57 protein-coding genes (1 of these 57 running past the window's edge) are annotated in these 57671 nt (G+C 55.0%); 26 read left to right on the top strand and 31 right to left on the bottom strand.

Annotation, left to right across the window (positions count from 1 at the left end; all coding sequences use genetic code 11):
- Positions 1-1406 carry the 5' portion of an MFS transporter gene (locus tag EPE01S_RS06110; RefSeq protein WP_062743720.1) on the bottom strand. Its footprint begins 205 nt before the window's first position, so only the first 1406 of its 1611 coding nucleotides appear in the window; it begins with the start codon at positions 1404-1406; its stop codon lies beyond the left edge, outside the window.
- A 371-nt stretch (positions 1407-1777) separates the two neighbouring features.
- Here EPE01S_RS06110 and hinT point away from each other — a divergent pair, with 371 nt between their 5' ends.
- The 8 genes from hinT to EPE01S_RS06065 all read left to right on the top strand — a co-directional run bounded on the left by hinT (position 1778) and on the right by EPE01S_RS06065 (position 7974).
- Positions 1778-2128: a purine nucleoside phosphoramidase gene (gene hinT, locus EPE01S_RS06100; RefSeq protein ID WP_062743718.1), complete on the top strand. Its 351-nt coding sequence runs from the start codon at positions 1778-1780 to the stop codon at positions 2126-2128.
- Between the two features lie 24 nt (positions 2129-2152).
- Entirely contained in the window at positions 2153-2521 is a 369-nt protein-coding gene (locus tag EPE01S_RS06095; RefSeq protein ID WP_062743717.1) for a YcfL family putative periplasmic lipoprotein, read from the top strand.
- A 47-nt stretch (positions 2522-2568) separates the two neighbouring features.
- Positions 2569-3129 carry a penicillin-binding protein activator LpoB gene (lpoB, locus tag EPE01S_RS06090; RefSeq protein ID WP_062743891.1) on the top strand — a complete coding sequence of 187 codons (561 nt, stop codon included), beginning with the start codon at positions 2569-2571 and terminating at the stop codon, positions 3127-3129.
- Entirely contained in the window at positions 3113-3964 is an 852-nt protein-coding gene (gene thiK / locus EPE01S_RS06085) for a thiamine kinase (RefSeq protein WP_062743716.1), read from the top strand. Before lpoB ends, thiK begins: the two co-directional genes overlap by 17 nt.
- Positions 3965-3967: 3 nt before the next feature.
- The gene (gene nagZ, locus EPE01S_RS06080; RefSeq protein ID WP_072277416.1) at positions 3968-4999 is read left to right on the top strand and encodes a beta-N-acetylhexosaminidase; all 1032 of its coding nucleotides are present in this window, start codon (positions 3968-3970) and stop codon (positions 4997-4999) included.
- A gap of 39 nt (positions 5000-5038) precedes the next feature.
- Positions 5039-5581, top strand: a complete 543-nt coding sequence (gene ycfP / locus EPE01S_RS06075) for an alpha/beta hydrolase YcfP (RefSeq protein WP_062743714.1) — start codon at positions 5039-5041, stop codon at positions 5579-5581.
- A 245-nt stretch (positions 5582-5826) separates the two neighbouring features.
- Positions 5827-7131, top strand: coding sequence for an NAD(P)/FAD-dependent oxidoreductase (locus EPE01S_RS06070; RefSeq protein WP_118664304.1), 1305 nt, complete (start codon positions 5827-5829; stop codon positions 7129-7131).
- 303 nt (positions 7132-7434) lie between these two features.
- Entirely contained in the window at positions 7435-7974 is a 540-nt protein-coding gene (locus tag EPE01S_RS06065) for a glycine zipper 2TM domain-containing protein (protein WP_062743712.1), read from the top strand.
- A gap of 121 nt (positions 7975-8095) precedes the next feature.
- Here EPE01S_RS06065 and mfd read toward each other — a convergent pair whose 3' ends face one another.
- Positions 8096-11542 (bottom strand): transcription-repair coupling factor, encoded by a 3447-nt coding sequence (gene mfd / locus EPE01S_RS06060; RefSeq protein ID WP_062743711.1) that lies wholly within the window; start codon positions 11540-11542, stop codon positions 8096-8098.
- A 114-nt stretch (positions 11543-11656) separates the two neighbouring features.
- Positions 11657-11881, bottom strand: coding sequence for a hypothetical protein (locus tag EPE01S_RS06055; RefSeq protein WP_240043768.1), 225 nt, complete (start codon positions 11879-11881; stop codon positions 11657-11659).
- A gap of 197 nt (positions 11882-12078) precedes the next feature.
- Between EPE01S_RS06055 and dgcQ the strand changes: the two genes are divergently transcribed.
- Entirely contained in the window at positions 12079-13734 is a 1656-nt protein-coding gene (dgcQ, locus tag EPE01S_RS06050) for a cellulose biosynthesis regulator diguanylate cyclase DgcQ (protein ID WP_062743710.1), read from the top strand.
- Here the strand turns inward: dgcQ and EPE01S_RS06045 are convergent.
- Positions 13731-14951, bottom strand: coding sequence for a glycosyltransferase family protein (locus EPE01S_RS06045; protein ID WP_062743709.1), 1221 nt, complete (start codon positions 14949-14951; stop codon positions 13731-13733). The two genes, dgcQ and EPE01S_RS06045, sit on opposite strands and share 4 nt — an antisense overlap.
- Before the next feature lie 28 nt (positions 14952-14979).
- A complete protein-coding gene (locus EPE01S_RS06040) occupies positions 14980-15783 on the bottom strand; it encodes a mannosyl-3-phosphoglycerate phosphatase-related protein (RefSeq protein ID WP_062743708.1) in 804 nt (267 codons plus the stop codon).
- Positions 15784-16473: 690 nt separating this feature from the next.
- Here EPE01S_RS06040 and EPE01S_RS22785 point away from each other — a divergent pair.
- Entirely contained in the window at positions 16474-16632 is a 159-nt protein-coding gene (locus EPE01S_RS22785; RefSeq protein WP_017800079.1) for a YqaE/Pmp3 family membrane protein, read from the top strand.
- 71 nt (positions 16633-16703) lie between these two features.
- Entirely contained in the window at positions 16704-16892 is a 189-nt protein-coding gene (dsrB, locus tag EPE01S_RS06035; protein ID WP_062743707.1) for a protein DsrB, read from the top strand.
- Positions 16893-16985: 93 nt separating this feature from the next.
- Here the strand turns inward: dsrB and EPE01S_RS06030 are convergent, their stop codons facing one another.
- The 15 genes from EPE01S_RS06030 to fliF all read right to left on the bottom strand — a co-directional run bounded on the left by EPE01S_RS06030 (position 16986) and on the right by fliF (position 30959).
- Complete coding sequence (locus tag EPE01S_RS06030; protein WP_062743706.1) at positions 16986-18689, bottom strand: methyl-accepting chemotaxis protein; 1704 nt, start codon at positions 18687-18689, stop codon at positions 16986-16988.
- Positions 18690-18854: 165 nt separating this feature from the next.
- A complete protein-coding gene (gene rcsA / locus EPE01S_RS06025) occupies positions 18855-19490 on the bottom strand; it encodes a transcriptional regulator RcsA (RefSeq protein WP_062743705.1) in 636 nt (211 codons plus the stop codon).
- A 655-nt stretch (positions 19491-20145) separates the two neighbouring features.
- Positions 20146-20931: a flagellar biosynthetic protein FliR gene (fliR, locus tag EPE01S_RS06020; protein WP_062743704.1), complete on the bottom strand. Its 786-nt coding sequence runs from the start codon at positions 20929-20931 to the stop codon at positions 20146-20148.
- Positions 20931-21200, bottom strand: coding sequence for a flagellar biosynthesis protein FliQ (gene fliQ / locus EPE01S_RS06015; protein WP_062743703.1), 270 nt, complete (start codon positions 21198-21200; stop codon positions 20931-20933). Before fliQ ends, fliR begins: the two co-directional genes overlap by 1 nt.
- A 15-nt stretch (positions 21201-21215) precedes the next feature.
- Complete coding sequence (gene fliP, locus EPE01S_RS06010) at positions 21216-21953, bottom strand: flagellar type III secretion system pore protein FliP (RefSeq protein WP_062743702.1); 738 nt, start codon at positions 21951-21953, stop codon at positions 21216-21218.
- Positions 21950-22339, bottom strand: coding sequence for a flagellar biosynthetic protein FliO (fliO, locus tag EPE01S_RS06005; protein ID WP_062743701.1), 390 nt, complete (start codon positions 22337-22339; stop codon positions 21950-21952). Before fliO ends, fliP begins: the two co-directional genes overlap by 4 nt.
- Positions 22340-22741, bottom strand: a complete 402-nt coding sequence (fliN, locus tag EPE01S_RS06000; protein ID WP_062743700.1) for a flagellar motor switch protein FliN — start codon at positions 22739-22741, stop codon at positions 22340-22342.
- Positions 22734-23741 carry a flagellar motor switch protein FliM gene (gene fliM / locus EPE01S_RS05995; RefSeq protein ID WP_062743699.1) on the bottom strand — a complete coding sequence of 336 codons (1008 nt, stop codon included), beginning with the start codon at positions 23739-23741 and terminating at the stop codon, positions 22734-22736. The genes fliN and fliM overlap by 8 nt, the downstream gene beginning before the upstream one ends.
- A gap of 9 nt (positions 23742-23750) precedes the next feature.
- Positions 23751-24233, bottom strand: coding sequence for a flagellar basal body-associated protein FliL (gene fliL / locus EPE01S_RS05990; protein ID WP_062743698.1), 483 nt, complete (start codon positions 24231-24233; stop codon positions 23751-23753).
- Between the two features lie 149 nt (positions 24234-24382).
- A complete protein-coding gene (locus EPE01S_RS05985; RefSeq protein ID WP_062743697.1) occupies positions 24383-25687 on the bottom strand; it encodes a flagellar hook-length control protein FliK in 1305 nt (434 codons plus the stop codon).
- Complete coding sequence (fliJ, locus tag EPE01S_RS05980) at positions 25684-26130, bottom strand: flagellar export protein FliJ (protein WP_062743696.1); 447 nt, start codon at positions 26128-26130, stop codon at positions 25684-25686. Before fliJ ends, EPE01S_RS05985 begins: the two co-directional genes overlap by 4 nt.
- A 57-nt stretch (positions 26131-26187) precedes the next feature.
- A complete protein-coding gene (gene fliI / locus EPE01S_RS05975) occupies positions 26188-27549 on the bottom strand; it encodes a flagellar protein export ATPase FliI (protein WP_062743695.1) in 1362 nt (453 codons plus the stop codon).
- Positions 27549-28238, bottom strand: coding sequence for a flagellar assembly protein FliH (gene fliH, locus EPE01S_RS05970; RefSeq protein WP_062743694.1), 690 nt, complete (start codon positions 28236-28238; stop codon positions 27549-27551). Before fliH ends, fliI begins: the two co-directional genes overlap by 1 nt.
- Positions 28231-29223, bottom strand: coding sequence for a flagellar motor switch protein FliG (gene fliG, locus EPE01S_RS05965; RefSeq protein ID WP_062743693.1), 993 nt, complete (start codon positions 29221-29223; stop codon positions 28231-28233). Before fliG ends, fliH begins: the two co-directional genes overlap by 8 nt.
- A complete protein-coding gene (gene fliF / locus EPE01S_RS05960; RefSeq protein WP_062743692.1) occupies positions 29220-30959 on the bottom strand; it encodes a flagellar basal-body MS-ring/collar protein FliF in 1740 nt (579 codons plus the stop codon). The genes fliG and fliF overlap by 4 nt, the downstream gene beginning before the upstream one ends.
- 240 nt (positions 30960-31199) lie before the next feature.
- On the opposite strand from fliF, the gene fliE reads away from it, so the two are divergent.
- A complete protein-coding gene (gene fliE, locus EPE01S_RS05955; RefSeq protein WP_062743691.1) occupies positions 31200-31514 on the top strand; it encodes a flagellar hook-basal body complex protein FliE in 315 nt (104 codons plus the stop codon).
- Between the two features lie 481 nt (positions 31515-31995).
- Positions 31996-32952, top strand: a complete 957-nt coding sequence (locus tag EPE01S_RS05945) for a chemotaxis protein (protein ID WP_062743689.1) — start codon at positions 31996-31998, stop codon at positions 32950-32952.
- A gap of 900 nt (positions 32953-33852) precedes the next feature.
- Here EPE01S_RS05945 and EPE01S_RS05935 read toward each other — a convergent pair.
- Positions 33853-34422: a helix-turn-helix domain-containing protein gene (locus EPE01S_RS05935; protein ID WP_240343603.1), complete on the bottom strand. Its 570-nt coding sequence runs from the start codon at positions 34420-34422 to the stop codon at positions 33853-33855.
- A gap of 522 nt (positions 34423-34944) precedes the next feature.
- Between EPE01S_RS05935 and EPE01S_RS05930 the strand changes: the two genes are divergently transcribed.
- The 6 genes from EPE01S_RS05930 (at position 34945) to EPE01S_RS05905 (ending at position 39045) form a co-directional block, all read left to right on the top strand.
- The gene (locus EPE01S_RS05930; RefSeq protein WP_062743888.1) at positions 34945-35316 is read left to right on the top strand and encodes an antiterminator Q family protein; all 372 of its coding nucleotides are present in this window, start codon (positions 34945-34947) and stop codon (positions 35314-35316) included.
- Between the two features lie 209 nt (positions 35317-35525).
- Positions 35526-35993 (top strand): glycoside hydrolase family protein, encoded by a 468-nt coding sequence (locus EPE01S_RS05925; RefSeq protein ID WP_062743687.1) that lies wholly within the window; start codon positions 35526-35528, stop codon positions 35991-35993.
- A 20-nt stretch (positions 35994-36013) separates the two neighbouring features.
- Complete coding sequence (locus EPE01S_RS05920; protein WP_194716092.1) at positions 36014-36337, top strand: DUF7940 domain-containing protein; 324 nt, start codon at positions 36014-36016, stop codon at positions 36335-36337.
- The gene (locus EPE01S_RS05915; RefSeq protein ID WP_062743685.1) at positions 36334-36630 is read left to right on the top strand and encodes a hypothetical protein; all 297 of its coding nucleotides are present in this window, start codon (positions 36334-36336) and stop codon (positions 36628-36630) included. The genes EPE01S_RS05920 and EPE01S_RS05915 overlap by 4 nt, the downstream gene beginning before the upstream one ends.
- 269 nt (positions 36631-36899) lie before the next feature.
- On the top strand, positions 36900-38648 hold the full coding sequence (locus EPE01S_RS05910; protein WP_062743684.1) for a putative phage tail protein: 1749 nt from the start codon (positions 36900-36902) through the stop codon (positions 38646-38648).
- Positions 38649-38781: 133 nt separating this feature from the next.
- A complete protein-coding gene (locus tag EPE01S_RS05905; RefSeq protein WP_062743683.1) occupies positions 38782-39045 on the top strand; it encodes a hypothetical protein in 264 nt (87 codons plus the stop codon).
- A 58-nt stretch (positions 39046-39103) separates the two neighbouring features.
- Here the strand turns inward: EPE01S_RS05905 and EPE01S_RS05900 are convergent, their stop codons facing one another.
- Positions 39104-40498 carry a GGDEF domain-containing protein gene (locus EPE01S_RS05900; protein ID WP_062743682.1) on the bottom strand — a complete coding sequence of 465 codons (1395 nt, stop codon included), beginning with the start codon at positions 40496-40498 and terminating at the stop codon, positions 39104-39106.
- A gap of 627 nt (positions 40499-41125) precedes the next feature.
- Between EPE01S_RS05900 and lolC the strand changes: the two genes are divergently transcribed.
- The 4 genes from lolC to cobB all read left to right on the top strand — a co-directional run bounded on the left by lolC (position 41126) and on the right by cobB (position 45346).
- Positions 41126-42325 (top strand): lipoprotein-releasing ABC transporter permease subunit LolC, encoded by a 1200-nt coding sequence (gene lolC / locus EPE01S_RS05895; RefSeq protein ID WP_062743681.1) that lies wholly within the window; start codon positions 41126-41128, stop codon positions 42323-42325.
- On the top strand, positions 42318-43022 hold the full coding sequence (lolD, locus tag EPE01S_RS05890; protein ID WP_062743680.1) for a lipoprotein-releasing ABC transporter ATP-binding protein LolD: 705 nt from the start codon (positions 42318-42320) through the stop codon (positions 43020-43022). Before lolC ends, lolD begins: the two co-directional genes overlap by 8 nt.
- A complete protein-coding gene (gene lolE, locus EPE01S_RS05885; protein WP_062743679.1) occupies positions 43022-44266 on the top strand; it encodes a lipoprotein-releasing ABC transporter permease subunit LolE in 1245 nt (414 codons plus the stop codon). The genes lolD and lolE overlap by 1 nt, the downstream gene beginning before the upstream one ends.
- Before the next feature lie 171 nt (positions 44267-44437).
- Complete coding sequence (cobB, locus tag EPE01S_RS05880) at positions 44438-45346, top strand: Sir2 family NAD+-dependent deacetylase (protein WP_118665802.1); 909 nt, start codon at positions 44438-44440, stop codon at positions 45344-45346.
- Here cobB and EPE01S_RS05875 read toward each other — a convergent pair.
- Positions 45296-46468 carry a benzoate/H(+) symporter BenE family transporter gene (locus EPE01S_RS05875; protein ID WP_062743677.1) on the bottom strand — a complete coding sequence of 391 codons (1173 nt, stop codon included), beginning with the start codon at positions 46466-46468 and terminating at the stop codon, positions 45296-45298. The genes cobB and EPE01S_RS05875 overlap by 51 nt on opposite strands.
- Positions 46469-46575: 107 nt before the next feature.
- On the opposite strand from EPE01S_RS05875, the gene EPE01S_RS05870 reads away from it, so the two are divergent.
- Complete coding sequence (locus tag EPE01S_RS05870) at positions 46576-47130, top strand: helix-turn-helix domain-containing protein (protein ID WP_062743676.1); 555 nt, start codon at positions 46576-46578, stop codon at positions 47128-47130.
- An 89-nt stretch (positions 47131-47219) separates the two neighbouring features.
- Positions 47220-48452, top strand: a complete 1233-nt coding sequence (gene pepT, locus EPE01S_RS05865; protein WP_062743675.1) for a peptidase T — start codon at positions 47220-47222, stop codon at positions 48450-48452.
- Positions 48453-48525: 73 nt separating this feature from the next.
- Here pepT and EPE01S_RS05860 read toward each other — a convergent pair whose 3' ends face one another.
- From EPE01S_RS05860 to rluE, 8 genes are all read right to left on the bottom strand, one after another.
- Positions 48526-49653 carry a ribosomal protein uL16 3-hydroxylase gene (locus EPE01S_RS05860; protein WP_062743674.1) on the bottom strand — a complete coding sequence of 376 codons (1128 nt, stop codon included), beginning with the start codon at positions 49651-49653 and terminating at the stop codon, positions 48526-48528.
- Positions 49654-49742: 89 nt separating this feature from the next.
- Entirely contained in the window at positions 49743-51203 is a 1461-nt protein-coding gene (gene phoQ / locus EPE01S_RS05855) for a two-component system sensor histidine kinase PhoQ (RefSeq protein WP_062743673.1), read from the bottom strand.
- A 2-nt stretch (positions 51204-51205) separates the two neighbouring features.
- Positions 51206-51874, bottom strand: a complete 669-nt coding sequence (phoP, locus tag EPE01S_RS05850; protein ID WP_062743672.1) for a two-component system response regulator PhoP — start codon at positions 51872-51874, stop codon at positions 51206-51208.
- A gap of 181 nt (positions 51875-52055) precedes the next feature.
- A complete protein-coding gene (purB, locus tag EPE01S_RS05845) occupies positions 52056-53426 on the bottom strand; it encodes an adenylosuccinate lyase (RefSeq protein ID WP_062743671.1) in 1371 nt (456 codons plus the stop codon).
- A gap of 29 nt (positions 53427-53455) precedes the next feature.
- Positions 53456-54100 carry a high frequency lysogenization protein HflD gene (gene hflD / locus EPE01S_RS05840; RefSeq protein WP_062743670.1) on the bottom strand — a complete coding sequence of 215 codons (645 nt, stop codon included), beginning with the start codon at positions 54098-54100 and terminating at the stop codon, positions 53456-53458.
- Between the two features lie 24 nt (positions 54101-54124).
- A complete protein-coding gene (gene mnmA, locus EPE01S_RS05835) occupies positions 54125-55243 on the bottom strand; it encodes a tRNA 2-thiouridine(34) synthase MnmA (RefSeq protein WP_062743669.1) in 1119 nt (372 codons plus the stop codon).
- A gap of 60 nt (positions 55244-55303) precedes the next feature.
- Positions 55304-55777 carry an NUDIX domain-containing protein gene (locus EPE01S_RS05830; protein ID WP_062743668.1) on the bottom strand — a complete coding sequence of 158 codons (474 nt, stop codon included), beginning with the start codon at positions 55775-55777 and terminating at the stop codon, positions 55304-55306.
- Positions 55778-55824: 47 nt separating this feature from the next.
- Positions 55825-56481 (bottom strand): 23S rRNA pseudouridine(2457) synthase RluE, encoded by a 657-nt coding sequence (gene rluE / locus EPE01S_RS05825; protein ID WP_062743667.1) that lies wholly within the window; start codon positions 56479-56481, stop codon positions 55825-55827.
- A gap of 103 nt (positions 56482-56584) precedes the next feature.
- Here rluE and icd point away from each other — a divergent pair.
- On the top strand, positions 56585-57671 hold a 1087-nt coding region (gene icd, locus EPE01S_RS05820; protein WP_062743666.1), incomplete at its 3' end, for an NADP-dependent isocitrate dehydrogenase.

The raw sequence follows: 57671 nt of genomic DNA, 5'->3' as shown, positions 1-57671 counted from the left end.
TCGGCCTCGCGCATTCTGATGGTTTCTTCCCGCAGGATTTGGTGAGTATTGAGATTGAGCTTAAAGCGCAGCGAGATGATAAAGCCGAACGTCAGCATTGCCAGGGTGCCGAGGCTGAGGATCCACACAATGGTGTGTCCCACCTGGGGTAGTTGCTCGGCGCGGCCAGAAACAAAACCCGACAGTTGCAGCACAATCCCTACCACCATGACCGCACCGGCCTGAGAGGCTTTCCGCGTCAGCGTCATGATCCCGGCAAAGATCCCTTCGCGGCGCTGGCCAGTGATCGCTTCATCGACATCCGCAATGTAGGTATAAATATTCCACGGAACATAGTTGATGCCGCCCCGTCCCAGGCCCGCGACCGCTGAGATCAGCACCAGCAGCGTCAGATTATTGCTCATTCCCGCATACCACAGGAGGCAGTAGGAGAGGGCGCTGGCGGCAAACAGCACAACAACCAGACGATAGGCAGGAGCCGGCCCGATGCGGATACACAGCGGGATCATGCCTATCACCGCAATGAACTGCAGCACGGCCATGGTGCCCATCAGATTCGAAGCCAACTGGGCGCTCTGCATCAGCACAAACACCACATACCACGTGAAGACGGCGTTAAACACGTCCTGAGCAATATACCCACCAAGGTACATGCCGAGATGTTGACGAAAAATACGAATGCGCAGGGTTGAGGCCAGCTCGACATACAGGCGTTTCAGACTCTGGCCTAACGTCAGTTGTTTTCGCTCAGCCTCGGCACGCTTTGACTCTTCTGACAGCGCGTCGGCCGGACGTTCCCAGGTAAAGAACCATACCAGGGTCAGGACAATGGCGCACAGGGTGGAAAACACCAGGCTGGAATAGAAGAACGACACCGCATTATCTTTGCCAAAAATACCCAGCAGGATACCCGGCAGAAAGGCGGCGAGGATGGCTGAAAGCTGGGCAAGGGCAATACGCGCGCCGGAGAAGCGGGTCTTCTGTTTAAAATCGTCGGTCATTTCCGGCACCAGTGTTTCGTATGGCACCAGAACCATGGTGTAGACGATGTCGAACGCCAGATAGGTGAGCAAGTACCACAGGTAGCTCATCTCCCCGACCCACATCAGGCTGTAACTGAACACTGCGGGAATACCCAGTAGAATAAAGAATTTACGGCGGCCGAAGCGCTTACCCAGCCGGGTGCTGCCGAAGTTGTCAGTCAGAAACCCCATTAAGGGGCTGATCACGGCATCCAGCACGCGGGCAAGCGCGAAGATAAAGGTTGCTTCAATCGGTGTCAGACCGCAGAAGGTGGTATAAAAATAGAGCAGCCAGGCGGCAGTCAGCGCGGTGGTGCCGGCGCCGAGGAAATCACCGGAACCATAAGCGAGATAGTTTGCCAGTCCGATCTTACGGGTGCGCATCAGGAAACTCCTTGTGCTGTGGGGTGGGATTAACCACATGTTCCGGACAACTCAGGCGGATGCTGAAAAAATAGAGCGTTCGTCGTGGCTGAACCTTGTTATTTTTGCCGCGGCAGCACATCCGGTGGCAAAATCCCCGCTATCAGGATGCCCGATATCTAAATTTATAAAACAGCGTTTTGTTTTTATAGGTTTCAGGGTTCAATTTATGGCGTGGCGCACATAAATGCGCCGTTGGGGAGCAGACAGGCAGGAAAAATGCCGCAAACGCGCGCGATCGGAGAAAGAAAAGTCAGTTGCAGGTTGAAAGAAAACGATTTTCTCGCTCATACTGCGTTAACTTGAATAGCAAGATCATAAGGACAGATAGCATGGCTGAAGAAACGATTTTCAGTAAAATCATCCGCCGTGAAATCCCGGCCAATATCGTCTATCAGGATGAGCTGGTCACTGCATTTCGCGATATCTCCCCTCAGGCACCGACGCATATTCTGATTGTGCCCAACCTGCTGATTGCCACGGCTAACGACGCCGTCGCCGCACATGAAGCCGCGCTGGGACGTTTAATTACCGTCGCTGCGAAAATTGCCAAAGAGGAAGGGATCGCCGAAGACGGCTACCGCCTGATCATGAACTGCAATAAACACGGCGGTCAGGAGGTTTATCATATCCACCTGCATCTCGTCGGTGGCCGACCGTTGGGCCCTATGCTGGCATCGTGATGCCAATGACAGAGAAATGACGCAATGCGGGCAAGCTTAACGACTTTACTGGTACTGGCAGCTTTAACAGGTTGCAGCAGCGATCGGACGACGATCAATACATCGCAGACGCTGATTATGGAATCCTCGGTACTGTCAGCCGGGATCACCACCGATGAACCGACCATTCGTGAAACAGAAGGGCAGCAGCGCGCAGCAACGGTGTTATTCAACCAGCAGGAAAAGCCGGTCCAGGTCTCGTACCGTTTCTACTGGTATGATGAAAAGGGTCTGGAGCTTTTACCGTTTGAACGGCCGCGAACCCTGATGGTCCCTGCCCACGGTAAAGCCGAAATTTCATCTCAAACCGGTAATCTGACGGCAAGCAAAGTTCGTCTCTATCTGTATCTGTAAGGAGTTATCGCGTGAACAGCAATATCATTAAACTCTCAGGCGTGCTGATGCTGGCGTTGTTGCTGACCGGCTGTCTGAACCGACAGCAGGAGCCTCAACAGCCAGCGCCGGTTGAACCCGTTCAGCCGCCGGTGACTGTGCCGGAGCAGCCGCAGCCTGAACCCGGTCAGACAGTGCCGGTGCCGCCAAAAATGCAGACGCTGAACTGGCCTGCCAGCGTGTCACCGCTGGTCGCGCAGATGCTGAAAGCCGAGGGTGTTAATCCGGGCAGTGTGCTGCTGGTGGATAACGTAAAAAACAGCACTAACGGCAGTTTGCAGAGCGCAAAAGCGACGGCCGCCCTGCAGGGCGCGCTCCAGGGAAACAGCCAGTTTACGCTGGTGACCCCCCAGCAGCTGGCGGTCGCCAGGCAGACTCTGGGCCTGTCGGCAGAAGACAGCCTGGTCTCGCGCAGTAAAGCCATCGGTCTGGCCCGCTACGTCGGCGCTCAGTATGTGCTCTACAGCAATGCGAAAGGGGATGTGAAATCACCGACGCTGCAGATGCAGCTGATGCTGGTGCAGACCGGTGAAATTATCTGGTCAGGCAGCGGTGCAGTCCTGCACTGATTCAGCCCTTGAGCGGCTGATCACGCAATATTTTCCGGCGGCGCAAGCCGCCGCTTCTTTTTCTCCTCTGGCCGGCTTGAGCGGCTACAGCGTCCGGGTCTCACTGGGAGAGACACAGCTGCTGGCGCGACAGGGGGCAGGGGCGCTCACTATGCCAGGCGTTGACCGGCGGCGCGAGTATCGTCTGCTGCGTAAGCTTGGGGCCAGTGGGCTGGTCCCGCAGGTTTACGGACGTAACCGGCACTGGCTGCTGCTGGCCTGGCAGCCAGGAAAGGTGCTGTCGGTCGGTGAGTGGGACCGCTGGCAGGATCGCGTGGTTGATGAAGTGGCCCGACTTCATCGTCAGCCGCTGACGGGCTACCCGCTACGGCTGCTGCCGCTGCTTGAGGACTACTGGCAGCGCAGCGTCCCCGCCCGGCGGCAGATCTACTGGCTGCGCGCGCTGAAACGCTGTCAGCGTGAGGGTGAACCGAAGGCGCTGCGCACGGGCGTGCTGCATATGGATATCCACAGCGGTAACCTGGTCGCCGAAGGCGATCGGCTGCGGCTGATTGACTGGGAGTATGCCGGAGACGGCGATACCGCACTAGAGCTGGCGGCGATCGTGTCTGGCAACGGATTGACTGCGCTACAACAGCAGCGCCTGATCGCCCGTTATGCCAGCCACCAGCACTGGGATGAGGATACGCTGTGGCGCCAGGTTAACCGCTGGCAGCCGTGGCTGGCACTGCTGGCAACCAGCTGGTATGAACTGCGCTGGCAGCAGAGTGGTGAACAACATTTTCAGACGCTGGCAGCCGCAGGCTGGCAGCGCATATCATCAGGTAAGAGGTGAAGTGTGGGACCGGTAATGTTAGATGTGCAGGGGTGTGAACTGGATGCGGAAGAGCGGGAAATTTTACAACACCCGCTGGTGGGGGGGCTGATCCTGTTCAGCCGTAACTACCACGATCCGGCGCAGCTGCGGGAGCTGGTCAGACAGATCCGGGCAGCGTCACGTCATCGTCTGGTGGTGGCTGTGGACCAGGAAGGCGGCCGCGTACAGCGCTTCCGCGACGGTTTTACCCGCCTCCCCGCCATGCAGGCGTTTGCGGCGCTGCACCGGGGCGCAGAGGCTGAATCGCTGGCGCAGCAGGCAGGCTGGCTGATGGCATCTGAAATGATTGCGATGGATATCGACATCAGTTTTGCCCCGGTGTTGGATATAGGGCATGGCAGTGCGGCCATTGGTGAGCGTTCGTTCCATGAAGACCCGGCCATTGCGCTGCAAATGGCGCGCAGCTTTATTCGCGGTATGCACGAGGCGGGGATGAAAACCACCGGCAAGCACTTCCCCGGGCATGGTGCAGTCAGTGCCGATTCTCATAAGGAAACGCCCCGCGATACGCGCAGCGAAGCGGAAATTCGCCGGCACGATATGCCGATTTTCCAGCAGCTGATTGCTGAACAGGCCCTGGATGCCATTATGCCTGCCCATGTTATCTATACTGAGGTGGATCCACGTCCGGCCAGCGGATCATCACACTGGCTGAAGACGGTGCTGCGTCAGGAGTTGGGGTTTGATGGCGTCATCTTTTCTGACGATCTGTCGATGGAAGGGGCGGCGATCATGGGTAGCTATGCTGAACGCGGTCAGGCAGCGCTGGATGCCGGTTGTGACATGATCCTGGTGTGTAATAATCGTCAGGGGGCAGTGAGCGTGCTGGATAACCTGTCGCCGATCAATGCTGAAAGAGTGACGCAGCTTTACCATCAGGGTTCGTTTACCCGTCAGCAACTGCGGGACTCGTCGCGCTGGAAAGAGACCAGTGCCACACTGAGTCAGCTGCAGGAACGCTGGCGGGACCACAAAGCGGCGTCGGGCCTCTGATCGAAGGCGGCCTGCGGTGCAACAACGGTGAGGATGAGCATGATTATTTATCTGCACGGTTTTGATTCAAACAGCCCGGGCAACCATCAGAAAGTCCTGCAGCTGCAGTTTATCGATCCGGATGTCCGGTTGCTCAGTTACAGCACCCGGCATCCGAAGCACGATATGCAGCATCTGCTAAAAGAAGCGTACAAGATGCTGCAGCAGAGCGATGATGAGCGGCCGCTGATTTGTGGCGTCGGCCTCGGAGGATACTGGGCTGAACGGATCGGCTTTCTCTGTGATGTCCGGCAGGTGATGTTCAATCCCAACCTGTGGCCACAGGAAGTGATGCAGGGCAAGATCGACCGCCCGGAAGAGTATGTGGATATCGCGACCAAATGCGTGGGGAATTTTCGCGAGAAAAATCGTGACCGCTGCCTGACCATTCTCTCCCGTCATGATGATGTCCTGGACAGTCAGCGCAGTGCCACCGGGTTACAGCCTTTTTATGAACTGGTGTGGGATGAAGTAGAAGGACACAAGTTCAGCAATATTTCACACCATCTTCCGCGTATCAAAGCCTTCAAATCGCTGGGTTAATCATTGCCCTGCCCTCTTAATGAGCTGCACCACGCCCGCTAAAAGGCGGGCGGGTGGCAGGGTCTTTATTCGTAATATTCTTAGTTTTGCCAATAAAATTGACCAGGATCAATTTTCTTATAACAGATGAATTCCCTCGTGCTATTCTGACCCCAGCTTGCGAATTAATATCGCCAACCCTATGTTAATTAAGGTTATTTATTTAACTTTTAATTAACGATTGGTTCACTTTTAGAGAGGGTCGTTTGACAACACCTATGAAAAAAATTGTTATCATTGGCGGGGGCGCCGGGGGACTTGAACTGGCCACCCAACTGGGACATAAACTGGGCCGTAAGAAGAAAGCGCAGATTACCCTGGTGGATCGCAATCACAGTCACTTGTGGAAACCGTTATTACATGAGGTGGCCACCGGTTCGCTTGATGAAGGGATTGACGGTCTGAGTTATCTGGCTCATGCGCACAAGCATGGCTTCAGCTTCCAGCTGGGCACGCTGACCGATCTTGACCGCGAGAATAATCGTTTGCAGCTGGCGGAAATTCGCGATGCCCAGGGTGAATTACTGGTGCCACAGCGTGAGCTGGCCTATGACACGCTGGTGATGGCGCTGGGGAGCACCTCTAACGACTTTGGCACGCCCGGGGTGAAAGAGAACTGTATTTTCCTCGATAACCCGCACCAGGCGCGTCGTTTCCACAACGAGATGCTGAACCTGTTCCTGAAATTCTCTGCCAGCGAGGAGCCGCAGGATAAGGTCAATATTGCCATCGTCGGCGGCGGCGCGACCGGGGTGGAACTGTCTGCCGAGCTGCATAACGCGGTGAAGCAGCTGCACAGCTATGGCTATAAAGGGCTGGACAGTCAGGCGCTGAACGTCACGCTGGTAGAAGCAGGAGAGCGCATTCTCCCGGTACTGCCGCCGCGCATCTCCAGTGCGGCGCACAGCGAACTGACCAAGCTTGGCGTTCGCGTTCTGACCCAGACCATGGTGACCAGCGCGGATAAAAATGGCCTGAACACCAAATCGGGAGAGTTTATTGATGCTGATCTGATGGTCTGGGCGGCCGGGATTAAAGCCCCTGACTTTATGAAAGATCTGGGCGGTCTGGAAACCAACCGTATTAACCAGCTGGTGGTAGAGCCGACGCTGCAAACCACCCGCGACCCGAATATCTATGCCATTGGTGACTGCGCCTCCTGTGCGCTGCCGTCGGGCGGTTTTGTGCCACCCCGTGCCCAGTCGGCACACCAGATGGCCTCCCGCGTGCTGGCCAATATTCTGGCTGAGATGAAAGGACAGCCGCAAAAGCCTTATATCTACAAAGATCATGGATCTCTGGTGTCGCTGTCTCGTTTCAGTACCGTTGGTAGCCTGATGGGTAACCTGATGCGGGGCTCAATGATGGTGGAAGGACGCATTGCGCGCTTCGTCTATATTTCACTGTATCGCATGCATCAGGTGGCGCTGCACGGCTACTTCAAGACCGGGCTGATGATGCTGGTAGGCAGTATCAACCGCGTCATCCGACCTCGTCTGAAACTGCACTGACAGGGGGCTGACCCCGGTTCAGTGAGTTTAAACGCGGCTTATCCTTCCTGCTCTTTGTCGGGTCTGTGATAAGCTGCGCTTCTGACCCGACAGTGAAACCGCCCCGTTAAGAAGACTCTTAAAAGCATTCTCTTATCATGCTGGATCTAATTTTCGTCCAGTATTCTTATTGTCACAATCTCCGGCTCACCGCAGAATTACGTTTAATTACCACGGTGCGTCGCGCACGCCGGGAATGCCGTACCTGCGACAGGATGTCGCAACAGGCAAGAATGCGCGGTAACAATGTCAGGAGGTTTTCCTGTGAATAAATCAATGTTAGCGGGTATTGGAATTGGTGTTGCTGCGGCATTAGGCGTGGCAACGGTCGCCAGTATGAATGTGTTCGATCGTAGCCCGCAGTATGCGCAGGTGCTTTCAGCCACTCCGATTAAAGAAACCCTGAAGAATCCGCGTCAGGAGTGCCGTAACGTGACGCTGACTCATCGTCGTGCCGTACAGGACGAAAACCGCATTGCGGGTTCCGTACTGGGAGCGGTGGCCGGTGGGGTACTGGGCCACCAGTTTGGCGGCGGTCGCGGTCGCGACGTGGCAACGGTAGCGGGTGCGCTGGCCGGTGGCTACGGCGGTAATCAGGTGCAGGGTGCCATGCAGGATCGTGACACCTACACCACGACCGAGCAGCGCTGTAAAACCGTCTATGACAAGCAGGAAAAAATGCTGGGTTATGATGTGACCTACAAAATTGGTGACCAGCAGGGCAAAATCCGGATGGAGAATGACCCGGGCACACGTATTCCGCTGGATAATAACGGCCAGCTGGTGCTGAATGATAAAGCGTAATAACGCGACCTGATGCATGAGAAAAAGGGACCGATTGGTCCCTTTTTTTATGGCTCACAGGCAAGTGTTATCCTGATCAGGTCGGCCTTATGCGGCGGCCGACCCGGCCTTAACCACGCGGCTATCCCGTGGTATGTTCTGTCATCTGGCCAAGGAATGTCTGTACCCAGCTCATGCGGGCCTTACGCTCACCCAGGTCACGCATAAACTTCAACCGGGTAGGGCCATCCAGACGCCAGTGCTGCGGCTCCTTCTGTAACAGCCCAATCAGCCACACCGGGTCGACTTTATTCTTCTCGGCAAACTCGATAAAGCCCCCTTTCTCACTGGCTTCGACCTTGCGGATCCCCAGGGCTTTCGCCACCAGGCGAAGGGAGGCAATATCCAGCAGATTACGGGCTGCATCCGGTAGCAGGCCAAAGCGATCGATCAGCTCGACTTTAAGATCGTCCAGTTCACCGGCCTGGGCCGCGCTGGCAATGCGTTTATAGAATGACAGGCGGGTATTGACGTCCGGGATGAAATCCTCCGGCAGTAGCGCGGGCATTCTCAGTTCAATTTCAGTCTGGCTGTTGGTCAGATCCTCCAGCGACGGCTCACGTCCCTCTTTCAGGGCATCCACTGCATTTTCCAGCAGCTCCATATAAAGCGAGAAACCGATGGTTTCCATCTGACCGCTCTGGCCTTCACCCAGCAGCTCCCCGGCACCGCGGATCTCCAGGTCGTGAGTGGCAAGGGCAAACCCGGCACCCAGATCCTCCAGTGATGCCAGGGCTTCCAGACGCTTATGGGCATCAGTGGTCATGGCTTTAGGGTGCGGTGTCAGAAGCCAGGCATAGGCCTGATGGTGCGAACGACCGACGCGACCACGCAACTGGTGTAACTGTGCGAGGCCAAAGTGATCGGCGCGTTCAATCACAATGGTGTTGGCGGTGGGAATATCGATGCCGGTTTCAATAATGGTGGTACAGACCAGCACGTTGAAACGCTGGTGATGGAAGTCATTCATCACCCGCTCCAGCTCGCGCTCGCGCATCTGACCGTGACCGATGGCGACACGCGCCTCGGGTACCAGGTCTGACAGGCGTTTGGCGGCTTTTGCAATATTCTCCACGTCGTTATACAGGTAGTACACCTGGCCTCCGCGCAGTACTTCGCGCAGGATGGCCTCACGCACCACCATATCGTCATATTCACGCACGAAGGTTTTAACCGCCAGGCGGCGGGCGGGTGGGGTGGCAATAATCGACAGATCGCGCATGCCGCTCATTGCCATATTCAGGGTGCGCGGGATTGGGGTCGCCGTCAGGGTCAGGATATCGACATCGGCGCGCATGGCTTTGATGCGCTCTTTGTGACGCACGCCGAAACGGTGCTCTTCATCGACAATCAGCAGTCCCAGATCGCGCCATTTGATCTCGTTTTGCAGCAGCTTGTGGGTGCCGATAAGAATATCAACTTTACCTTCCTGCGCTTCTGCCATCACCTGCGCCTGCTCTTTAGCGGTACGGAAGCGTGACAGCATCTCAATACGTACCGGCCAGTTGGCGAAGCGATCACGGAAGTTATCGTAATGCTGCTGAGCGAGCAGGGTGGTCGGTACCAGCACGGCCACCTGCTTGTGGTTTTCCACCGCCAGGAAGGCGGCGCGCATCGCCACTTCGGTTTTACCGAATCCGACATCACCACAGACAAGGCGATCCATGGCCAGCGGCTGACACATATCACTGAGGACGGCATTGATCGCCTGTGCCTGGTCGGGCGTGGTTTCAAACGGAAAGCTTTCACAGAACAACTGGTATTGCTGCTTGTCATGCTTAAACGCGAAGCCGGTCTTGGCAGCACGCTGGGCGTAGATATCCAGCAGTTCAGCGGCGACATCACGTACTTTTTCAGCGGCCTTTTGTCGGGCACGTGACCAGGCATCGCTGCCCAGTTTATGTTGCGGGGCATTTTCTTCTGCGCCACCGGCATAGCGACTGATCAGATGCAGAGACGAAACCGGCACGTAGAGTTTGGCATCACCGGCATAGGCCAGCATCAGGTATTCAGCCTGGATGCCGCCGGTTTCCAGCGTGCTCAGGCCAATATAGCGGCCCACGCCGTGCTCGAGATGGACGACGGGCTGGCCGGGACGCAGCTCCGCGAGGTTACGGATCAGAACGTCAGGGTTAATGGTGCGGCGACTGTCCTGGCGGCGGCGGCTGACGCGCTCACCCAACAAATCGCTTTCGCAGATTAGGGCACGATGGCGCAGGCCGTCGATAAAACCGTGTTCGCTGGCACCGATCAGCAGATAGTGGCCCGGGCGGTCGGCCTGTGGCAGCGAGTCAATGGCGGCTGGCTTGACTTTAATCCTCGCCAGCAGTTCCTGCAGGGTTTCGCGGCGACCTTCACTTTCCACCGAGAAGACGACCGGGCCGTCAAAAGATTCCAGGAAACGACGTAGCGCATCCAGCGGCGCTTTGGCCTGCGCCTGTACCGCCAGATCCGGCAGAGTCTCATAGCGCAGATTGGTATTGGCAGCCTTTTCAGGCAGCAGATCGGTGCGCAGCTGAATACGCGGCAACTGCTTCAGCTCGCTAAATAACTCCTCTTTGCGCAGCCACAGGGTGGGCGGCGGCAGTAGCGGACGCATCGGGTCAACACGGCGGTTTTCATAGCGTGCATTGACGTCCTGCCAGAAACGTTCGGCGCTGCTTTCCAGATCGCCAGAAATGACCATCAATGTCCTGGCGGGCAGGTAGCTGAACAGGGCGGGAAGAGGTTGTTCAAAAAACAGAGGCTGCCAGTATTCTATCCCGGCGGGGAGCGTGCCTTTGCTCACCTGCTGATAGATATGTTCGGGTTCACGTCGCACGTCGAAGTGTTCACGCCACTGAGTGCGAAACAGCTCAATGGCGTTTTTATCCGTCGGGAATTCATGGGCAGGCAGCAGATTGATGGCGGCCACTTCTTCCTGAGTGCGCTGGCTGTCCACGTCAAAAAGACGAAGACTGTCGATCTCATCATCAAAAAAGTCGATACGATAGGGGCGCTCACTGCCCATCGGATAGAGGTCCAGCAGCGCCCCGCGGGTGGCAAATTCTCCGTGAGCCATTACCTGATCGACACTGCGGTATCCCGCCTGTTCAAGCTGTGACCGCAGTTTATCCCGGGAGAGTTTCTGTCCTTTTTTCATCACCAGCGCGTGGCCGTTGAGGAAGTTATGCGGGCAGACACGCTGCATCAGAGTATTCACCGGCATAATCAGCAGCCCGCGTTCCAGCGTCGGCAGTTGATAGAGCGTGGAAAGGCGGGAGGAGATAATTTCCTGATGCGGCGAGAAACTGTCAAAAGGCAGCGTTTCCCAGTCGGCGAGTGCCATCACGGGATGGGTGGTGAACTGTTTGATTTCATCCTGCAGGCGCAGTGCATTCTGCATATCCTGCGCAATCAGTATCACCAGACCAGGATGGCGTTCAACTATTTCAGCGCATTCAACGGCGCAGGCCGCGCCGGTAAGCTGTCCCAGCAGGCGCTGGTCACCGGCTCTGGTTGGCAGATCATAACGGTAGAGTTCAGGCATATAGGTTAAACGGTCTCTTCACAAAAGGGAGAACGGGAGTCCTGGCGCGCCGGGTGGTCCCGATTCAGCTGAAGAGAGTATACCTTGAATTTATCGCTTGTTGGGGGCAACGCGTTATTTTGCTGATCGCGGGGTGTCATTCAGACGCGGTCGGTCAGTATTTGCCCGGATCAGTTCGTTTTCAGTGTGATAGCTGTGGTTGCCATCATCCCACTGAATGTAATAGCCCCCGCACCGGCTACCTTGCACGAATACATTCAGAACAACACCTTCAATCTGTCCTGTTTTATGGCGCACAATACTGCCTTTAGACAATCCGGGCATCACAACCTCCTGCATGATCAGCACTCCAGGTAAACACACTTCACGGTGATGGCGCTATTTAATCCCTATAGATCGTGGCTGTGCTAAATAAGATCAATAACATTATCAACATAATATATATAATATGACAAATGACAGGGCGCTGGCTGTGCAGCTGGCTGCGGTCTAAACTAAGAATAACTGAAATAAACGCAGCAGCGGAGAATGCTTTAGTGATATCAGACAAAGACTCGCGTTATTTTCGCCCCAAAAACCTCGTGCATCTCTGTTTTGCGGTGGTCTTTGTCTTTTCAAGTATTTTAACCGTACGTGAAGCGATGATCCTCAAGTCTGCCTACGAAACAAGGCAGCGAGCCTGGCTGGTACAGGCCGCGGGCAGCCTGGAGCGCCAGTGGCAGCAAAGTATTGATCAAATGTTTTTCTTCCAGAAAATGCTGCAACACGCGCTGATTTATCCGCTTGAAACGGATAAGGCGCGTGAGGCGTTGAATATGTTTAACGATCAGCGTCACGACCCTCTGTGGAAAATATCGGTCAACACAGAGTGGAGTATTCCCCTGTACGGTATTTCAGATGAGGCTGTCCGTCGCGTGCCGTTATTAAACCGCGGTGATTCACAGCGTCTTGATGATGAACTGAAAGCTGCGCTGGAAATGAGCTATATTCTCCAGTTTGCTAATCCCCATCAGGATTTTCATTCTCGTCTCTGGTATATCTCCCGGGCTGGTTTTTACCTGAGTTCAGTGCCGGATGATAATGAAGAGACCGTGACCAGTTATAATACCGTTATTGATCGCCCTTATTTCACCCGTGCCCGCCCGGAGCTCAATCCTGAACGCATACTCCGCTGGTCCGAAACTTACCTTTCCGTTGATAATGAAGGGGACATGGTCACGGTAACACTTCCTGTTGATGCAAAAAATTACTGGTTTGGTGTGCTGGCGATGGACTTTTCCACGAGAGCCATTCATCAGTACCTGCAACACGCGCTACCTAAATGGCAGGATGTCAGCGTCATGCTTTTTGATAACCAGCAGCAACCGGTGGCGATATCGGAAGCGAATCATCTTAGTGAGCATCATCTCGATAAAGCTCAGATAGCGGAGATTTTCAGGCAGGTGACGCCTGCACAGAGCGGGCAGCTGAAATCCGGCCTTAATTTTATTACCTGGGTACGGCTGCAAAATTTCGATGGGTTGCTGATCAGTGTACAACCTCTGAGAGAAGGGATGTCCAGCGAGACAGGCCGGGTAACGCTGGTGCTGATACTGATGTGGGGGGTGTTCAGTGTGGTGCTGATCACGTCTCATCAGGCGATCATTCGCATGACAGGCCGGTTGCTTACCCTGCAGGAAACACTGAGCTGGCGTGCTAACTATGACGGTCTGACGCGTCTGCTTAATCGCAGTGCCTTTTTTGAACATGCGGAAAAGCTCTCGGTCTTCAGCGAGCGTCAGCAGCAGCCTGTTTCCCTGATCCAGCTCGACCTGGACCATTTTAAATCGGTTAATGATTCGCTCGGGCACCATGCCGGCGATATCGTGCTCACGCACTCCGCAGCCGTTATTGCAAAGGAGATGAGAAAAAGGGATATCCTGGGTCGCGTGGGGGGAGAAGAGTTTTGCATCGTGTTGCCCGATACCGGGCTGGCAGAAGCCGTCGAAATTGCTGAAAGAATTCGCTGCAAGCTGGCATCGAAAGAGGTACTGATTGATGCCATGCATACGATAAAAGTGACGGCTTCAATGGGGGTCAGCAGCAGCGAAGAGCAGGGGGATTACCAGATTGAAAGCCTGCAGTCCGTTGCAGACGGCCGGCTCTATCTGGCCAAAGCCGCCGGCCGTAACTGCGTCAGCAGCGGGACTTAAACATCCCCGCTGTTGTCATCTTCCACCGCCTGATAAATGCGCTGCATGATATCCGGGAACGCCGACTGTACCCGGCTCCAGCTGGGGATAAACGGTTTCTCATTGGGGCGCTCAATAAAGGCCTGTCCGGCATCAAGGATCGCCTGGGTAAACATCTCCACGGCGGCTTCCTCCGCATGCTGGTCGAACTTCAGCCCGTTCATCGTCGCTTCATGGTTGTAAATTTCCATCATATCCAGCGCATTACGGTAGTAAGTGGCTTTCAATACGCGGAACGAGTCGCTGGTGATGCTCACGCCCATCGTGGCCATCTTGCGCAATAACGACTGGACGATATCGTTGCTCATGCGTTTCAGCCCACCGGTTCCGTCCTCTTCTGCCAGCGGCTGGTGCTTATGGTCGTAGTTATCGGCAATTTCCACCTGACAGCTCTGACGGGTGGTGTAGTTGCGATAAATCTCCGACAGCACGCCAATTTCCAGTCCCCAGTCTCCCGGCAGCTTTATGCCGTTCAGCACGTGGGTTCGCATGGCAAACTCTCCGGAAAGGGGGTAGCGGAAACTGGTTAAGTAATCCAGGTACTCTGAGTGGCCGTAGACTTTTTGCAGCGAACGCAGCAGGGGACCGACCAGCAGCCGGCCGACCCGGCCGTTCAGCTTGTTGTCGGCTACGCGGGCATAGAAGCCCTTACAGAACTCGTACTGAAAACCGGGGTTGGCCAGCGGGTAGAGCAGGCGGGCCAGCATGCCCCGTTCATAAGTGACAATATCGCAGTCGTGCAGCGCAACGCAGCTCGACTTATCGGAAGCCAGGGTATAACCGGTACAGAACCAGACGTTACGACCTTTGCCTGGCTGAGAAGGGGAAAGTCCCTCTTTATCCAGTTCGGCATCCAGCGCTTTCAGGCGCGGACCATCATTCCATAAAATTCGATGCCGCTGTGGCAGCCGTGAAAAGAACTCGCGGGCATGAAGAAACTGATCCCGGTCGGCCCGGTCAAGGCCAATGACAATTTCCGCCAGGTAGGGCACTTTTGCCAGTTCATCGACGATGTGGCTGAGCGCGGGTCCCTCCAGCTCTGAATAAAGTGAAGGCAGGATCAGGCCCATTTTGCGCTTGCGTGAAAATCGCACCAGATCTTTTTCCAGATCGGCCACGGAGCGTCCGGTCAGATTATGAAAATTAGTTATGACGCCATTCTGGTAAAAATCGCTCATCGTCTACCCCTTAAAAGATCATCCCAGTTCACTGAGTGATAAAATGCGCAAGCCCTTCGCTCCAGCCCACCGGGCCAAAGTTCGCGGTATGATAAATATGATGTTTATCCTGACGCTGTAAAAGCACCGGATTCTTGCTGTAGCCTTTGATCACCACGGCATAGTCAACACTGTCGAGCATTGGAGCATCATTAGGGCCATCTCCCAGCCCAAGGGTGATGCGTTCTGTGCCAGTCCGGCGGCTGTGCTCCAGCAGCCAGCCCAGGGCTGCTCCCTTGCTGCTTCCCGCAGGCATAACGTGCCAGAAGCGCCCCCCCTGCACGACGGTCAGACCCCGCTCTTCCAGCTGCCCGCAGAACCGTGCAAACTGCACTTCGCTGTCGCGCCAGATAAGGCTTTCAGATGCCTGGCGCTGGCGGGCAAGCGTGGCCTGCTGCGGCGTCAGACCCGTCCAGTCAGCGACCTCTTTCTCCGTGACCTCACCAAAGCCGGTAAATTTGAATCCGAATTGCTGCTTCAGCTGCTGTAACAGCCCACACAGGGCGGGATAGTCATAGCGCACATTACCCGGATAGGGGGGCAACGGATCGGTGCTGTTCAGTACGACCTGTGCCCCGTTCTCGGCAATAAACGGCGCGTCCTTCAGTCCCAGCGACTGCTGGATAGGAATAATTTCTGCCGCCGTTTTACTGGAGCAGATCACCAGCGGGATCTGATGTGCCTGCAATCGTGTCAGCCAGGGTTCAGCGGCCTCCCACTGATAAGTGTGATGATCCAGCAGCGAACCGTCGAGATCGGTAACAATCATCAGTGGATCCTGCAATGTGAGCATAAGCAATACCTCAAAGTGATGTCACTGCGCCGAAGGCGTGGAACCTGATCCTGTGATGACAGAGTATAGTTCAGGGATGTCGGCCAGCAGGATAACGGTGACGAGTTCGGGCACCCCACCGACATTCCAGGAATTATCTTAAAAAATAGGGCATTAAATGACGGAGGTGACTATTCCGTATGAAAGGAAAAAGCAATGCTGGCGCAGGTCAGACCGACTATTCTTGTACGTGATTTGTATTTTTGTACAACCTTGCGTGTATTATAAGACTAATCCTGGCTGGCTGCCGCGTTAACCTGATCAGGTTGTAGAATTCCCGGTAGTAGCGAAATTCATTTCCTGTGAGCAGCATGTTATCCCGGCCAGACTGGTTGGGATTTTTTTTGCCTGTCGCCGGTGAGTCGGTGTAAGAGCGAAGGGTGCCGTAGGTAACGGGCGAAAAAAAGCCCGCGCTGCGCGGGCAAAAATCCTTGTTACTTTGCGCTGCCCTTAGAGGTTGGTGCAGTCAGTCAATGGTAGAGCGGCCAGCTGTCAGAAGTCTCGCCCGGTCACGTAAAGAAAGTGAAAATATCTGCCGGGTCGGGTGCAGGATTTACCCACTTTTACCCGCAGATGACGGCGAGATAAAATTCACTGGCTATACTCTGGGTTCGGGTAACCCCGTAAGATAAAACAGATAATGGAGAATTTATGGACTTTTTACGAATTGTAATTGCGATTCTGTTACCCCCACTGGGCGTATTTATGCAGGTCGGATTTGGCGGTGCCTTCTGGTTGAATATTCTGCTGACGCTCTGCGGCTATATTCCTGGGATCGTTCATGCGGTATGGGTGATTGCGCGTCGTTGATGCTCAACGCAGACCCTGTGCTTTATAAGGTTTTCGGGTAAACTAGGCCAAAAAATTGCGCAGGAGGATCGATGCAGGTCAATGACAGGGTAACGGTGAAAACCGACGGCGGGCCACGCCGGGAGGGGACAGTGCTGGCCGTGGAAGACTTCAGCGAGGGCACCATGTATCTGGTGGCGCTGGAAGACTATCCGCTGGGAATTTGGTTCTTCAATGAGATGGGGCACCACGACGGGATTTTCGTGGAACCTCACCCGTAACAAACGCACAGGGGGCGAGCCTTTGACGGTCGCCCCCGACGATGCGCAGTCCTGAGACTCATCGCATCCCTTCCTGGTCAGCCCCCGTTTTTATCAGAACGTTTCCCAGTGGTCATTGCTGCTCGCCAGGGCTGGTCGCGCTGCAGCCAGAACAGCAGGTTTACCGCTGACTTCACGGGTTTTTACCGGCGTTGCGGGGCCAGCGCTCAACTTAAACGCAGAAACCGCCTGTGTCAGACGTGCAGCCTGTTCTTCAAGCGAGGCGGCAGCGGAAGACGCTTCCTCAACCAGAGAGGCGTTCTGCTGAGTGACGTTGTCCATTTCAGTCACCGCCATGCTGACCTGCTGGATCCCCTTACTCTGCTCGTCCGACGCTGCGGCAATTTCTGCCATGATATCGGTTACGCGTCGCACGGCATCGACAATTTCACTCATCGTGTTACCCGCCTGACCGACCTGCGATGATCCCTTACCGATTAAATCCACGGACTCAGAAATCAGCCCTTCGATCTCTTTTGCCGCGCCTGCGCTGCGCTGCGCCAGGTTGCGGACTTCGCTGGCGACGACGGCAAAACCGCGTCCCTGCTCTCCGGCTCTGGCGGCTTCAACGGCCGCATTCAGAGCCAGAATATTGGTCTGGAAGGCGATACTGTTGATCACCGTGGTGATTTCAGCAATTTTCTTCGAGCTGGTGGAGATATTGTTCATGGTATTCACAACCCCCGTGACAATATCGCCCCCCTGACGGGCTTTACCGGAGGCATCAGAGGCCAGTTGGCTGGCGTGGTGCGCGTTTTCGGCGTTCTGTTTGACTGTCGCGGTCAGCTCTTCCATGCTGGCAGCGGTCTGTTCCAGCGCTGAGGCCTGCTGTTCGGTTCGCGATGACAGGTCAGTATTACCGGCGGAGATTTCACTCGATCCCTGATAAATTGCCACAGCACCTTCCCGAACCGTTCCTACGGTTTTCACTAACGCCTGCTGCATCAGTTGCAGGTTATTCCCCAGACTGCCAATCTCACTGCGTCCCCAGCTTTGCAACGGGGCAGTCAGATCGCCACGAGAAATGTGCTCGATGCGTTCGACCGCCTGACGTAAGGGCGTAATCACCACGCGGCGCAGGAAAATAAAGGTTGCCAGTGTTAACAGCAGCGCAAGACCAAAGGCACCCGCCATCATGATGAATCCGAAGTGAGTCTGAGATTTCGCGGCGGCATTCAGTCCTTCAGCGCGTTCAGTACGCAGTTTAATGGCTTTAAACAGCAGTTCATTATAGGCGTCGTCCAGTTTCCGGGTGTAGTCGGTTTCCTGGGCAATGACCCCTTCGAAGCTGCCATCGCTGGCACTTTTGACCATCGGTACCAGTCCCTGAGTGATATAGGCTTCAAAGCGTTTTTTCAGGTCGACATCCAGCGCTTCCCCTGCCGGCGTTTTCACCGGGCGATTCAGGTACACATTAAAACTGTCTCGCGCCATCTTGATGCGCTTGTCGGTGGTTGCCAGATTGGCCTTAAACTCGTCCATTTCACCAATGCGCGCAGAAGCCCCGGCGTGGATAACGGTCAGGCGGGCTGTGCGCAGGTGGTTGGAGCTGTTTGAGAGCGCGGTGCGAATCTGGATCTCTTCAGTCACATCGTTCAGTGACTGATTACTCTGGATTAGAAAATAACTGGCGAGGCCAATACACAGGGCGAAAAGTAGCAAAATTCCACCAAGAATAGTGGCAAACAAAGGAACCAGACGCAGATGCTGCCAGAAGCTGATGGCCTGTTGTTCGTGAGATTGTTGTTGTTGTTTCATATCCTTTGCTCTCATTCAGATAGGGACGAAGGAACACTCCGGTCGTCTTGAAAGCATCGGCATTGTGATGAAAAGGATTAGGACTGTAATTGAGAGCAGGCTCACAAAATGAGCTTTTTGTGCAGGAAGGCAGAGAAGCCGACGTCAGCCAGCTTCTCAGAAATATTATCTTACATTGACATAAATACCGCTGGTAACGTTATCAGTTAAACGAACAACATGATAAATAACCTGCTTATTGTGAGTTTTTATTTTACGTTTGATATTACCTTTGTGCGATGACACTGTTTTTGCTTTTATTTGCATTTTGTCTGAAATCTGTATGGTGTCATGACCAGACATCCACATTTTAAGCATGTTCGATTCGGTCTGACTCAGCGTCAGTGGATGTACCTCGAAGCCTGAAGTATAGCGAGGTGAGACATTGAGGTTTTTTTGAAAATAGCTACTCAGTAGAGAATCCAGTGTTGAAGGCTTTATCGATTTTGATGTAATAATCAAGTTCTTACGAACGTAGAGGTATTCCTCAAAATGGATATTGGAGATGGCCATAAATATGAAGAACAGCGTATCAGGGTGTTGCATAATAATGTTTCTGATTCGCTGACTGGCATCGGATTCATGGATGAAGCAATCTTCATTAATAAAAACCACACCCGGTTGTAGTTGCTGGCATTTAATTTGTAACTGTTCTATGTCATTCACCGAGGTTATATTTTTCTTTTTAACCCCTTTTACTGCCATATAGTCAGTTAAACCCAGCCGTGTATAGTTACATGAATCCATAATAATCGTTGGCATAATAGCGACCCTCACCAATTTGTTATCCGTTTAAATCAACGATGAATTACGCGCGTTCGGTACGAGTGCAAGAGTTCTGTATTCACGATCTTGTTATGTTTACCCAGCATTAGCAAAGCTTTGCCATTGATGGCGAGGGTACTGATTCGTCCTTGCTGGCAGGTAATTTGAGTTTTGGCGCGGCGATAACCTGCCTGTGTACCACAGTCAGCCTGCAAGCAAGATTTCTGCTTACTAATCTGACTTAAAACAGCATTTTAAGTAGTTTTCCGCCTGCTTTTACACACTATCGCGCAGAAAACAGAAAACTCGGATAGGACGATTCTTAAAAACATTCATTCTCCGAAAGTGTATGCCTGCGGAGAGCATTGACAATGCCGTAAAATGTATTTTAAAACAAGATAAACCGCGAAAAATAAAAATTCCATAAAAAACAGTTGGTTGAGTGTTTTTTAACCGTTAACTCTTTCGCAACAAATCATCGGTTTGAGGGGTTAAAATACGCTAACTGGGTTTTAATAAGAATAATTTTCATCGCACAGGCGCATTTATCAGAATTTCCTTAAGGAAATTCTGCAAATAATCGGGTGAAAAATACACCAATGTATTTTGATTGCTTAACAATGCTTTTGTGGGAAACGGGAAATAGGTAAGATTACTTACCGGGTAATTCACTGAGGAGCGTGGCCAGTAAATCGAACACTTCACTGAACAGATGTTCGCAGAAAGGGCCAAGCAGAGGCATCATCAGGATGATAAACACCATACCGATTGATAAGGTGACCGGGAAGCCGATGGCGAAAACGGACAGTTGTGGTGAAACGCGGTTTAACAAACCCAGGGCCAGGTTTAAGGTGAGGAGCAGAGTGATTAACGGTAACGCTAATCTCATACCATTAAGGAAAATCAGACTGGCCGCCTTGGTCAGAACCATAAAGGCATTGCCGTTAAGGGGTTCTCCGCCGATGGGTAAGGTATGAAAACTGTCTGCCACCATCGAGATTAACCATAAATGGCCGTTGAAAGACAGAAACAGTAGCATGGCCAGCATGTCCAGAAAGCGTGCCAGAACCGGCATGTTCAGACGGCTGCCAGGATCGAAGAAGGTCGCAAAGGACAGTCCCATCTGCAAACCAATCACTTCCCCCGCCGTTCGCACGGCAGCGAAGGCGAACTGCATCGTAAAACCGATGGCTACGCCAATCAGTATTTGCTGAATCAACAGCCAGAAGCCACCGACGGAGAACAGCGTGACCGTCGTCGGCGGTAATGAAGGCACCAGGACCCAGGTAATCATCACACCCAGGCCGATTTTAACTTTGCGGCTGATTGCTTTTTCATTGAGGATCGGGGCTGTCATGATCAGCGCCAGCACGCGGGCGAGGGGCCAGAAAAGCTGACTGATCCAGAACAGAAGTTGACTACTGTCAAAAAGAATCATTATCCGATCGTATAAGGCAGGTTGCTGAACAGCGTACGCATATAATCGAGTACCAGATTGAGCATCCATGGGCCGGCAATCACGATGGTGGTCACCACGGCCAGGATCTTCGGGATAAAGGAAAGCGTTTGTTCGTTGATCTGTGTTGCAGCCTGCAGCAGGCTGATCAATAGCCCGCTGACCAGTGCAGCCAGCAGCAGCGGGGCGGCCAGAGCCAGCGCAATCTTCATGGCCTCGTGCCCCATTACCATTACCGATTCAGGTGTCATTATTGTGGCTCCGTGTCAGGAATAAAAACTCTGGGCCAGCGAACCGACCAGTAACTGCCAGCCATCCACCAACACAAACAGCATAAGCTTAAAGGGCAGTGATATGGTCGCGGGCGGCACCATCATCATCCCCAGCGCCATCAGCACGCTGGCCACCACCAGGTCGATAATCAGGAAAGGAATAAAAACGGTAAAGCCAATCTGGAAAGCGGTTTTCAGCTCGCTGGTCACATAGGCTGGCAGCAGAATACGCATCGGAACGGCTTCCGGTCCGGCAAGCGGTGGCGTATTGGCCAGGCGAGCAAACAGTGCCAGGTCGGCTTCACGCGTCTGTCGTAGCATAAATTCACGCAGCGGCTGGGCACCTTTTTCGATAGCATCCTGCATGCTGATCTTATCTTCACTGAAGGGCAGATAAGCGTCGGTATAAATTTTGTCGAACACCGGACTCATAATAAAGAAGGTCAGGAACAGTGACAGGCCGAGCAATACCTGGTTCGGCGGTGCTGAGGGTGTGCCCAGTGCGTTACGTAACAGGCCGAAAACGATAATGATGCGTGTAAAACTGGTCATCATCAGCAAAATGGCCGGCAGGAATGTCAGCGAGGTGATAAACACCAGCGTCTGTACTGGCAGTGACCAGCTCTGGCCACCGCCAGGCATCGGTTTACTGACCAGGCCAGGTAACTGGGCATAGACATCGGGAGCCAGCATCAGCAAACTGAGCAGCAGCAGTGGAAGGATGCGTTTCATTTTTTCTTTCCGGTGCTTTTCATTAATGACTGCAGCACCAGACGGAAATCGGGCTTAGGCTCAGTGGCGTCAGTCTCTTCCGGCGCGGGGCTGGCAGGCAGGGTATGCAGGTGAGTGATCTGCTGGGCAGTGACGCCCAGCACCAGACGCGCATTATCAACATCGACAATCACCACGCGTTCACGCTGTCCCAACGAGCAGCTTGCACTGATATTCAGCGTTTTGCTGCCGGCACGTCGCGAGGCAAAACCCAGCCGTTTGGCCAGCCAGGCGCAGGCGAGAATAAGAAGAATAATCGCTGCCAGTACGCTGCTCACCTGGGTGAGCATGGAGCCAGTAGAAATGGCCGGCGCGGGAGTGACCGGCTGATGCTGGGTGGTATTCATTTAGCGGCTCAGACGACGCATACGTTCAGTCGGGGTAATAATGTCGGTGATGCGTACGCCATATTTATCGGCGACGACCACGACTTCACCCTGAGCAATAAGGTATCCGTTAATCAGAATATCCAGCGGTTCACCCGCTAATCCGTCCAGCGCAACGACTGAACCCTGCGAAAGACGCAGCAGCTCTTTGATGGTCATTTTGGTGCGACCCAGCTCGACGGTCAGTTTGACCGGGATATCCATAATCATATCGATATCCTGCACAGACCCGGAGACATCACCCAAATCCAGCGATTTAAAAACGCCTTCAGTGGAGGTCGACTTCACCTGTTCATTCATTGCGTCAGCCCACAGGTCGTCCGCAGAGATGTCGTCATCGGACGGCTTATTCGTATCACTCATCGGGCTGTTCCTCATTCAGCGAATTCAAAATCGGGTTGATCAGGTGTTCCACGCGCAGGGCGTACTGCTTATTCAGCGTTCCGTACTGGCTGGTCAACACCGGCACGCCATCGACATGGGCGATGATGCGGTCAGGTTTTTCAATCGGTAATACGTCACCCGGCTTCAGCGCCAGCAGACGTGAAATTCTCATCGACACTTCGGCAAAATTGGCCACCAGTTCCAGCTCTGAGTGCTGAACCTGTTTGACCAGGGTGTCACGCCAGTTTTCATCTTCGCTACGTGAATTTTCCAGCGGGGGATTAACCAGCGTTTCACGCAGCGGTTCGATCATGCTGAAGGGGATGCAGATATTAAATTCACCCGTCAGGTTACCAATCTCAACCTGGAAAGGCGTAGTGACTACGATATCGTTAGGCGAGGTGGTGATATTGGTGAATTTCACCTGCATCTCAGAACGAACGTATTCCACGTCCAGCGGGTAGATAGGTTTCCAGGCATCGCTGTAGCCGTCCAGTGCCAGCTTCAGCATACGACGGATAACACGTTGCTCGGTGTGGGTGAATTCGCGTCCTTCCACTTTCGTCGGGAAACGACCATCCCCCCCAAACAGGTTATCTACGGCGATAAACACCAGACTCGGCGAGAATACCACCAGTGCCGTGCCACGCAGCGGCTTGAGGTGGATAAGGTTAAGGTTAGTTGGCACCGGCAAATTACGGGCGAACTCATGGTATGGCTGAATCTTAATCGCGCCGACCGAAATATCCGGGCTGCGGCGCAGCAGGTTAAACAGCGCCATACGATAAGAACGCGCAAAACGTTCGTTAATGATCTCCAGTGCCTGCAGACGCTCACGAACGACGCGGCGCTGCGTATTGGGATCATAGGGGCGAATGTCGCTTTCGCCGCCGCTACTGACCTTATCTTCTGTCGCACTATCGCTGTCGCCATTGAGTAGTGCGTCAATTTCTGCCTGAGAAAGAATGCTATCGCCCATAAATTTACATCACCGCAGTATGAAGGCCGTGAAAAGAACATCCGTCACGACCTGCTGTGGTTGTCCCTGCACCAGCGGAGGTGCCAGTACCTGTTTTATCTGTTTCATTAATTCCTGCTTACCTTGCTCATTCGCTAACGCCGAGGCACTTTGACGCGAAAGCAACAGCAGCAGACGACTACGGACTTCCGGCAGATAATCATTCATACGACGACGCGTTTCTTCGTCGGGCAAACGCAGGGTAAATCCTACGTAGAGCACACGATCCGGATCGTTGTCGGGATTGATCAAGTTAACCGTAAAAGTATCCAGAGCAAAAAATACCGGCACAGGTGGTGGCTCCGGCTTGGCTGCCGCAGCGGCATCGGCCGGAGTTTTCATCATGCGCCAGACTGTATAGCCCGCCACGCTGCAAGCGACCAGAGTCACAATAAGTAACACCGGTATCAGGAGCTTACGTTTGCCGCTTTTGGCTTTAGCGTTATCAGTCATATTAGCTGTAACTTCCTGTGATTATTTTCGGGGGCGGTGCCACGTAATCCACTGTCCCACGGCGTTATGAGCAAATTATCCCTTGTCTTGCGCCAAACAATAGGCAGAAAAGACGCGAGTTTTGCCATCAGCTTACGCGTTTGTTACCGTCAGGCGAAAATATCAACAGCATTGGAGCCGGCTGCGCGCGCCTGCAGGGCGGCAGGTACGGCAATTGGCGTCACATCACTGTCATTTTCATTAGCAAGACTAAACGGGCTTCCGTTGTTATTGCGCTGCTGTTCCTGCTGGCCGGTAAAGGACTGGCCCTGCTGGAAAGCATCGCTACTGACATTACTTTGACCCAGATTGATGCCGCTTTCAGCCAGCGAGGCGCGCAGTTGAGGCATTGCTGCCTCCAGTGCTGCCCTGACCTGGCTCTGATTCGACACCATACTCAGCTGGGCCTGGTCGTTATCCAGTTTCAAACTGATCTGGATACTGCCCAGGTCCTGCGGATGCAGATGCAATTCGGCGGTCTGTTGCCCGTTGCGACTGAACATCAGGATCTGTTGTCCCAGTGCCTGCTGCCATTCCGGACTGCCCAGCTGAGAATTCAGCATAGGAGTTGCCGGTGCACTCACGACCGAGGTTGAGGTCGGCGTAAGTAATGAAGACGCGGTACTGATCACATTATTGGTTATCGTCGCAGCAGGGGCAGAACTTGAATTTTCTTTATCGATATCTTTGCTGACATTGCTCATAACCTGCTGAAAAGCTGAGTCGATAGGGTTAGCCGCCGGATTTACTGACGTTTTGGCCGCGCCGACGCTATCGGAAGATTTTGCACTAACAGGAACCAAAAGTGCGCTATCACTATTTTTTGACTGCGCAGCAGTATCTTCCCCTTCTTCACCTTTTCCCTTGCCTAACGCCGCGCTTAACGCGTTCAGGGCCGACTGCTTATCGCTTTTATTCAGCCCGGTGGACAGCAGGTCGCTACTTTTTGCTGCCGCAGTGGCAACAGGAACGGCTGGGTTATTCGGTAACATCGCGTAAAGTGCCTGCAACGCCTGAAGGTCGCTATCGCTGAGGACCACCGCAGGCGTCTCTTTCTCGTCTTTCAGCACGTCTTCTTTCGCGTCAACCTGGCCCTTCTGCGGATGCAACAGCGCGGTGAGCGCTTCGGGTTTATCCAGTGCAGCCAGCAGATCGCTGATCCCCGGTTTTTTAGCGGTTTTGCCATCCGCATCCGCGGTTTCACCGATATTTTCTTTCACCACACCGCCGCTGCCCTGTTGGGCCAGCGATAAAAGATGGTTACCCAGCAGGGTGATAAACCCCTGTTGTGAGGTCTCGCCGCCAGTAAGTGCGTCGCCACCGGCATTGCTCAGGTCGCTTTCGCGGGCCTCGCCGGTGGGGGTGGTTTTGGCGCTGGCATTCGTCGCCGTGGCTGCCGTTGGTAAGGTAATCATTCGCCTTTCCTCTGTGATGCCCGTTGGGCAAATTCATCATTCCGCTTCTGATCGAGACGGTTTTCTTGTAAGAGAGCGGTCGCAAGGGCACGGGACTGTAGTGTCTCGTAGGCATGCAACCGCTGCTGTTTGTCGCGCCACAGGCGCAGCGCGTTCTCCACCCGGGTATTCCAGTGCAGCAGCTGCTGGCGATGTTGCTCTATCGCGTTTTCCAGCGTCTGAATAAACTGGTGATAGTTGTACCAGCGGGTGCTGGCAATCCCTTCGCTCATGGTGGTGTTGAGATTTTTACGGTACTCATCCTGATAATTAAGCAGCATGGTCAGCTGCTCATCGGCCTGTTTTTGTGCGCGACGTACGTCACCTAACTGAATGGCGGCTTTTTCCACGTCTTTATGCGCAAGGTCGCGCAGCGTGTCGATAGCAGAAACGGTCTTTGTCATAAAGCCTCCAGTCAGGCGGCGTCACGCAGCAGGGCGTGATGCGTTGTCAGATGAAACTTAACCAAAAATGGCCTGCAGATGCAGACTGGCATCGTCGAAGGTACTGCGCTCAAACATGCCCTGCTGCAGAAACGCTTCCAGCTCGGGATACAGCTTGATCGCTTTGTCCAGCGTCGGGTCGGTACCGGCGGCATAGGCCCCCACGCTGACCAGATCGCGGTTCCGCTGGTAGCTGGACAGCAGCTGTTTAAACTGGCGAACCCGCGCGTAGTGGGTGTCATCGATCAGATGCGCCATTACACGGCTGATCGAGGCTTCAATATCAATAGCCGGATAGTGACCGGATTCCGCCAGGCGGCGTGACAGAACGATATGACCATCAAGGATGGCGCGGGCGGAGTCAGCAATCGGATCCTGCTGGTCATCCCCTTCGGTCAGTACGGTATAGAAAGCGGTAATCGAGCCGCCGCCGTCGATACCGTTCCCGGCGCGCTCCACCAGTGCCGGCAGTTTGGCAAATACGGACGGTGGATAGCCTTTGGTGGCCGGAGGTTCACCGATGGCCAGCGCAATTTCACGCTGGGCCATGGCATAGCGGGTCAGTGAGTCCATGATCAGCAGGACATGCTGACCGCGATCGCGAAAATCTTCGGCAATACGTGTGGCGTAAGATGCCCCCTGCATACGTAATAAAGGAGAGACATCGGCCGGCGCGGCAATCACCACCGAACGGGCACGGCCCTCTGTACCGAGAATATTCTCAATAAAGTCTTTCACTTCACGGCCACGTTCACCGATCAGGCCAACAACAATCACATCGGCTTTGGTGTAGCGGGCCATCATGCCCAGCAGCACGCTTTTCCCGACGCCAGAGCCCGCAAACAGGCCCATGCGCTGGCCGCGTCCGACGGTCAGCAGGGCATTGATTGCCCGTACGCCGGTATCGAGAACGTCCGTAATCGGGGTACGCTGTAACGGGTTAAACGGGGGCGTATTCAGCGGCGCACGATAGCCGGTTTCCGGCGCAGGCAGGCCGTCCAGCGGGCGTCCGCTTCCGTCCAGCACGCGTCCAAGCAGCTCCGGCCCCAGCATCATCTGCTTACCGCTGTTCTGCTTATCGCCTGCAATACGTGCATAGACGCGGGCACCGGGCAGGATCCCTTCGACCTCTTCCAGCGGCATCAGCAGCAGTTTCTGGCCGTTAAAACCGACCACTTCACTTTCGACTTCACTGACGCCCTGGCTGTCGTGACGTTCAATGACGCAGGTGGCACCCAGCGGCAGCTGTAAGCCCGTGGCTTCCAGTACCAGGCCGGTGGCGCGGATCAGGCGACCATAACGACGGACGTCCGGCACCTGAGCCAGACGCTTTTCGAAATTGTCGAGTACGCCAAGCCAGCGCGACAGGCGAGTGGTCATTACAATTCTCCCGGTGCGGCCAGCCGGCACAGTTCGTGCCAGCGAGTCGCAATACTGGCATCCAGATCGCCATCCTCGGCGCTGACCTTGCAGCCGCCGGGGTGGATGGTGCTGTCACCCAGCAGACGCCAGCCGTGCAGACTGAGCGTGGCGCCCAGCGTGGTTTCCACGCGCGGCAGATCGTCCGGATGGACGCGCAGCGTCGGTTTGCCGCTGAACATGGGTTCCTGCTGCAGCATGCCCTGAATCTGACGGTGCAGGGCGGTGCCATCAACGTGCGGGGCCTGACCAATGACCTGGCGCGCCGCCTCCAGTGCCAGCTGCATCAGGCGTGAAGCGATAACACTGTCCAGCGCTTCCAGCGTGTGATGAAACTCTGAAACCAGTTGCTGCATCCGCGCCTGTAAAGGCGCCTGCTGCTGCTGGGCATCAGCCAGTCCCTGCTGGAATCCGGCGTCATAGCCGGCTTTCTGGCCTTCAGCAAAACCGCGCTGCTGGCCTTCCGCATAGCCCAGACCCTGGGCTTCGTTGCGCACCTGGGCCTGAAGCTGTTCTAACTGAAACTGCTGCTCATCGACCGGATCTTCTGTGACGTCGGGTAACACCAGCTCTTCGATCAGCGGCCGGTCCAGGCTTGCCAGATCGTTGGGCTGCCAGCGCTGCCAGGGCAGGGAAGCGTTATCAGACATAAGTTTCCTCGCTGCCACCAATCACCATCTCGCCACTTTCGGCCAGACGACGGACAATCAACAGAATCGCTTTCTGTTCGTTTTCGACCGCAGACATACGCATCGGGCCACGGTTGGCGAGGTCGTCGCGCAGAATATCGGCTGCACGCTGCGACATGTTGCGCAGGAACTTCTCGCGCAGTGGCTGTTCGGAGCCTTTCAGCGCCACCAGCAGCGATTCGGATTCCACTTCCTGCAACAGGCGCTGGATGCTGCGATCGTCCACTTCGACGAGGTTTTCGAACAGGAACATTTCGTCGATGATTTTTTGTGCCAGCTCGCCGTCGAACTCGCGAACCGCTTCGATAACCGCTTCTTCCTGCTGTGTTTTCATCAGGTTGATAATCTCGGCCGCGGTACGTACACCGCCCATCTTCGCACGCTTGAGATTCTGACCATCCAGCAGGCCATTGAGCACTTCGGTCAGTTCTGCCAGCGCCGCTGGCTGTACGCCACCGAAGGTGGCAATACGCAGCATCACGTCGTGACGCAGACGCTCGTCGAACTGGGCCAGAATATCGGCCGCCTGGCCACGCTTCAGGTGAACCAGGATGGTGGCGATGATCTGCGGATGTTCGTCGCGGATCAGGTCGGCAGCCGCCTGAGGTTCCATAAAGTTGAGCGTGTCCATCCCGGAGGTGGTTTCGCGCGTTTCGAGAATATCTTCCAGCAGGGTGGAGGCTTTCTCTTCGCCCAGCGCCTTGATCAGTACCGAGCGCAGGTAGTCATTGGAGTTGAGGCTCAGGGCCGCATACTGTTCCGCATCAATTTCAAATTCGCGCAGCACGTCGGTCAGCTGCTTATGAGACACCTGACGCATGTTGGAGATGGCAGAGCTGAGATGCTGCACCTCGCGGGAGTCGAGGTGTTTGAACACCTCGGCCGCGCGATCTTCACCAATCGTCATCATCAGAATGGCGCTTTTTTCAGTACCGGTGAGACTCATAGTTCGTCCTTCATCCACTGGCGAATAACCAGAGCAACAACGCGTGGGTCATTTTCTGACATCTCACGAATACGCTGGCTCATGACCTCAGCACTCATGCGGTGCTGAGATTTACGTTCCTGATCAAGTTCATCTTTCGACAGCTTGACGGAGATACCGGACTCTTCATCTTCAGCGCGGCGTGCCGCAGCCACAGATGCTGCTTCAAGCGCTGCTTTCTCCTGCTCAGCCCGGCGACGCAGCTGTGGGCGTACCAGTTTGCGGTACAGGATGAAGGCGACAATCAGCACCAGTAACCAGCGGCCCGCTTCAAACATCTGCTCGATAAATGCCGGCTGTTTCCAGAATGGCAGGTCATCGCCCAGGTCTTCGTTGGCGGTAAACGGCGAGTTGACGACGTTCAGGCTGTCTCCACGCTGTTCCGAGAAGCCCATCGCTTCACGGGTGAGGTCTTCAATCTGTTTAATCTGTGCTTCATTCAGTGCCACCGGCTTACCGGCGGCATCCGTACGGTAGTTGACGACCACAGCTACCGACAGACGCTGTACTTCACCGACATTCATCTTGGTGTGCAGGATGGTGCGGTTGACTTCATAGTTCGTCGTGTTATCGCTACGGGTATTGGACGGGACGGTTTTCTGTGCCGTTGACGTCGCTGCATTCGCCGCTGCGTTGTTCGCCGTATTGGCGCCTGCGCCATTCGCATTATTGGCGTTCGCATTGTTTGCATTGTTATTTGGCGTAGTAACCGGGCCTGCGTTGGCCGGTGCCGGCTGGTTTGACAGGGCACCCGGAACGCCGCCAGGGTACTGACCACCCAGTTGTTCGCTGTCGCTGGTCTGGCGTGAGCGAATGGCCTGCTGGTCAGGGTTGCTGTTGGGTTTGTACTGCTCGTCCGTCTGCTCACGCTTATTGAAGTCGATTTGCGCGGTGACCTGCGCATGAACATTACCGTTACCGACAATCGGGCCGAGGATGGTTTCAATACGCTGCTGATAACGTGTTTCTACGTCACTGGCATATTTCAACTGGGTGTCATTGAGGTCACGCCCGGTTGGATCGTTCTGAGTCAGCAGGCGACCGGCCTGGTCAACGACGGTCACATTACCCGGGGGCATCCCCGCGACGCTGCTGGACACCATATGTACAACCGCGTTGATCTGGCCTTCATCAAGCGCCCGACCCGGCTGCAGGGCCAGGGTTACGGAGGCAGAAGGTGATTTCTGTTCGCGCACGAACAGCGTGGGTTTCGGCATGGCCAGGTGGACGCGGGCACTTTTCACCGGGCCGAGCGTTTCGATAGTGCGTGACAGTTCACCTTCCAGCGCCCGCTGGTAGTTAATCTGTTCGCTAAACTGGCTGATACCAAACTTCTCTTTATCCAGCAGCTCAAAGCCCACAGCGCCACCTTTCGGTAAACCCTGTGAAGCGAGGCGCAGGCGCAGTTCGTGTACCTGTGCGGCAGGAACCAATAGCGCGCCACCCTGATCGTCGAACTTATAAGGTACGTTCATCTGGGTCAGCTGCGTGACGATAGTGCCGCCATCCTCATTGCTGAGGTTGCTAAAAAGAACGCGATAATCTGGCTGCTTAGCCCACAGCACCATCGCAATGATGATGGCAACAACCGCGGCCGCCGCGACAATAATCGGGATGCGGGGGTTTGCGCGTAGGCGAGCGAACAGGTCATTCAGACCTTTCTTCTCTGGATTATCCTGCGTGACAGTTGCATTCATGACTCGTTCCTGCCTGACAGTTGACCGGACTGCTGCGTGTAGTGTCGTAACAAAACTGACTCCCTGATGCGCTGGCTTAAAAAATTTCCACCTCAATGGAGTGCCATTATTTTCTGAAACGAGAAAATCGATGGCTGGATAAGGTGTGATTTATGCGGCTATTTAGCGGCTTTGTCTTATTGACATTGTGTTAAGTTTGTCAGCAATCGTAATCACTACATCGTTCGTTCGGGGGAATTCATGGCTATTCAGGGTATTGAAGGTGTAATGCAGGCACTGCAGACCACGGCAATGCAGGCGGCGGGTGGCAAAGGCGCGGACAGTGCGTCAACGGCAGATTTTGGTGCAGAGCTGAAAGCCGCGCTGAACAAGATCAGCGAAGTCCAGACGGAATCACGTGCCCAGGCACAGGATTTCCAGATGGGTAAAGAGGGGGTTTCGCTGAATGACGTCATGGTCGATATGCAGAAGTCCAGCGTCTCTATGCAAATGGGGATTCAGGTGCGTAACAAGCTGGTCAGTGCGTACAGCGACATCATGAACATGCAGGTGTAGAAATCATAACCTACTAAAATTAACAGGTAGGTTGCTATCCCGTGTGACTCTGGGGCATCAGTGGGGCAAACTCGTAAGCTGTCGGGTTCATCAGGCTTAATCGCGCATCATCGTTTTCAGCCTCCACGCCCCATAACCCGGGGAAACTGCCTGACGTCAGCATGGCGTAACGGGCTATTCTGACCGAATGACTTTTTCTCATTCCTGTCAGGGCGATCTGATATCGAAGAACAGCACGCAGCCTCAAGCCGCCAACCCTTTCACCATCCGTGCCCGTCCTGGTCGGAGTGACGTTTTTTGCCAGATTAAGGCTAACGCCAATTTCCCTCATCATGCTGTGCACATTTATCTCCCCCGGTCACAAATCCTGCAAAATGCCCCTGTATTTTTCCCTGCCACTGCCGATAACTTTCAACAGCGTTCCTGAGCGCGTGCTGTCCCGCGCCGGCTGATAACAATGAATCATCACCTTGAGGTAGACATGGATAACTTTCAAAAAGAGATAGACGAGAGAGCGAATCTCGCATTATCGAACAAGTTCGAACTTTTGTTATTCCGTCTGGGGTCTGCTCATCAGGAAGATAAGCCCGAGTTATTCGGCATTAACGTATTCAAGCTGCGTGAAATTGTGCCGATGACCACCATTACCCGCGCAGCAGGTATGAAGTCACCCCTGCTTGGTATGGCCAATATCCGCGGCCAGCTGATCCCGGTCATCGACCTGCCAGCAGTGGCAGGTTGTACGCCGACTACCGGGCTGAATCTGCTGCTGGTCACTGAGTATGCCCGCAGCACGCAGGCGTTTGCTGTGGAGTCTGTGGACGATATTGTTCGTCTGGACTGGAGCCAGGTCCATGCGGCGGAGTCCGGCGTCAGCACGCGCAACATTACCAGTATCGCCTGCCTTGATAACGACAACAACATGGCGATGGTGCTGGACGTTGAGCAGATCCTGCATGATGTCATTCCTTCTGTTCGCGAAGTGAAAGAAGATGACATCAAGGTGAAAACCTTCAAGCTGAAGCCGGGGGCGATTGCTATTGTAGCGGAAGACTCGAAGGTGGCTCGACAGATGCTGGAGCAGGGGTTGAAAGCCATGGGCATCCCGGCAGAGATGCACACTACGGGCCTGGAAGCGTGGGAAAAAATTAAAAAACTCTATCGTGAAGCGCAGGAGGAGGGCATCTCCATCCATGACAAAATTGCGCTGGTGTTAACCGACCTTGAAATGCCGGAGATGGATGGCTTTACGCTGACCCGTAATATCAAAAGCGATCACAACCTGAAAGGGTTGCCGGTGGTCATCCATTCTTCTCTTTCAGGAAGTGCTAACGAAGACCACGTGCGCAAGGTCGGCGCGAACGGTTATGTGGCAAAATTTGAGATTAGTCAGCTTTCAGCGGTGATCCATCAGGTGCTGGAAGACGCGGTGTACTGATTATTTTTAGCAGGGCGGGGAGGCCAGCAGCAGGCTCCCCTCCCTGCTCTGAAAGCGTACCCCCCTCTATCCGGGGGTGATATGTCTGTAACCCGTCTGTAAAATCCTGCAGTGACAGCAGGCATCGCTTCAGGGAAATTATCGCACTCCCGGACGGCCGTTTCTTCATCAGCGCATAGCGATTACCCCAATCTGCCGTATCACCAGACTGAATCTCTCACCTGCTTTCTACGCTTCCTTGATGATCTTCATTGCCGCCCGGCAAAATGAGCAGGCCGTCCGGTTATGCGTAGCGGGTAGGTCGCAGTGAGGGCAGCGGTTTCCCTCTGCACATGTCCTGCGCATTTTCTGGCTTAACGTCACCCCGGGTTGTTCACTCAGCAGTGCCCCGATTTTCCGCAGCAGCTTTTTTTCACGCTGTCGGGCGGCAACGACTTCCGCTCGTCGTGCTTTATAACGGCTGCGACAGGTCCCGAAGGGGGCCGCCGTTTTCCAGAATATTGTTGCCATAAAAACCTCCGTGACAGGAAGCAGCGATCTGATCCCCGGTGGGTGATGGGGAGCGTCCCCTAAGCACTGCTGATGTTTTATGTCTTTAAAAACGATAGCCAGGGTTATTATCAATATCAATGGTTATGAGTTAAATAACCTGTGCTATCGTTGCATTGTATTGAAAACGTTGATTTTAAATATTTTATTGTCATTAATTGTCAGTTTAATGGCGAAGATGTCAAAAGCTTTACTAATCTATTCAGTTATATCGATAGACGAACACTGTCAGGGTCATGATGTGAGGGCGTTGATGGTTTACCGCGAGGAAAAACTGATGGTATCTGTGTTGTTCAGGGTGTCTGGCGGTCACTACGAGGAGACGATCCTGCCGGAGCAGGATGTCAGTGATTACCGCCGTAAATCGCGGATCAGGAAGATAGCGACGCCAATAAGCAGGACGTCACCGGACAGTTCTACAGCGGGCAGTCGGGGGTCGTCGACGGTTAAAAAACCGTTGGAAGGGCCTTCAAGATAACGGTAAACGGAGAGGCGGCCATTCACCAGAGCAATGACTAAATCTCCAGATTCAACTGGTACATCGCAGTCGATAATCACGATGCTGCCAGCGGTGGCTTCTGCGCAACCGCTGTTGCGGTCAAGGACATAGGCTCGCCAGCTTTTTTTCGCCTTAACGCCGTTAGGGACGCTAACCTGTTCACTGGTTTTTCCGCCCGCATCCCAGAGGGGCACTGTAGTGCCACTTTTCACTTTATCTGCGGGGCCTGAAACCACCGTCCCACGCATCTCGCCCGTGCCGTTAGCCAGCCATTCCACGTTGATATCCAGCGCCCTGGCAATATCCACCAGCTTGCGGGACCCCTCAGCCTCACCTTTCGTCAAGCGCCATATTGTAGGCTGTGACACGCCCGATGCTTTGGCCAGAGCACCTTGTGTAATTCCCATCATGGTCATCGCCATGTTTAGCCGCCAGGCAAGTGTATTCGGTTTCATATACCAGAATTTATAGCGACGCGTATTTTTCGTCAAACACGCTTTGCTATTATTTTTTGTAATAACATTTGCTATTAATTATGTTTAATCTATACCTATTAGTATTGATTCGATTTCTCATCCTGCCGAAAACCGTGAGGTCGTCTGGTGTGAAAGGGGGCAGGGTGTGTTGCGAATGGCCCTGAACTCCCCTTCATTTGACGCAGGATCAGGGCCATTTTAAATGCGATATTTAACGATAGTGTGGCAGTGGAAGGCCCTGCCTGCCTTGTCCTGGCGAAATTATTTCACCGCTCTTTATCAATCAGGCCGTCCAGCCTAATCGCTGGCTCACTTTTCAGGGGGGGATGTACGCCCTCCAGACGAACGTCAGGTGACGCTATTCACTCGCTGCCAGCTTTCATCAGGCAGTCAGTGTCGTGGTGTTAACTGATGAAACAGGCTGGCAACGCGTCAGTGCGGATCCTGATCAATACAGAGGAGCAGATAATGCGAGATATCAAAATGCTACTGGAGCGCTGGGGAGGGTGGGCGGCGGCAGGTCAGCATGGGCTGGGTTACGCATCGGTTGCTGCCGGTTTCAGGGGGCTGGTCCATGCCCGTGGTGTGAAACGTCCCGTCTGTAGCGATAACGACGGTATGATCCTCGACGGCTGTATCAGCAGGCTGATGAAGGTGAATAAAGAACAGCACGATATTCTGGTCGCCCATTACCTCTATCAAATTTCCCTGCGATCGATTGCCCGCCGCCGCCGCTGCGCGGATGGCACCGTGCGTAAACAAATTCAGACGGCTGAAGGATTTGTCTGTGGCGTATTAAGCGCGCTGGAGTGCCGGCTTGAGTGTGAAATAACTGACTGAAGGTGAGTGAATAAGCACAGTTTGAAGGCAAGCGAAAAAATAATATCCCTCTATGTATTGCGTACGCATTTTCTGATCCACACTGTTAATATTCCAGTTTTTAATTCCTCTTATTTATTTTCTTTTTACTGAAAATGTCTTTAATAACGGCTGTTATTCAGCCGGGTGCGTCAGCACGCTTTTTTAATTCTCTGTCAGCGAGGTGAGCCGTGAGTAAAATTATTCAGATTCTGCTGTTTGAAGAAGGCTATAAAGAGCGCCCTTACCGCGATACGGAAGGTTTTCCAACGGTGGGCTGCGGAATAAAGATCGGGCCTGCCGGTGCCGCACTCAATAATTATCTCTTCGCTGTACCACGAAAGGTCGGAGAGGTCTGGATGCAGGCCCTGCTGGATCGCCAGAATGACGAGATGCTCAGGCAACCCGCGATTCAGGCTGCGCTGCGGCAGTGCAGCCCGCCGCGTGCTGATGTGCTGTACAGCATGGCCTATCAATTGGGTACCCAGGGCCTGTCTGCTTTTAAACAGACCCTGCAAAGGGTGGCCGACGGAGATTTTGCCGGTGCAGCCGAATCGATGCTCGACAGTCTGTGGGCACGACAAACGCCCGGGCGGGCACGGCGTCATGCTGAAGTGATGCGCAGTGGAACCTATAAAAGCTATCAGGAGGTCCTGTGAAATTTACCCTTTTTGTCGTGCTGGTGGCGGCGGTGTCACTGGTTATCGGCCTGTTAGCGCGGTCTGGGCGTGTGGCGCTGGTGGATCATGCGCGACTGCTGGTGAAAACCTGGTCAGTCTGGCTGGCGTCAGGAGGATCGGCACTCACCGCGTGGGTTCAGTCGTTTCCTGATGCCGCACTGAATGCCTGGGTGGCGCTGCCGGAGGACGTGAAATCCTGTCTGCCGCACAACTTTCTCGGGATGATCGGTGCCTTTATGGTCGCGATGGCGGTCATGGCGCAGTTTATTCGCCAGAAAAAACTTAACGATCAGCGTGATGAGTTAAACGGAGGCAAGCTATGAGCACATTTCTTTTTTTACTGAACGGCGGCTGGCAGGCCCTGCTGGCGGTGGGGGGACTATTGGTAGCGTTGGGTGCCGCCTGGTTCGGCGGTAAACAGGTGGGAAAAGCCCGTCAACAGGCGCAGGTCGCGGCGGCAGAAAACAAAGTCACGCAAATGGCTGCCGTGGCAAAAAAACAGGCGGATAACAGTGAGGAGGCAAAAAATGTGCAAACGGCTAACGCTGTCCTTAATGATGCTGACGCTCGTCGTAAGTTGCAGCAGTCACGATTCAACGTCGACGGGCGGCAGTGAATTAATGACGGATTCGTCCTGTACTCTTTTTTCTCCCCTCTACACACACGGGCAGGATGCACAGTTAATGGATATTCGCACCGTCAGGCAGATTAATATTCATAACGATCTTTGGTCATCGCTGTGTGAGGGTAATAAAAAATAAACCCTATGAATAAATTAAATTAAGGAGGTGTCAGGCCGTTCGTTGTGTCATGTCTCTTTCCCTCAATTCCCTTTATTAATCCTGAATAAGGCGGCTGACGTCTGCACGCTGCCCGGAGGTTATTATGATTGAAGTTAACTCTTTTGCTGAATTACGAACCACCGCGCCGGTTAAAGCGGGAGATTTTGCCCTGCTGAAGCGTTATTACGATAAAGACTCCACGTTTCGCGGTGGCGGCACATTCGTCGGTTTTATCACCACCGCATTGCCGGTCGATGACGGCGGCACGTATGCGGTAGGGGCGGGTTTCTTCTGGAAACGGGTGGTGAACAGTCTTGACGAGCTGAATATCTATCACTTCGGTGGTAAGGGCGATGGTGTCACCGATGACAGCGGAGCCTTTAAACTGATGCTGAACTGGGCACAGACGGTAAACACCAGCAGCCGCAATCTGGGGGTGCGCTTCCCCGGTGGTAAGTTCCTTATCAATCCGATTGACCTCTCCGCCAGTGAGATCCCCTGCTTCTATCTCTACGGGGATGACAATCCTCAGGGAGGGATGCCGCGAACGACGATTGTATCGAATAAATCATCCTCGCCGGTGTTCAGGGTCAACGCCCGGCGGACGACCATCAAGGGTATTAGCTGGAATGGCCAGGCATCGGCGGATATCACGGCGAATAAAGGGGCGATCACCGCCGAGATGTGCACGAACCAGCAGCCTTTTTTTGAAAATATCATGGTCGCGGGGCAGACCGTGTTGATCACCTGCTTCCGCGTGCAGAATAACGGGGGGACGGCGATCAAATTACTGGATACGCTGGACAGCAAGTTCGATCAAATCTATTCCATTAATACCTATGCACGGGTGTTTGATATCGGCTGGTCCGATACGGTGAAGGGGGTCTGGGACCACTCCACCGCCATTGAGCTATCGAACGCTAACTTCCAGAGCGGTTACGGTGACGCCACGCTGATGATGCCGCGGGTCACCCAGGGGTTAATCAGTAATGTCTGGATTGAACATACCCGCAACCCCGGTGATCTCAGCAACGGGCAGTGGCTGGTGGAGGCATTAAGTCTGGAAAACTGTGTTAACCCGCTGAATATGGATAACGCCCGTATGCAGATCCGCCAGCTTAACCTGCAGGCAGGCGCGACGGTTAGCCTTAATACGGCCCCGGGGCGCTGGCTTTCTGGCTATGAAACCGGCTGGCGTCGGGATGAGAGCTTCGGCACGCAGATGTCCGGTACCCTGCGCGTCGGCTGGCACAGCGGGTATAAAATTAATAACACCTCCACCAGCGACAAATGGTACAAACTGGGCAAGGTGTTTATGCCTCGTGACAACCAGCAATGGGTCATTGAAATGGTGAGTAAAGTGTCTAACGATGCCGTCACCGGCACGGCGGGCAACCCGGTCAGCGCGGTTTCATCCGGTACCAGCTATCTGGGGATCTCACGCTGTGCAACGGCAATTTATGGTGATATCCGCCATCATGGCTCACCGGCGGTGCTGGATATTAAATTCAATCGCATAGGCACCACGACCTCGGAGATCTGGGTAAAACTGAAGGCCGCCAGCGGCGACACGATGTTTAACCTCAAGTCTACCGGTCCTACGCGTTTTGAGTCCGGGGAGTGCTCCCTGTTCACACCGGATCTGAACGAAGTCACCGACCTCACGACGATAGGGACGGTGTCGCCTGCTGCAAGGATGAGCCTGCACAATGGGCTGGCGGGGGTGGGGGCCAATGAGAAAGGGGTGCTGACGGTGGCGACCACTGACGCAGTTCCCCCCATAACGACGACCGCTGTCGGCTATATCACCGTTAACGTTAACGGCACGGACAGAAAAATTGCTTACTATTAATCAATCACTTAAGGCCGGGGAAACCCGGCTTTTTTTTGTCGTTTCCACCGCGAGGGAAAAGGATTGTGAACTTTCACCGCGTCGCCCGGTCACAAAAGGGGTAGGCTTCTTTTAATGACGAAAGGAAATATCCATGAGTGATAACGAAAGCAAATCGCAGACTGAACACTTACGTGACGTGACTTCGCAGCTAAAAGAAATGCGCCATTACGCTCAGAGTAATACTGAAACGCTGTCCGCACAGTGGCTGGCGTTCGATCAGGGGGAGTACAAAGACGCGGGCTTTGCAGAGAAAATTAATCAGTTACTGACTCAGCAAGGTGGCCTGCTGGATGAGCTTGATACCGCCATCCAGGATTTTGAAATCGAAGCTAACCGCATCGAAAACGAAGCCTGACGCTTCAGGGCCGGCCTCTCCGGTCGGCCCCGGCCTGAACAGGCCATGCCTTATTTTCCTACAGTACAAACTCCGGGCGAACCTGATTTCGCCCGCTGCTTTTGGCGATGTACAACTGCTCATCGGCGCGGGTAATTGACTCATCCAGGCTGTTGACGTTGTTGATATTCAGCGCACTGATGCCAATGCTCACCGTGACGCTGAGGTTGTTACCGTTCAGCATAATAATATTTTCTTCGATGCTGTGACGCAGGCGATTCGCTAACAAAAAGGCGCGCGGCTGAGAAATTCCCTCTATTAAAACCAGAAATTCTTCTCCCCCCATCCGGCACAACATCGCTGACGGCGGCAGACGCTGACGAATGCATTCCACCGTTTTTTCCAGAACATAGTCGCCGCTGGCGTGACCGTAGGTATCATTGATGCTCTTAAACCGATCGATATCAATGACGAAAACGGCACCGAAAAAGCCCTGAGGCCGGTGGCGCGGAGTCACCAGCGTCTCCAGTCTGGATGACAGCCCGCTGCGCGTCAGCGCGCCGGTGAGAAAATCATAGTCGGCACGTTTGGTAATGCGCGCCACCAGTTTTCTGTTAGACGCGGTGCTCAGTGCCACAATCAGCGGGCTGATGAGCATCGCGGCCACGCCCAGTCGGGCAGATGACAGGCTGTCGATGCGGAACAGATCGTCCTTGCCCTGAATGTTCAGCACGTTGCCCGCCACGAGGATAATCTCGCTGATGCCGGTCACCAGCGTCAGGAAACAGGTGATAAACAGGGGATAGCTGATAGCGCACCACAGCAGGGCCGGTAAAGGGAAGAGCAGGCTGCCACCGCCGCCTACCCAGATGCCCGTGACAGTGGTGAGCACCAGCGCAATGACCGGCAGCACCGTGCTGTCGCGCAGGGCAGACGCCAGCTGTGCCAGCTCATCGCGACGGGGCAGGCTGATCACCAGCGGCAACAGCAGAATAGAGGTGGACATCTGTTCTGAGAACCAGGAGAACCAGGCGTTAAACAGCTCATCTTCAAAGTAGCGTTCACTGACCATGGCGCCTGCCAGCGCACACACTGCCGCTCCCAGCAGTGAGGCCGGAAAAACATGCAGCAACGCCTGCAGGCGGCGGGGGTGTCCGCGCGAAAAATGATCACTCAGCAACGCCCAGCGGGCGGTAGCAATAAACAGGATATTGGCGGCATCAAGGCCCATGGCAACAAACACGGGCGTATCATAGAGCACATCGGCGCTCCACATTCCCAGAAAGAGCACGACCAGCGTGCTGGGTTTGTCCAGCGAAGGAAAACGAATCAGCAGGCCAAGAAGGATGGCGTTACTGGGCCAGAACAGTGACAGTGAGGCAAAATGGCGCGACGCCAGCCCGATGGTTGACAGCAGCATGGCAAGGGCGAATAAGATGATGACCCGGTTAACATTATATTTATAGTTTGGCATCTTTAAGCTCAGGACGATGAAAACGGGTCACTCACGAGACAGTCAGGTTGACAGGCTGATTTTGGTTGATAACAGATCGATATCAGGGGGTTGGTGCAAAATGACGCACACAACATACGTGACAACCCGGGTGAAAGCAATTTATTCGGATTATTCCTAGGTGCAAGGATAAGCCGTGTGAATCGGGTGAACATTGGCTTTCACGGGTGTCGCAAATTCAGTTAAGGAAAACTAATCGTTTTCACCTGCATGACCGTTATATGTTGCCACGTATAGCGTAAAAGTGAGCCGTTATCGAATAGAAAATCACACTTCTGATGGGTTTGGGAAAAATCCTGGTCTTGCTAACTCACTGACCGTAATCATAAAACCCCCTGTTTTACGGCGTAAAAGTCTGCCAGACGTAACGCAGCGCCGGTGCACCATCGCGTTTAGCCGGGCTAATGAAGGCTCAGGAAACCCGCTTCTGCGCAGGCGATAAGGACGGGGGCCGGGGGATAAACCGTGCGAAGTGTTTCAGCCATTGACAAAACAATGTGCAGACTCAGTAGCTTAGTGGTTCCATAACGCGGAGCTAACCTTTATTATCCTTCCCAATTGTTTTCTGCCCTTAGAAAGACGGATGTCATGTATCAGCCTGTCGCCTTATTTATAGGCCTGCGCTATATGCGCGGGCGTGGTTCAGACCGCTTTGGCCGGTTTGTTTCCTGGCTTTCCGCTGTCGGTATTACGCTGGGCGTTATGGCGCTGGTTACCGTACTGTCGGTGATGAACGGCCTTGAGCACGAACTGGAAAAAAACACCCTGGGTCTTATGCCCCAGGCGTTAATTACCGGCGAAACCGGGTCGATCAACCCGCAGAAACTGCCCGCCAGCAGCCTGCAGCTCTCCGGTATCAGCCGTATCACGCCGCTGACCACCGGAGAGGTGGTCATGCAGAGTGCGCGTAGCGTGGGTGTGGGCGTCATGCTGGGGATTAACCCAGATGAAGCCGACCCGTTAACCCCTTTCCTGGTCAGCGTGCGCCAGCAGCAGCTGCAGTCGGGTCAGTATAATGTCATCGTCGGCGAACAGCTGGCTGGCCAGTTGGGCCTCAAACGCGGCGATCAGGTGCGTCTGATGGTGCCTTCTGCCAGCCAGTTCACACCGATGGGACGTATTCCCAGCCAGCGCCTTTTTACCGTAATCGGTACGTTCGCTTCTAACAGCGATGTGGATGGCTATCAGATTCTGGTCAATCAGCAGGATGCCTCGCGCCTGATGCGTTACCCGGCGGGCAACATTACCGGCTGGCGTCTGTGGCTGGATAAACCCCTTCAGGTGGACAGCGTCAGCCAGCAGACTCTGCCGCCAGGCACGGTGTGGAAAGACTGGCGCGAACGTAAAGGCGAGTTATTCCAGGCCGTTAAAATGGAAAAAAATATGATGGGGCTGCTGTTAAGCCTGATTGTTGCTGTGGCTGCGTTTAATATTGTCACCTCGCTTGGCCTGCTGATCATGGAAAAGCAGGGGGAAGTGGCAATCCTGCAAACCCAGGGGCTGACGCGCCGTCAGATTGTCGCTGTCTTTATGGTACAGGGCGCAACGGCAGGCGTTGTGGGCGCACTGGTGGGCGCGTTACTGGGCGTGCTACTGGCCAGCCAGTTGAATAACCTGATGCCAGTGATTGGGGCATTCCTCGATGGTGCCGCATTACCGGTGGCTATTTCCCTGACGCAGGTGGCGACAATTACCCTGACGGCGATAGTCGTCGCGCTGCTGTCAACGCTTTACCCTTCCTGGCGCGCGGCCGCCGTTCAACCCGCTGAGGCTTTACGTTATGAGTAACACGATCCTGTTGCAGTGCGACAACCTGTGTAAACGCTATCAGGAAGGCAGCGTGCAGACCGATGTCCTGCGCAACGTGACCTTCACCGTTAAGCCGGGTGAGATGATGGCAATAGTCGGCAGCTCCGGCTCGGGTAAAAGCACCCTGATGCATCTGCTGGGCGGGCTGGATACGCCCACTTCCGGCGAAGTGGTCTTTGACGGGCAGTCGCTGAACGGCATGTCTTCAGCGGCTAAAGCCGGGCTGCGTAACCGTGAGCTGGGCTTTATCTATCAGTTTCATCATCTGCTGCCCGATTTCAGCGCGCTGGAAAACGTGGCCATGCCGCTGCTGATTGGTAAAACGGCTAAGGCAGAGGCACAGGAAAAAGCCATCGCCATGCTGAAAGCGGTCGGTCTGGATCACCGTGCGGCTCACCGTCCATCTGAATTGTCCGGCGGGGAACGTCAGCGCGTGGCCATCGCCCGCGCCCTGGTGAATAATCCGCGTCTGGTGCTGGCCGATGAACCCACCGGGAATCTGGATGCCCGCAATGCGGATGCCATTTTTGATCTGCTGAACGAACTTAATCAGCGCCAGGGCACGGCTTTTCTGGTGGTGACCCACGACCTCAACCTGGCCCGGCGAATGTCGCGTCAGATGGAAATGCGCGACGGCCAGCTCAGTGACCAGGCGCAACCGGCGGGTAGCTTCTGATGGCGGGCTCTCTCTCTCTTCTGCTTGGACTTCGCTTCAGCCGTGGCCGCCGGCGCGGAGGGATGGTGTCACTGATCTCGGTGATCTCCACCGTCGGGATTGCGCTGGGTGTGGCAGTGCTGATTGTCGGCCTCAGTGCGATGAACGGCTTTGAACGTGAGTTGAATAACCGCATTCTGGCCGTGGTGCCGCACGGGGAAATTGAGCCGGTCAACCAGCCGTTTACCGGCTGGCAGGGGCTGTTGCCAAAAATTGAACAGGTTCCCGGGATCGCCGCAGCGGCACCGTACATTAATTTCACCGGGCTGATCGAGAGCGGCAGTAAGCTGCAGGCAGTTCAGGTGAAGGGCGTTGATCCGCAGCAGGAGAGCCGCCTCAGTGCGCTGCCCTCCTACGTGCAGGGCGGTGCCTGGAAAACGTTTGCTGCCGGCAAGCAGCAAATCCTGCTGGGGCAGGGTGTGGCGACCAGCCTGAAGGTCAGGCAGGGTGACTGGCTGACGATTATGATCCCTAACAGCGACGCCGGGAATAAACTGTTACAGCCTAAGCGCGTGCGCTTACAGGTGGCCGGTATCCTGAAATTGAGTGGTATGCTTGATCACAGCCTGGCGCTGGTGCCGCTGGCCGATGCCCAGCAACTGCTGGGAATGGGGCAAAGTGTCACCGGCATCGCGATTAAAGCAGCCGATCCGTTCAACGCCGTCAGCCTGGTGCGTCAGGCAGGGGAGGTCACCCATGCCTATGTGTATATTCGCAGCTGGGTGGGAACCTACGGTTACATGTATCGCGATATACAGATGATCCGCGCCATCATGTATCTGGCGATGGTGCTGGTGATCGGCGTGGCCTGTTTCAATATCGTTTCGACCCTGGTGATGGCGGTGAAAGATAAAAGCAGCGATATTGCCGTCCTGCGCACTCTGGGGGCAAAAGACGGGCTGATCCGTGCCATCTTTGTCTGGTATGGCCTGCTGGCCGGGCTGGTGGGCAGCGTCAGCGGCGTAGTGGTGGGCGTGCTGGCGGCCCTCAATCTGACACCTATCATTCATGCGATTGAAGCGCTGACCGGGTATCATTTCCTTTCCGGGGATATCTATTTTATTGATTTCCTGCCGTCGGAGCTGCACTGGCGTGATGTAGGTATTGTGCTGGTGACCTCGCTGCTGCTCAGCCTGCTGGCCAGTTGGTATCCGGCACGCCGTGCCAGCCGTATCGACCCGGCGCGAGTACTGAGCGGTCAGTAAGCCGGGAGGCACGAGGGGGTCTGGCGGGAACTGTTTTTTTGCCCCGTCAGCCGGTTTAGCGGCAGACTCTCAGTGCACCCGGGACGATCACCCGTTATTATCAGGGACACACTCCCTGGCGGAGTGCACCGTGCTGCACTCCTGCATATTAAGGATTAGAGGTATTTGATGATGCGCACTCCCCGTCGCCGCCTCAGGCTGGCACGCTACAAAAAGACCCGACGCCAGGTTCATCAGCGTTTCCGTCAGCGCATTTTCGAACGCGATCGTAATATTGAAATTGCCCGCCATCCACTGCCACGCGTGGTCGTGCTGACCGGGGCGGGCATATCCGCCGAGTCCGGCATTCGGACTTTCCGCGCCGCAGACGGTCTGTGGGAAGAGCATAAAGTGGAAGATGTGGCGACGCCGGAAGGGTTTGCACGCGATCCGCAGCGTGTGCAGGCGTTTTACAATGCCCGCCGCCGACAGCTGCAGCAGGCTGATATCCAGCCGAACGCGGCGCACCGGGCGCTGGCCGAGCTGGAATCCGCGTTGGGTGACCACTTCCTGCTGGTCACGCAGAACATTGATAACCTGCATGAGCGGGCCGGAAACCGTAACGTGATCCACATGCACGGTGAGTTGCTTAAGGTGCGCTGTCCCGTCAGCGGGCAGATCCTGCACTGGAGCGAGGATGTGAAACCTGACGACCGTTGCCATTGTTGTCAGTTCCCCTCCGTGCTGCGCCCGCACGTGGTGTGGTTTGGTGAAATGCCGCTGCAAATGGATGAGATCTATCAGGCGCTGGCGCAGGCTGACTATTTCGTGGCAATTGGCACCTCAGGGCATGTCTACCCGGCGGCGGGCTTTGTTCATGAGGCCCGCATCCAGGGAGCCCACACCGTGGAACTGAACCTGGAGCCAAGCCAGGTCGGCAGTGAGTTTGAAGAAAAACAGTACGGACTGGCCAGTGAAGTGGTGCCGGAGTGGGTGCAGGATCTGCTGGCGAATATTACCCGTCCGGCGCTGACCGGCGATGATGCCCCGTCAGCGTTTGGCCAGCGAGAAGATCAGGTGGGCGATAACGCCACCGATTAACCCCCAGAAGGCGGCACCTATGCCAAGCAGGGTGACGCCGGAGGCGGTGATCAGAAAAGCGATCACCGCCGCATCACGCTGTTGCTCATCGCTTAACGCCCGCTGCAAACTCCCGGCAATCGTCCCCAGCAGTGCCAGCCCGGCAATGGTATGGATCAGCGCCTGCGGCAGTGCAGTAAACAGTCCACTGATCGCCCCGCCAAACACCCCCGCCAGCAGATAAAACACCCCGGCTGCGGCGGCTGCCCAATAGCGCCGCTGCGGATCGCTGTGCACCTCCGGGCCCATACAGATAGCCGCCGTAATGGCGGCAATACACACGGTAAACCCGCCGAAAGGGGCCAGCAGCAGCGCGGTCAGTCCGGTCCAGGCGATCAGCGGCGATACCGGCAGCGCATAGCCATGGGCTTTCAGTGTGGCAATCCCGGGGGCATTCTGTGATGCCATGGTGACGACAAAGAATGGAATACCGACGCCCAGCAGGGAGGAGAGCGTAAAGTGCGGAGGGATAAATTCCGGCATTATCAGGCTTTGTGTGTGGGCGACGTGAACATTACCCTGCATCAGAGCGACCATCAGGCCGGCCAGCAGGGTCAGCACGATGGCGTAGCGGGGCAGTAGCCGGCGGGCCAGCAGATAGACCAGGCACATGGTACCGCTCAGGGCAAAGTTGACCTGCAGGGCGGCGAAGGCATCAATGCCGAAGCGCAGCAAAATACCGGCCAGCATTGCCGCAGAGATCGCCTGGGGTATGTAGTTCATCAGGCGGGCAAACAACCCCGTCACCCCACAAATCAGGATCAGCGCCGAGGCGAAGATAAACACCCCGATGGCTTCATTCAGCGACGTCCCCGGCAGACTGGTGACCAGCAGAGCCGCACCCGGCGTCGACCACGCGGTCAGCACCGGCGTGCGATACCACAGGGACAGCCCCAGAGAGGTGATGCCCATCCCCAGCCCCAGCATTGTCAGCCAGCCGCCCGTCTGTGCGACGGTAGCACCCGCCGCCCCGGCGGCCTGGAAAATAATCGCCGCAGAGCTGGTATAGCCAACCAGTACGGCGACAAATCCGGCCACGACGGCCGGAAACGTCAGATGACGCAGGGTAACAGATGGACGCATAGGGAGATCCCGTGGCAGAGTGTTGACCGTTATAACGCACAACCTATCACTGTGCGTTATAGCGCACAAGGGGTTATACTGTCCGCAGACTGAAGGGAGATGACGACGTGGACAGTTTACAACACCATCTGGCGAACGTGCTCAGAGTCCGGCGCAGCGAACGGGGCTGGAGCCTGACCCGGGCTGCGCAGGAAACCGGCGTCAGTAAAGCGATGCTCGGGCAAATTGAACGTGCGGAATCCAGCCCGACCATCGCCACACTGTGGAAAATTGCCACAGGCTTTAATTTGCCGTTCTCGGTCTTTATCGCGCCAGAGGCCGCAGACGTAACGGCACCGCGTCGGCAACTGCGTGGCTACCCGCCAGCGGAGAGCGTCATGCAGGCGGTACCGCTGTTCCCGTTTGACCCCGCGCTGAGTTTTGAAATGCTGGTGATTGATCTCGCCGCCGGTGCCAGCAGTGAGTCCGCCGCTCATGAGGCGGGGGTGGTTGAGCATGTTATTGTGATTGAAGGGGCACTGGACGTGCAGGTGGAGGGAGGCTGGAAGTCGCTGGCCGCGGGCGAAGGGCTGCGTTTTCAGGCTGACCGGCCTCATGCGTATCGTAATCCCGGTAATGTGCCGGTGTGTTTTCATGATCTCATCCATTATCCGCCACGTTAATTCAGCGCCTGCGTACTAAACTGACCTGAAACAATATTTAACATGATAGTGCTATCCATAATAAGCGCTGGCATCCAAAGGGAAGACAGATGAATAATTTACTCGATCGCTTCTTACACTATGTGTCTTTCGATACGCAATCTAAAGGGAATGTTCGTCAGGTCCCCAGCACTGAGGGGCAACTCCGTCTGGCGCAGAGGCTGTGTGATGAGCTGCGCGCCATGGGGCTGAGTGATGTCAGCTGCAGCGCGCGTGGTATTGTCATGGCCACCCTGCCATCGAATGTCAGCTGGCCTGTGCCCGTTATCGGCTTTATCTCCCATATGGATACGTCACCGGATTTTACGGCAAAGAACGTGAACCCGCAGGTGATTGAAAACTATCGCGGGGGGGATATTGCCCTGGGCATGGGGGATGAGATTCTGTCGCCGGTGATGTTTCCGGTGCTGCATGAGCTGACCGGACACACCCTGATCACCACCGACGGGAAAACCCTTCTCGGCGCAGATGATAAGGCCGGTATCGCAGAAATCATGACTGCGCTGGCACATCTTACATCCGGCACGGTTGCGCATGGCGAAGTGCGCGTGGCCTTCACGCCCGATGAGGAAATTGGTCGCGGTATTCAGCATTTTGACGTGGCGGCCTTTGGGGCGGAATGGGCTTATACCGTGGACGGCGGCGGGATGGGAGAGTTTGAATATGAAAACTTCAATGCCGCCTCCGTCACGGTAAAAATCACCGGTAATAATGTGCATCCCGGCAGTGCGAAGGGAGTGATGGTCAATGCCCTGGATGCAGCGATGCGTTTCCACCGGGAAGTCCCGGAAGATGAGGTGCCGGAAAAAACCTCGGGCTATGAAGGCTTCTGGCATCTGCACGGGATCAAAGGCAGCGTGGATCGTGCTGAACTGCACTACATCGTGCGCGATTTTACGCGCAGCGGTTTTGAAGAGCGGAAAAAAAGGCTGGCGGATATTGCTGCCCATCTGCAAGGGACTTTACCTTCACCTGCTGCTATTGAGCTGGTGGTGGAAGACAGCTATTACAATATGCGTGAGCAGGTCGAAGCGTGCCCGCAGAGTATCGAACTGGCGCTGGCGGCGATGCGTGACTGCGGTATTACGCCGAAGGTGAAACCGATTCGCGGTGGGACGGATGGGGCGCAGCTGTCATTTATGGGACTACCTTGTCCAAATTTGTTTACCGGTGGCTACAACTATCACGGCAAACATGAGTTTGCTTCGCTGGACAATATGGAGCAGGCGGTGAAGGTGATTACCCGGATTGCCGTATTAACGGCGGAGCAGGCAAAAACCTGAAGAAAATGAAGATGCCGTTATGCCCGCAGGGGCGACCTGTCACTCCGGTCGCCCCTTGCCGTTATCAGCAGGCTTAATCTTCGCTGTCAAAGTACCAGTAACCGCTGTTGACCAGGGCCGCCAGCTGGGCGAGGAAGGACGGGTCGTCCAGCGCATCGCCGAACTGGTCGTGTCCGAGGGTCAAATCGTTCGCCAGCGCGGTCAGTGCCGCACGATGCGGAGAACTGACCTGCTCACCATTAATAAACACCGCGTCACCAATGGACACCACGCGCAGACCGCCCAGGCGTGACAGGCGATCGCCCTGTTGCAGCGCATCGTAGATCTCATCCGGCTGATACGGCGGCTCCGGAGGGGCCACGTCCAGCTCGTGACGTGACTGCGAGATAAACTCACCGAACCACTGATTGAAATGCTCAGGCTGGTTAATCACCTCCAGCATCATGGCGCGGATCCCCTCCAGTTCGTCGGGCAGGATCTCTGCATTGTGCTCACGGGGCTGGACGTCCGGATCGCTGAAGCGGCGGCTGCCCAGCTCACGTGCCAGCACGTAATCGGCAAAACCGCTAATCAGTTCGCGTCCGCTTGGCGCACGGAAGCCGACCGAGTAGTTAATGGCATTTTCCAGTGAGTAGCCTTCGTGCGGGAACCCCGGTGGAATATAAAGAATATCACCCGGCTCAAGCTCTTCGTCGATAATGGCCTCAAAAGGTTCGACCTGAAGGAGATCGGGATGCGGGCAGTGCTGCTTCAGCTCTGTTTTCTCCCCCACGCGCCAGCGACGACGACCGGTACCCTGAATAATGAAAACGTCATACTGGTCAAAGTGCGGGCCAACCCCGCCGCCGGGCACGGAGAAGGAGATCATCAGATCGTCCACGCGCCAGTCAGGGATCATCCGGAAGGGATGCATCAGCGCGGCGGAAGGCTCATGCCAGTGATCGACTGCCTGAACCAGCAGTGACCAGTTATTCTCACCAAGATGATCAAAGCTCTCAAACGGGCCATGGCTGACCTGCCACTGACCGTCCTGGTGGCTGACCAGACGACTGTCAACTTCGTTTTCCATGGCCAGACCGGCCAGTTCGTCGGGAGAAATGGGGTCGACGAAGTTTTTGAAACCGCGCTTAAGGACTACCGGGCGTTTCTGCCAGTAGCGCTGAATAAAGTCGGGCCAGTTGAGATCGAGCTGATAATCCATGATGTTTTCCTGAAACGCGAAAGTGAGTAGATTATAACAGCGCACGGCAGTGGGTGTGTACCACTGCCGTGAAAAGTCGGGGATAACGCCTACTCGTGTTTGTGCAGGATCTCCTGGCGCTGAAACTCTACCGCCATGCGCGCCCCGCCCAGCTGACTGGTACTGGCATGAATATCACCCGCGTACTGTTCCATAATATCCCGGGCCAGCGACAGGCCCAGCCCCTGGCCCGGACGCAGTGTATCGGCGCGCTGCCCGCGGATAAAGATCAGATCGCGCTTGTTTTCCGGAATACCTGGACCGTCGTCCTCCACGATCAGCAACAGCGTTTTTTCCGTCTGCTGCACGCTGATCTCAACAAATTCCAGGCAGTACTTACAGGCGTTATCGAGTACGTTGCCCATCACTTCCATAAAATCATTTTGTTCGCCAACGAAAATGACTTCTGGTGAGATATCCAGCGTCAGCACCACGCCCTTGCGCTGGTAGACTTTATTCAGTGCTGAGCACAGCCCGTCGAGCAGGGCCGGCACCGAATGCACATCCCGCTTCAACGCGTGGTGATCGGCCTGCATACTGGCCCGGTGCAGGTAGTAGCCAATCTGCTGCGAGATACGGCTGATCTGCTCCAGCATAATGGGCTCGGCCTGCTCGATGGACAGGTTACGCCCGCCGCGCAGTGACCGCAGGGTGGTCTGCAGCACGGCCAGCGGGGTTTTCAGGCTGTGGGTCAGGTCACTCAGCGTGGTGCGGTAGCGGGTATAGCGCTGCCGTTCATTATCCAGCAGCAGGTTCAGGTTACGTACCAGCCCCTTCAGCTCCTGCGGCGGGGCTGGATTGAGGGTTTCGCGGGTTCCGGCTTCCAGTTCGCGCACCTGGGCGGCAAGCGCGCCGATCGGGCGCAGGCTCCAGTGTGCCGCCAGCCACAGCAGCGGAATAATCAGCAGCAGATTTGCCAGCAGCACATAGCTGAACCACGACCACACGACATCTGAGTGCTGAAGTTCTTGTGGAATAGAGTCGACCACCACGATAGTCAGGGCAGGGAGTGTAGACGTTGCCTCATAGCGGTTCACGGCCACCGAGTGGGTAAAGGTGTCGTTGCCATCGTCGTCATAGGCGGTGAGCTTATTCTGTGCCACGCGGTCATTACCGAGCACCTCACGACTGGTGTGATTATTGGTGTCGATTTCGTAAAAGTCAGACTTATTTAACCACTCACGGCGGATCTTACTGCGTATATCCGGGACGTCACGCTGTTGCCACAGCAGCTTACCGTTGTCGTCATAGATAAACACCAGGGCGGGAAAGTTCAGCGTCATGCGTTCAGGCTGGACGATACTGAGTTTGCCGTCATTCCACTGAGAAAGAGTGAAAAACAGATTACTTTCGCTGCGCAACACGCGGTAGGTATTTTTATCAAAGCTCACCACGTAGCCGATCACGGCCACCATTCCGTAGGAGAGCGACATGGTGAGTACGACCGCTGCGGTGGCCAGTAAGAACCGTACCCGCAGCGAAAGTGGCTTTCTGCGACGCCAGTTGAACATGCTCAAATATCGAAGCGGTAGCCCTGACCGCGTACCGTGGTGATCACTTCCTGCGCATATTCAGCAAGGATTTTTTTACGTAAACGGCCCATCAGCACATCAATGGTGTGGCTCTCGCGCAGTTCCGCATCGGGATAAAGTTGCAGCATCAGTGAATCTTTGCTGACCACTTTCCCGGCATTGCGGATCAGGGTTTCGATGATGGTGTACTCAAACGCCGTCAGTTTGATCTGCTGTTCGTTGATGGTCAGTTCGCGGCGCGACAGGTCAATCTGGAAAGGGTGCAGAGTGATGATCTGCGACGCCAGTCCGCTGTTGCGGCGCATCAGCGCCTGCATCCGGGCCACCACTTCTTCTATATGAAAGGGCTTGGTGACGTAATCATCGGCTCCGGCTTCCAGTGCTTCGACCTTTGCCTGCCAGCCATCCCGTGCGGTCAGCACCAGAATTGGCTGACGGACTTCCTGACCGCGCCAGCGGCGGATCAGTGTCATACCGTCTTCATCAGGCAGACCGAGATCGACCAGCGTGATATCCGGCGTATGCTCATTCAGAAAATAGTCGGCTTCTTTGGCGTCTTCGGCGGCATCCACCTGGTGCCCCATCTCCCGCAGCTGCACCGCCAGATGATGACGCAGCAGTGGGTTATCTTCCACAACTAACACACGCATAACCGAATCCTTAAATAAGATCAAACTGCCAGAGACATCAACATAGCCCTGGAATGCGTCGGCGTGCAACTGGGTAAGCGGTCGCTTGCGTTGATCAGGGCATAAACTGGCGATAAGTATAGAGGAGAAGAGGTAAACAACAGGTTAACACGGGCCGACTGAGCCGGCCCGTTGGCGGGCGTTATTTCAGATCGTCAACCATCTGGATAGCGCGGCCAATATAGTTGGCCGGGGTCATCTGCTTCAGACGGGTTTTCTCTTCTTCTGGCAGTGCCAGGCTGTCGATAAAGGTTTTCATGCCTTCCGCATCGACGCGTTTGCCGCGCGTCAGCTCTTTCAGTTTTTCATAAGGTTTTTCAATACCGTAACGGCGCATTACCGTCTGGATCGGTTCGGCCAGCACTTCCCAGTTGTGATCCAGCTCGTCCAGCAGGCGGGCGCGGTTCACTTCCAGCTTGGAGATGCCTTTCAGCGTCGACTGATAGGCGATCAGCGCATAACCGACGCCCACGCCGAGGTTACGCAGTACGGTGGAGTCGGTCAGGTCACGCTGCCAGCGAGATACCGGCAGTTTGCTGGCCAGATGCTGCATCATGGCGTTCGCCAGGCCGAGATTGCCTTCGGAGTTTTCGAAGTCAATCGGGTTGACCTTATGCGGCATGGTCGATGAACCAATTTCGCCCGCAATGGTTTTCTGCTTGAAGTGGTTGAGCGCAATGTAACCCCAGATATCGCGATCGAAGTCGATCAGGATGGTGTTAAAGCGCGCCATGCAGTCAAACAGTTCGGCGATGTAGTCATGCGGTTCGATCTGCGTGGTGTACGGGTTCCAGGTCACGCCCAGCGAGGTCACAAACGACTCACTGAACGCATGCCAGTCCACTTCCGGATACGCGGCGATGTGGGCATTATAATTACCGACCGCACCGTTGATTTTACCCAGCATTTCAATACGTTCCAGCTGACGCAACTGGCGTTCAAAGCGGTAGGCGACGTTCGCCATCTCTTTACCCAGTGTGGATGGTGTGGCTGGCTGACCATGCGTGCGTGACAACAGCGGAATATCACGGTACTGCACTGCCAGGTCTTTGACCGCAGCGATGATGTTGTTCCAGTAAGGCACAATCACCTCGCGGCGTGCGGTTTCCAGCATCAGCGCGTGTGACAGATTATTAATATCTTCTGAGGTGCAGGCAAAGTGAATAAATTCAGATACGGCATGCAGGGCGGGCACCGGTGCCACTTTCTCTTTCAGAAAGTACTCCACGGCTTTGACATCGTGGTTAGTGGTACGCTCAATAGTTTTGATCCGCGCAGCGTCTTCTTCACTGAAACCGCTGACAATACCATCAAGGAAAGCGTTTGCGTCGGCATCAAATGCAGGAACTTCCTTGATCGCAGCGCAGGTAGCCAGTTTTTGTAACCAGCGAACTTCAACCTCAACGCGGAATTTCAGCAGGCCATATTCGCTGAAAATACCACGGAGTGGGCTGACTTTGTCGCCATAACGGCCATCTATAGGTGAGACGGCGGTCAGAGAGGATAATTCCATTGTTGCTGCTCCAGGATCGGTTAAAAAAATCAGGTTGGGGTCCCGTTAAGGCGGGCAAGGATCGCTCTGGCCTCATTCACCAGGCGGTTACGGGAAAACATCAGCTGCAGTCGGCCACCGCCGACCTGCTGCCACAGCACCGCTGAACGAATACCCGCCAGTAGTGTGGCACGAACTTTATTCTGAACCTGGCTGTTCTGCAGGATGGCCGGGGAGCCGGTCACCTGGATGCGTGGACCGAGCGGACTGATCACATCAACATAGATCCCCGCCATGGCACCTAACAGCGTATCAGACTCCAGATCGTAGTGCGCCAGCTGGCGATCGAGTTGGGCGATTCGGTCAGACAGGGTACTCATTGCCGTCTTGCTGGCATTAAGTTTACGCTCCAGCACCATCATGCTCAGGGTATAGCGCGTCAGTTCCGCGCCAAGACCCTGTCGGCTATTGCTGTTCAGTACGGCCAGCAGCGTTTCCAGTCCGAACTGCAGATTCGCTTCATCGTTACCGTACACCGCCAGCGTAGAGGCCGGATTGAGATCCAGCAGGCTGTTCAGCGATGTTTTAAACGCATCGGGAGGGCACTGGCCCTGGTGCCCCAGCTGCTGTACCAGATGGGCGGCCTGGCAGATACCTGCCAGCGCCAGAGTGATATCATAATAGTTCTTCGCCACGTTTACTCCTGTATACGGCCCGAATTACGCGTTAACCAGCGGCGTACGCTGTTCGATAATGCCGCCGCCGAGGCAGACTTCATCCAGATAAAAGACCGCAGACTGGCCGGGCGTGACCGCAGCAACCGGCTGATCAAAGCGCACGTCAATACGCTGCCCATCCATTGGCGTCACGGTGCAGGGAATATCTTCCTGACGATAGCGGGTTTTCACCATGCAGCGCAGCGGTGCGGCCAGTGTTTCGCGATCGACCCAGTGCAGTTGCTGGGCGATCAGGCCCACTGACATCAGGTGAGGGTGCTCATGGCCCTGTGCGACCACCAGAATATTACCGGCCACGTCTTTATCGACCACGTACCAGGGTTCTTCGTTACCATCTTTGGTTCCGCCGATACCCAGCCCTTTGCGCTGGCCCAGCGTGTGGTACATCAGCCCCTGATGCTGACCGACCGTATCCCCGTCCACGGAGATTATCGGACCCGGCTGGGCGGGCAGGTAGCGGCCAAGGAATTCGGTAAACTTGCGCTCACCAATAAAACAGATACCGGTGGAGTCTTTTTTCTTCGCGGTGATCAGTTCAAGCTGCTCTGCAATGCGGCGAACTTCTGGTTTTTCGAGTTCACCCACCGGGAACAGGCTCTGGGCAATCTGTTCATGACCGAGAGTGTAGAGGAAGTAGCTCTGATCTTTATTACCGTCCAGCCCGCGCAGCAGGCGGCTTTTGCCGTTCACGTCCTGGCGACGCACGTAGTGACCGGTGGCGATATAGTCCGCACCCAGGTCTTCAGCGGCAAATTCCAGAAAGGCTTTAAATTTGATCTCTTTGTTACAGAGAATATCGGGGTTGGGCGTGCGGCCCGCTTTGTATTCAGCCAGGAAATGTTCAAACACATTATCCCAGTATTCGGCAGCAAAATTGACCGTATGCAGATGGATCCCCAGCTTGTCGCAGACGGCCTGCGCATCGGCTAAATCTTCCGCGGCGGTGCAATACTCTTCGCCATCGTCCTCCTCCCAGTTTTTCATAAACAGGCCTTCAACCTGATAACCCTGCTGCTGTAGCAGCCAGGCGGAAACGGAGGAGTCAACACCGCCGGACATGCCGACGATCACTTTTTTCTGGCTATTCGAATTGTTCAACATTGCTTGTCCGACTTTAAGGAGCCGTTAAAGGCGACTCTGATAAAATTGCGACGCATTCTATCATGCGTCAACGATCTGCGCACTCTCGCTAAATGGCCACTGGAAGGCGCTGAGGATAGCCAGTGGGTAACGTGGCCCGGTCTGATAAATCTGCAGACTTTCCGCAACCAGCGGTGAACGCAGCTTTTTCGAGGTGATAATGTCCTGAGGCGGCAGCCACCAGCAGCGGTCGATATCGCGATCCTGCGGGTAAGTCTCCACCGCTTCTGGCAGATCCAGTGCGAACAGGAAGCGCAAAAACGGCGTGTTATCCGGGGCGATCCACTGATGCAGGCGTAAAAAAGCCTGGGGAACCGCATCGATGCCGGTTTCTTCCGACAGTTCCCGTACCGCCGCCTGGAGCAGGGTTTCATCGGCTTCCAGATGCCCCGCCGGCTGATTCCAGGTGGTGCGGCCACGCACACGCTCTTCGACAACCAGAAACTGTCCTTCTGCCTGAACCACCGTGGCGACGGTGACATGCGGTTTGAACATAGTGTGCTCCATTCGGTTAATGTGCGCAGTTTGCTGCGCAATAAAAGTCAGATTTCGTTACTGATATCGCGCCATTCGCCGGGCGCCAGACCCTGTAACTGTAACGCACCCATGGAAAAACGGATCAGCCGCAGGGTAGGAAAACCAATATGTGCCGTCATTCGCCGCACCTGGCGGTTGCGCCCCTCGTACAGGGTGATTTTCAGCCAGCAGGTTGGGATCGCTTTACGTTCGCGGATAGGTGGCTGGCGTTCCCACAGCCAGTCGGGCGCGGCCACCTTTTCGACCCCGGCGGGCAGGGTGGGGCCGTCTTTCAGGTCGACGCCCGTTCGCAGCGGGTGCAGATCATTTTCCTGCGGCTCCCCTTCCACCTGCACATAGTAAATTTTCCCGGTGCGTTTGCCCGGCTGGGTCAGTTTCGCCTGCAGTGCGCCGTCATTGGTCAGCACCATCAGTCCTTCGCTGTCGCGATCAAGCCGCCCTGCGGCATAAATTCCCGGCTGGGGTACATAATCTTTCAACGTACGCCGGCCTGCCTCGTCGCTGAACTGGGGCAGCACATCGAAGGGTTTATTAAACAGCACCACGCAACGCGGGCCTCTGGCAGCCGGTTTGGCCGCACGACGGGCGGTGGAACGCCCGGAATGATGATTGGTCAGGGAAGATTTTCGCATGGTCTTTGCACTTGATAACAATGAGCGCATTATACCGCAATCCGGAGATGATTGGCGCGGCGTCAATATTCAAGTAGTATTGACGCGCATCTTACAAGTCATTAACAAAAAAAAGCGCTCGAAGGAGAGGTTAATGGAAAGCAAAGTAGTTGTTCCGGCGGAAGGTCAGAAAATCACCCTGGACCAGGGAAAACTCAACGTACCTAACAATCCGATCATCCCGTTTATCGAAGGTGATGGCATTGGCGTTGACGTGTCTCCAGTGATGATCAAAGTTGTTGATGCCGCTGTGCAGAAAGCTTACAACGGTGAGCGTAAGATTTCCTGGATGGAAATTTACACCGGTGAGAAATCGGTAGAGCTTTACGGCCAGGATGTCTGGCTGCCAGAAGAAACCCTCGACCTGATTAAAGAATATCGCGTAGCCATCAAAGGCCCACTGACCACCCCGGTCGGCGGCGGTATTCGTTCCCTGAACGTTGCCCTGCGTCAGCAGCTTGATTTATACATCTGCCTGCGTCCTGTCCGTTACTACACCGGCACTCCAAGCCCGGTGAAACGCCCGGAAGACACCGATATGGTGATTTTCCGTGAAAACTCCGAAGATATCTATGCAGGTATCGAATGGAAAGCGGGTACGCCGGAAGCAGATAAAGTCATCAAGTTCCTGCGTGATGAGATGGGCGTGAAGAAAATTCGCTTCCCTGAACAGTGCGGCATTGGCGTTAAGCCATGCTCAGAAGCGGGCACCCAACGCCTGGTGCGTGCAGCCATCGAATATGCGATCACCAACGACCGTGATTCTGTAACGCTGGTTCACAAAGGCAATATCATGAAGTTCACCGAAGGCGCTTTCAAAGACTGGGGTTACCAGCTGGCGAAAGAAGAGTTCGGCGGCGAGCTGATCGATGGCGGCCCGTGGATGAAGGTGAAGAACCCGAACACCGGCAAAGAGATCGTCATTAAAGACGTGATCGCCGATGCGTTCCTGCAGCAGATCCTGCTGCGTCCGGCCGAGTATGACGTCATCGCCTGTATGAACCTGAACGGTGACTACATTTCTGACGCCCTGGCGGCGCAGGTTGGCGGTATCGGTATTGCGCCGGGCGCGAACATCGGTGACGAATGTGCTCTGTTTGAAGCCACCCACGGTACAGCACCTAAGTATGCCGGTCAGGATAAAGTGAACCCAGGTTCCATCATCCTGTCAGCAGAAATGA

Source organism: Erwinia persicina NBRC 102418, assembly GCF_001571305.1.
GTDB lineage: Bacteria > Pseudomonadota > Gammaproteobacteria > Enterobacterales > Enterobacteriaceae > Erwinia > Erwinia persicina.
Note: the sequence above shows the minus strand (reverse complement) of the source record. Positions and strands in the feature narration are given on the sequence as shown.

Coding starts and splice junctions, on each gene's coding strand:
- hinT (WP_062743718.1), top strand. CDS start 1,778: ATGGCTGAAGAAACGATTTTCAGTAAAATCATCCGCCGTGAAATCCCG.
- EPE01S_RS06095 (WP_062743717.1), top strand. CDS start 2,153: ATGCGGGCAAGCTTAACGACTTTACTGGTACTGGCAGCTTTAACAGGT.
- lpoB (WP_062743891.1), top strand. CDS start 2,569: ATGCTGGCGTTGTTGCTGACCGGCTGTCTGAACCGACAGCAGGAGCCT.
- ycfP (WP_062743714.1), top strand. CDS start 5,039: ATGATTATTTATCTGCACGGTTTTGATTCAAACAGCCCGGGCAACCAT.
- mfd (WP_062743711.1), bottom strand. CDS start 11,542: ATGCCTGAACTCTACCGTTATGATCTGCCAACCAGAGCCGGTGACCAG.
- EPE01S_RS06055 (WP_240043768.1), bottom strand. CDS start 11,881: ATGCAGGAGGTTGTGATGCCCGGATTGTCTAAAGGCAGTATTGTGCGC.
- EPE01S_RS06045 (WP_062743709.1), bottom strand. CDS start 14,951: ATGAGCGATTTTTACCAGAATGGCGTCATAACTAATTTTCATAATCTG.
- EPE01S_RS06040 (WP_062743708.1), bottom strand. CDS start 15,783: ATGCTCACATTGCAGGATCCACTGATGATTGTTACCGATCTCGACGGT.
- EPE01S_RS22785 (WP_017800079.1), top strand. CDS start 16,474: ATGGACTTTTTACGAATTGTAATTGCGATTCTGTTACCCCCACTGGGC.
- dsrB (WP_062743707.1), top strand. CDS start 16,704: ATGCAGGTCAATGACAGGGTAACGGTGAAAACCGACGGCGGGCCACGC.
- EPE01S_RS06030 (WP_062743706.1), bottom strand. CDS start 18,689: ATGAAACAACAACAACAATCTCACGAACAACAGGCCATCAGCTTCTGG.
- rcsA (WP_062743705.1), bottom strand. CDS start 19,490: ATGCCAACGATTATTATGGATTCATGTAACTATACACGGCTGGGTTTA.
- fliR (WP_062743704.1), bottom strand. CDS start 20,931: ATGATTCTTTTTGACAGTAGTCAACTTCTGTTCTGGATCAGTCAGCTT.
- fliQ (WP_062743703.1), bottom strand. CDS start 21,200: ATGACACCTGAATCGGTAATGGTAATGGGGCACGAGGCCATGAAGATT.
- fliP (WP_062743702.1), bottom strand. CDS start 21,953: ATGAAACGCATCCTTCCACTGCTGCTGCTCAGTTTGCTGATGCTGGCT.
- fliO (WP_062743701.1), bottom strand. CDS start 22,339: ATGAATACCACCCAGCATCAGCCGGTCACTCCCGCGCCGGCCATTTCT.
- fliN (WP_062743700.1), bottom strand. CDS start 22,741: ATGAGTGATACGAATAAGCCGTCCGATGACGACATCTCTGCGGACGAC.
- fliM (WP_062743699.1), bottom strand. CDS start 23,741: ATGGGCGATAGCATTCTTTCTCAGGCAGAAATTGACGCACTACTCAAT.
- fliL (WP_062743698.1), bottom strand. CDS start 24,233: ATGACTGATAACGCTAAAGCCAAAAGCGGCAAACGTAAGCTCCTGATA.
- EPE01S_RS05985 (WP_062743697.1), bottom strand. CDS start 25,687: ATGATTACCTTACCAACGGCAGCCACGGCGACGAATGCCAGCGCCAAA.
- fliJ (WP_062743696.1), bottom strand. CDS start 26,130: ATGACAAAGACCGTTTCTGCTATCGACACGCTGCGCGACCTTGCGCAT.
- fliI (WP_062743695.1), bottom strand. CDS start 27,549: ATGACCACTCGCCTGTCGCGCTGGCTTGGCGTACTCGACAATTTCGAA.
- fliH (WP_062743694.1), bottom strand. CDS start 28,238: ATGTCTGATAACGCTTCCCTGCCCTGGCAGCGCTGGCAGCCCAACGAT.
- fliG (WP_062743693.1), bottom strand. CDS start 29,223: ATGAGTCTCACCGGTACTGAAAAAAGCGCCATTCTGATGATGACGATT.
- fliF (WP_062743692.1), bottom strand. CDS start 30,959: ATGAATGCAACTGTCACGCAGGATAATCCAGAGAAGAAAGGTCTGAAT.
- fliE (WP_062743691.1), top strand. CDS start 31,200: ATGGCTATTCAGGGTATTGAAGGTGTAATGCAGGCACTGCAGACCACG.
- EPE01S_RS05945 (WP_062743689.1), top strand. CDS start 31,996: ATGGATAACTTTCAAAAAGAGATAGACGAGAGAGCGAATCTCGCATTA.
- EPE01S_RS05935 (WP_240343603.1), bottom strand. CDS start 34,422: ATGGCGATGACCATGATGGGAATTACACAAGGTGCTCTGGCCAAAGCA.
- EPE01S_RS05930 (WP_062743888.1), top strand. CDS start 34,945: ATGCGAGATATCAAAATGCTACTGGAGCGCTGGGGAGGGTGGGCGGCG.
- EPE01S_RS05915 (WP_062743685.1), top strand. CDS start 36,334: ATGAGCACATTTCTTTTTTTACTGAACGGCGGCTGGCAGGCCCTGCTG.
- EPE01S_RS05910 (WP_062743684.1), top strand. CDS start 36,900: ATGATTGAAGTTAACTCTTTTGCTGAATTACGAACCACCGCGCCGGTT.
- EPE01S_RS05905 (WP_062743683.1), top strand. CDS start 38,782: ATGAGTGATAACGAAAGCAAATCGCAGACTGAACACTTACGTGACGTG.
- EPE01S_RS05900 (WP_062743682.1), bottom strand. CDS start 40,498: ATGCCAAACTATAAATATAATGTTAACCGGGTCATCATCTTATTCGCC.
- lolC (WP_062743681.1), top strand. CDS start 41,126: ATGTATCAGCCTGTCGCCTTATTTATAGGCCTGCGCTATATGCGCGGG.
- lolD (WP_062743680.1), top strand. CDS start 42,318: ATGAGTAACACGATCCTGTTGCAGTGCGACAACCTGTGTAAACGCTAT.
- lolE (WP_062743679.1), top strand. CDS start 43,022: ATGGCGGGCTCTCTCTCTCTTCTGCTTGGACTTCGCTTCAGCCGTGGC.
- cobB (WP_118665802.1), top strand. CDS start 44,438: ATGCGCACTCCCCGTCGCCGCCTCAGGCTGGCACGCTACAAAAAGACC.
- EPE01S_RS05875 (WP_062743677.1), bottom strand. CDS start 46,468: ATGCGTCCATCTGTTACCCTGCGTCATCTGACGTTTCCGGCCGTCGTG.
- pepT (WP_062743675.1), top strand. CDS start 47,220: ATGAATAATTTACTCGATCGCTTCTTACACTATGTGTCTTTCGATACG.
- EPE01S_RS05860 (WP_062743674.1), bottom strand. CDS start 49,653: ATGGATTATCAGCTCGATCTCAACTGGCCCGACTTTATTCAGCGCTAC.
- phoQ (WP_062743673.1), bottom strand. CDS start 51,203: ATGTTCAACTGGCGTCGCAGAAAGCCACTTTCGCTGCGGGTACGGTTC.
- phoP (WP_062743672.1), bottom strand. CDS start 51,874: ATGCGTGTGTTAGTTGTGGAAGATAACCCACTGCTGCGTCATCATCTG.
- purB (WP_062743671.1), bottom strand. CDS start 53,426: ATGGAATTATCCTCTCTGACCGCCGTCTCACCTATAGATGGCCGTTAT.
- mnmA (WP_062743669.1), bottom strand. CDS start 55,243: ATGTTGAACAATTCGAATAGCCAGAAAAAAGTGATCGTCGGCATGTCC.
- EPE01S_RS05830 (WP_062743668.1), bottom strand. CDS start 55,777: ATGTTCAAACCGCATGTCACCGTCGCCACGGTGGTTCAGGCAGAAGGA.
- rluE (WP_062743667.1), bottom strand. CDS start 56,481: ATGCGCTCATTGTTATCAAGTGCAAAGACCATGCGAAAATCTTCCCTG.